38 protein-coding genes and 7 pseudogenes (1 of these 45 running past the window's edge) are annotated in these 57,671 nt (G+C 51.2%); 12 read left to right on the top strand and 33 right to left on the bottom strand.

Features of this window, described 5'->3' with window-relative positions; translation table 11 throughout:
• Positions 1–650, top strand: the 3' portion of a protein-coding gene (locus BMX14_RS13665; RefSeq protein ID WP_092677687.1) for an aspartate/glutamate racemase family protein. The gene continues 103 nt to the left of window position 1, outside the view; only the last 650 of its 753 coding nucleotides appear in the window; the start codon falls outside the window, past its left edge; the stop codon is at positions 648–650.
• On the opposite strand, the gene BMX14_RS13660 is transcribed toward BMX14_RS13665, so the two are convergent.
• Positions 647–1,048, bottom strand: coding sequence for a VOC family protein (locus tag BMX14_RS13660; protein WP_177173164.1), 402 nt, complete (start codon positions 1,046–1,048; stop codon positions 647–649). The two genes, BMX14_RS13665 and BMX14_RS13660, sit on opposite strands and share 4 nt — an antisense overlap.
• Positions 1,049–1,189: 141 nt before the next feature.
• Between BMX14_RS13660 and BMX14_RS13655 the strand changes: the two genes are divergently transcribed.
• The 3 genes from BMX14_RS13655 (at position 1,190) to BMX14_RS13645 (ending at position 5,202) form a co-directional block, all read left to right on the top strand.
• Positions 1,190–1,693 carry a DinB family protein gene (locus BMX14_RS13655; RefSeq protein WP_092677683.1) on the top strand — a complete coding sequence of 168 codons (504 nt, stop codon included), beginning with the start codon at positions 1,190–1,192 and terminating at the stop codon, positions 1,691–1,693.
• Positions 1,694–1,958: 265 nt separating this feature from the next.
• On the top strand, positions 1,959–3,923 hold the full coding sequence (locus BMX14_RS13650) for an FUSC family protein (protein ID WP_092677681.1): 1,965 nt from the start codon (positions 1,959–1,961) through the stop codon (positions 3,921–3,923).
• A 130-nt stretch (positions 3,924–4,053) separates the two neighbouring features.
• On the top strand, positions 4,054–5,202 hold the full coding sequence (locus tag BMX14_RS13645; protein WP_092677679.1) for an iron-containing alcohol dehydrogenase: 1,149 nt from the start codon (positions 4,054–4,056) through the stop codon (positions 5,200–5,202).
• A gap of 4 nt (positions 5,203–5,206) precedes the next feature.
• On the opposite strand, the gene BMX14_RS13640 is transcribed toward BMX14_RS13645, so the two are convergent.
• Genes BMX14_RS13640 through BMX14_RS13630 form a run of 3 tightly spaced genes read right to left on the bottom strand, consistent with a single transcriptional unit; the run spans position 5,207 to position 8,447 of the window.
• The gene (locus tag BMX14_RS13640) at positions 5,207–6,343 is read right to left on the bottom strand and encodes an ABC transporter permease (protein WP_092677677.1); all 1,137 of its coding nucleotides are present in this window, start codon (positions 6,341–6,343) and stop codon (positions 5,207–5,209) included.
• On the bottom strand, positions 6,340–7,494 hold the full coding sequence (locus BMX14_RS13635; protein WP_092677676.1) for an ABC transporter permease: 1,155 nt from the start codon (positions 7,492–7,494) through the stop codon (positions 6,340–6,342). The genes BMX14_RS13640 and BMX14_RS13635 overlap by 4 nt, the downstream gene beginning before the upstream one ends.
• Entirely contained in the window at positions 7,476–8,447 is a 972-nt protein-coding gene (locus tag BMX14_RS13630; RefSeq protein ID WP_092677674.1) for an HlyD family secretion protein, read from the bottom strand. Before BMX14_RS13630 ends, BMX14_RS13635 begins: the two co-directional genes overlap by 19 nt.
• A gap of 294 nt (positions 8,448–8,741) precedes the next feature.
• Here BMX14_RS13630 and BMX14_RS13625 point away from each other — a divergent pair, with 294 nt between their 5' ends.
• Positions 8,742–8,927: a YdiH family protein gene (locus BMX14_RS13625; RefSeq protein ID WP_092677673.1), complete on the top strand. Its 186-nt coding sequence runs from the start codon at positions 8,742–8,744 to the stop codon at positions 8,925–8,927.
• Here the strand turns inward: BMX14_RS13625 and BMX14_RS13620 are convergent.
• Together BMX14_RS13620 and BMX14_RS13615 are read right to left on the bottom strand one after the other, a co-directional pair.
• Positions 8,902–9,624 carry an alpha/beta hydrolase gene (locus BMX14_RS13620; RefSeq protein ID WP_092677671.1) on the bottom strand — a complete coding sequence of 241 codons (723 nt, stop codon included), beginning with the start codon at positions 9,622–9,624 and terminating at the stop codon, positions 8,902–8,904. The two genes, BMX14_RS13625 and BMX14_RS13620, sit on opposite strands and share 26 nt — an antisense overlap.
• Positions 9,618–10,508, bottom strand: a complete 891-nt coding sequence (locus BMX14_RS13615; RefSeq protein WP_092677669.1) for a lysine exporter LysO family protein — start codon at positions 10,506–10,508, stop codon at positions 9,618–9,620. The genes BMX14_RS13620 and BMX14_RS13615 overlap by 7 nt, the downstream gene beginning before the upstream one ends.
• A gap of 167 nt (positions 10,509–10,675) precedes the next feature.
• Between BMX14_RS13615 and BMX14_RS13610 the strand changes: the two genes are divergently transcribed.
• The 6 genes from BMX14_RS13610 (at position 10,676) to BMX14_RS13585 (ending at position 21,226) form a co-directional block, all read left to right on the top strand.
• Complete coding sequence (locus tag BMX14_RS13610) at positions 10,676–11,083, top strand: DUF2946 domain-containing protein (protein WP_092677667.1); 408 nt, start codon at positions 10,676–10,678, stop codon at positions 11,081–11,083.
• A gap of 101 nt (positions 11,084–11,184) precedes the next feature.
• Entirely contained in the window at positions 11,185–13,164 is a 1,980-nt protein-coding gene (locus tag BMX14_RS13605; protein WP_092677665.1) for a TonB-dependent copper receptor, read from the top strand.
• Between the two features lie 224 nt (positions 13,165–13,388).
• A complete protein-coding gene (atzF, locus tag BMX14_RS13600; RefSeq protein WP_092677663.1) occupies positions 13,389–15,185 on the top strand; it encodes an allophanate hydrolase in 1,797 nt (598 codons plus the stop codon).
• A gap of 1 nt (position 15,186) precedes the next feature.
• Positions 15,187–18,822, top strand: coding sequence for an urea carboxylase (gene uca / locus BMX14_RS13595; protein WP_092677661.1), 3,636 nt, complete (start codon positions 15,187–15,189; stop codon positions 18,820–18,822).
• Complete coding sequence (locus tag BMX14_RS13590; RefSeq protein ID WP_092677660.1) at positions 18,815–19,549, top strand: GntR family transcriptional regulator; 735 nt, start codon at positions 18,815–18,817, stop codon at positions 19,547–19,549. The genes uca and BMX14_RS13590 overlap by 8 nt, the downstream gene beginning before the upstream one ends.
• A gap of 69 nt (positions 19,550–19,618) precedes the next feature.
• Positions 19,619–21,226, top strand: a complete 1,608-nt coding sequence (locus tag BMX14_RS13585; RefSeq protein WP_092677658.1) for a purine-cytosine permease family protein — start codon at positions 19,619–19,621, stop codon at positions 21,224–21,226.
• A 144-nt stretch (positions 21,227–21,370) separates the two neighbouring features.
• Here BMX14_RS13585 and BMX14_RS13580 read toward each other — a convergent pair whose 3' ends face one another.
• From BMX14_RS13580 to BMX14_RS17180, 15 genes and pseudogenes are all read right to left on the bottom strand, one after another.
• Positions 21,371–22,345: a glycoside hydrolase family 43 protein gene (locus tag BMX14_RS13580; protein WP_092677656.1), complete on the bottom strand. Its 975-nt coding sequence runs from the start codon at positions 22,343–22,345 to the stop codon at positions 21,371–21,373.
• 3 nt (positions 22,346–22,348) lie between these two features.
• Positions 22,349–23,761, bottom strand: coding sequence for a glycoside-pentoside-hexuronide (GPH):cation symporter (locus BMX14_RS13575; protein WP_092677655.1), 1,413 nt, complete (start codon positions 23,759–23,761; stop codon positions 22,349–22,351).
• Between the two features lie 414 nt (positions 23,762–24,175).
• Positions 24,176–24,490, bottom strand: a complete 315-nt coding sequence (locus BMX14_RS13570; protein WP_329957825.1) for a type II toxin-antitoxin system RelE/ParE family toxin — start codon at positions 24,488–24,490, stop codon at positions 24,176–24,178.
• A complete protein-coding gene (locus BMX14_RS13565) occupies positions 24,445–24,735 on the bottom strand; it encodes a CopG family ribbon-helix-helix protein (protein ID WP_092677651.1) in 291 nt (96 codons plus the stop codon). Before BMX14_RS13565 ends, BMX14_RS13570 begins: the two co-directional genes overlap by 46 nt.
• A gap of 49 nt (positions 24,736–24,784) precedes the next feature.
• Positions 24,785–25,114 (bottom strand): annotated as a pseudogene (locus BMX14_RS13560) (tyrosine-type recombinase/integrase); the annotation flags it as partial.
• A gap of 190 nt (positions 25,115–25,304) precedes the next feature.
• Positions 25,305–25,610 carry a type II toxin-antitoxin system RelE/ParE family toxin gene (locus tag BMX14_RS13555; protein ID WP_092677649.1) on the bottom strand — a complete coding sequence of 102 codons (306 nt, stop codon included), beginning with the start codon at positions 25,608–25,610 and terminating at the stop codon, positions 25,305–25,307.
• The gene (locus BMX14_RS13550) at positions 25,607–25,891 is read right to left on the bottom strand and encodes a damage-inducible protein J (RefSeq protein ID WP_092677647.1); all 285 of its coding nucleotides are present in this window, start codon (positions 25,889–25,891) and stop codon (positions 25,607–25,609) included. The genes BMX14_RS13555 and BMX14_RS13550 overlap by 4 nt, the downstream gene beginning before the upstream one ends.
• Before the next feature lie 53 nt (positions 25,892–25,944).
• A pseudogene (locus BMX14_RS13545) lies at positions 25,945–26,196 on the bottom strand (tyrosine-type recombinase/integrase); the annotation flags it as partial.
• A gap of 8 nt (positions 26,197–26,204) precedes the next feature.
• Positions 26,205–26,628: pseudogene (locus BMX14_RS13540) on the bottom strand (VENN motif pre-toxin domain-containing protein); the annotation flags it as partial.
• A 610-nt stretch (positions 26,629–27,238) separates the two neighbouring features.
• Entirely contained in the window at positions 27,239–27,337 is a 99-nt protein-coding gene (locus tag BMX14_RS17185; RefSeq protein WP_408011879.1) for an HNH/endonuclease VII fold putative polymorphic toxin, read from the bottom strand.
• Positions 27,337–27,843, bottom strand: coding sequence for a hypothetical protein (locus BMX14_RS16450; protein WP_230527503.1), 507 nt, complete (start codon positions 27,841–27,843; stop codon positions 27,337–27,339). Before BMX14_RS16450 ends, BMX14_RS17185 begins: the two co-directional genes overlap by 1 nt.
• A gap of 753 nt (positions 27,844–28,596) precedes the next feature.
• Positions 28,597–28,896 carry a type II toxin-antitoxin system RelE/ParE family toxin gene (locus BMX14_RS13525; RefSeq protein ID WP_092677641.1) on the bottom strand — a complete coding sequence of 100 codons (300 nt, stop codon included), beginning with the start codon at positions 28,894–28,896 and terminating at the stop codon, positions 28,597–28,599.
• The gene (locus BMX14_RS13520) at positions 28,893–29,216 is read right to left on the bottom strand and encodes an antitoxin of toxin-antitoxin stability system (protein WP_230527502.1); all 324 of its coding nucleotides are present in this window, start codon (positions 29,214–29,216) and stop codon (positions 28,893–28,895) included. Before BMX14_RS13520 ends, BMX14_RS13525 begins: the two co-directional genes overlap by 4 nt.
• Before the next feature lie 28 nt (positions 29,217–29,244).
• Positions 29,245–29,590 (bottom strand): annotated as a pseudogene (locus BMX14_RS13515) (tyrosine-type recombinase/integrase); the annotation flags it as partial.
• A pseudogene (locus BMX14_RS17180) lies at positions 29,582–29,854 on the bottom strand (VENN motif pre-toxin domain-containing protein); the annotation flags it as partial. The pseudogenes BMX14_RS13515 and BMX14_RS17180, both read right to left, overlap by 9 nt.
• On the opposite strand from BMX14_RS17180, the gene BMX14_RS13505 reads away from it, so the two are divergent.
• Positions 29,851–30,099: a SymE family type I addiction module toxin gene (locus BMX14_RS13505; protein ID WP_230527501.1), complete on the top strand. Its 249-nt coding sequence runs from the start codon at positions 29,851–29,853 to the stop codon at positions 30,097–30,099. The pseudogene BMX14_RS17180 and the gene BMX14_RS13505 sit on opposite strands and share 4 nt — an antisense overlap.
• Positions 30,100–30,142: 43 nt before the next feature.
• Here BMX14_RS13505 and imm45 read toward each other — a convergent pair whose 3' ends face one another.
• The 12 genes and pseudogenes from imm45 to BMX14_RS13455 all read right to left on the bottom strand — a co-directional run.
• On the bottom strand, positions 30,143–30,454 hold the full coding sequence (imm45, locus tag BMX14_RS13500; protein ID WP_092677637.1) for an Imm45 family immunity protein: 312 nt from the start codon (positions 30,452–30,454) through the stop codon (positions 30,143–30,145).
• Positions 30,454–31,281, bottom strand: a complete 828-nt coding sequence (locus BMX14_RS13495; protein ID WP_230527500.1) for a DUF6862 domain-containing protein — start codon at positions 31,279–31,281, stop codon at positions 30,454–30,456. The genes imm45 and BMX14_RS13495 overlap by 1 nt, the downstream gene beginning before the upstream one ends.
• Positions 31,282–31,297: 16 nt before the next feature.
• The gene (locus BMX14_RS13490; RefSeq protein ID WP_092677635.1) at positions 31,298–31,945 is read right to left on the bottom strand and encodes a hypothetical protein; all 648 of its coding nucleotides are present in this window, start codon (positions 31,943–31,945) and stop codon (positions 31,298–31,300) included.
• Positions 31,935–32,549, bottom strand: a complete 615-nt coding sequence (locus tag BMX14_RS17175) for an HNH/endonuclease VII fold putative polymorphic toxin (RefSeq protein WP_408011878.1) — start codon at positions 32,547–32,549, stop codon at positions 31,935–31,937. Before BMX14_RS17175 ends, BMX14_RS13490 begins: the two co-directional genes overlap by 11 nt.
• Positions 32,550–32,705: 156 nt before the next feature.
• Positions 32,706–34,421: pseudogene (locus tag BMX14_RS13485) on the bottom strand (hemagglutinin repeat-containing protein); the annotation flags it as partial.
• Between the two features lie 170 nt (positions 34,422–34,591).
• Positions 34,592–34,957: a hypothetical protein gene (locus BMX14_RS13480; RefSeq protein ID WP_092677633.1), complete on the bottom strand. Its 366-nt coding sequence runs from the start codon at positions 34,955–34,957 to the stop codon at positions 34,592–34,594.
• Positions 34,954–44,058, bottom strand: coding sequence for a hemagglutinin repeat-containing protein (locus tag BMX14_RS13475; RefSeq protein WP_177173162.1), 9,105 nt, complete (start codon positions 44,056–44,058; stop codon positions 34,954–34,956). The genes BMX14_RS13480 and BMX14_RS13475 overlap by 4 nt, the downstream gene beginning before the upstream one ends.
• A 14-nt stretch (positions 44,059–44,072) precedes the next feature.
• A complete protein-coding gene (locus BMX14_RS13470; protein ID WP_177173161.1) occupies positions 44,073–45,782 on the bottom strand; it encodes a ShlB/FhaC/HecB family hemolysin secretion/activation protein in 1,710 nt (569 codons plus the stop codon).
• A 188-nt stretch (positions 45,783–45,970) separates the two neighbouring features.
• A complete protein-coding gene (locus BMX14_RS13465; RefSeq protein ID WP_092677627.1) occupies positions 45,971–47,146 on the bottom strand; it encodes an HlyD family type I secretion periplasmic adaptor subunit in 1,176 nt (391 codons plus the stop codon).
• Positions 47,143–49,326: a type I secretion system permease/ATPase gene (locus tag BMX14_RS13460; protein WP_092677626.1), complete on the bottom strand. Its 2,184-nt coding sequence runs from the start codon at positions 49,324–49,326 to the stop codon at positions 47,143–47,145. Before BMX14_RS13460 ends, BMX14_RS13465 begins: the two co-directional genes overlap by 4 nt.
• Positions 49,327–49,460: 134 nt before the next feature.
• Positions 49,461–51,185, bottom strand: a complete 1,725-nt coding sequence (locus BMX14_RS17170; protein WP_456238915.1) for an FG-GAP-like repeat-containing protein — start codon at positions 51,183–51,185, stop codon at positions 49,461–49,463.
• A gap of 717 nt (positions 51,186–51,902) precedes the next feature.
• Positions 51,903–57,671 (bottom strand): annotated as a pseudogene (locus BMX14_RS13455) (Ig-like domain-containing protein); the annotation flags it as partial.

Below are 57,671 nucleotides of genomic sequence, written 5' to 3'. Positions count from 1 at the left end.
TTGACGCCGTATGCCCTAAAGAAGGTGTCCCGTCCATCGAGGGGCATTTCGATGAGGCAGTCGCCACGTTGGGGATTTTGCAGCAGATCAGAGAGGGTGAAGATCGGGGGGTAAATGGCCACATTATCGCGTGCTTCGGGGACCCGGGGTTACTGGCGGCGCGTGAACTGGCGAAAGGCCCCGTGCTGGGGATTGCAGAGGCCGCCATGCATGTCGCCAGCATGGTCGCGACCCGTTTTTCGATCGTTACCACCCTGCCGCGTACGGTAATTATTGCCCGCCACTTATTGCATCGTTATGGCTTTTACGAACAGTGTGCGGCCGTGCATGCCATCGATCTGCCGGTATTAAGCCTCGAGGATGGCAGTGGGTTGGCGCAACAGAAAGTGCGGGAATACTGCCTGAATGCCAAGCACAACGATAATGTCGGGGCGATTATTTTAGGTTGCGGGGGGATGGCTGATCTGGCAGCCGAATTAAGCGAAGAATTACAGATGCCAGTGATTGATGGCGTGGGCGCAGCGGTCACCTTATTGGAGTCGCTGCTAAATTTAGGCATCACCACCAGCAAATGGGGCGATCTGGATTTTCCACGTAATAAGGGGATTACCGGCCCCTATGCAGCCTGTTTAAACACCCCATCATCCTAAGACCGTTTTTGCGCGGCCGCGGCCATCATTGGCGTCGCCGCCGCGTAATCATTACAGGTGACTTCCAGCGGATTCGCACAGAGATCATCGAAATAAATCGACCAAGTCAGGTGATGATCGACCACTGTGTAGGCCAGGGTAGACTGCTCTACCCTCGCGAGCAGTGCACGTAATTTTGTCGCCTGAATCGCAAATGCGATAGTGTTACCCGGTTTGGGTGAGGATCGCTGAAAAAGAGACAGCGCCGCCGCGCCACAGCGGATCACATAGGGACCGCCTTGCTCATACCATTCGGTAAAGGCCGCATCATGTTCGAAGCCTAAAAATTTCCGATACCACGCTGCTGCCGCGAGGACATCGTCAACATAAACATGCACGTGGTCTACCGCATCAATCATCGTTTTTCTCCTTAAATCTTTACCCTGCCGCAGGACATCATACATTTCAAGGCAGTGCGCACGGCTGGATAAAATGTTCCTCGCTTTTTACGACCGGGCATTGAATAATCAATGCCTTATCCTTACTGCGTGGAGACCACCATGGCAAGCCTTTGTATTTCGACATTACTCTCCTTCAAGCGCTGGGCCGATCAGCAAACCTTAGCCGCTATCGCTACGATCGACGATTCGCTGTATGCAGAACAGAAAAAAATTATGATTAGATTGATGAATCATATTCATGTTGTCGATGCGATTTTCAAAGGTAATCTTCAAGGCGTCGATCACGGTTATCCAGCATTAAATACCGTCGAAACGCCGGTACTTTCCGACCTTGCCCACGCAATGGAACAGTGCAGTGATTGGTATCTTTCATATGTCGAGCACTGGAGCGCCCCCACTCGACCGATCGAATTCAGCTTCGTTGATGGCGGGCAAGGGTCGATGAGCGCGAGTGAGATGGTCGAGCATGTATTGCACCATAGCAGCTATCATCGCGGTGCCGTGGGATGGCTAATCGCTCAAGCGGCGGGGGTGCCGCCCAAAGATGTCCTCAGTGTTTTCCTACGTGACCATGCCTCAATTCCTGAAAAGTCATCCTTGTAATTTGAGCAGATTATTCTGTCTCGGTAGGCGGCTAGATTCACCGACGTGGGTACCCGTTACGATAAAAAAAACAAATCGCCACAAAAAAAACCTCATTTGTTGATGGCGATCATACTTTCACTTTTTGACGAAAAGCGTAATATAACTTTCACGCCAATTTGTGGAAACGCCACCATGTTTTCAACTGTCTAGTTTCGCTTCTTATCCAGCCTTGTCAGCAGGCATCACCCCTTTTTCTAAATTTTATTTTTAGATTATAAAAACAATGCATAACTCACTTTTTTACCGGCTTCGCTTTGCCTGTAAAACTACCTGTGCGCTGCTCTTTGCACTGGCGTTAAGTTTTATACTGGAACTCGACACCCCCAAATGGTCAATGATGACTGTCGCCATCATCGCCGCCTCGCCGGCCTTTGCCAGCGGTGGCGAACCGATGAGCGGTGTGTTACGTTTTCGCGGTTTCCTCCGCTTAATCGGTACCGCGGTCGGCTGTGTCGGCGGCGTGTTAATCATGACTTTTTTTAGCCGTGTACCGATATTGTTACTCCTCGCCTGTTGTGCATGGGCCGGTTTTTTCTCATGGCTATTTACCGTTGTTAAGCAAGAGATCAGTTATGCTTTTGGCTTAGCCGGATACTCGGTATTTATCATTTTAGTCACGGCCTGGCAGACCCCACACGACGTGCTACAAATTGCCCTCTATCGTTTCTTTGAAATCACCTTGGGGCTGCTCTGCCTGATATTTTCTGACCTGCTATTCTTACCCCGTTCGGTTAAACGTTCGATCGACCAGCGGATTGCGGAGTTACCCCACAACTGCTTTCAACTTTTGTCTCAGTGTTTCACCAGTGACGATACCCAGCACTTCGAGGACGTCTTCCGCGGTCACCTGACCCAAGCCAAAGCACTACAAGCCATGCGCCAAACACTCCGTATGGAGTCCTCACATTACTCGGTAATGATGCATCGTCGTCTTAAGGGCATTAATGGGATCCTCTTTCATCTGCTTACCTTAACCTACGAGACACAACAGTATTTCCAGCAGCGACCCGATAAACGGAATAGCCATTGGTACTTTTTATTTCAAGATGAGTGTCAGACGCCGGAGCAATTAAATCAGAAATTGCATCAGTTCACCTACCTCATCCATCAGCTGCCCGCGACGCAAACCCCCTACTCATTAAGTGCTTGGCTTAAGGCAATGAAAGAGCTACGGATTTTGTTACGCGGGCTTCACGCGCACCAACCGTTACACCAGATTGAAAAAGAGATCATCGCACGCTACACCTTAACCCCCGCACACACCGCGCAACGCAAACATGCCTTTATCAATGGGATGCGAACCTTTATGACTACCGCAGTGGGCTGTGCACTGTGGTTAGTGATGGACCCTACCGCGATAAGTGGCTTTTTAATTATCGCGAGTATCGTCACCACGCTGGCGATGCGCGCGGAAAGCCCGAAAGCGTTAGGACTCGATTTTATTTATGGCATGATCTACATCATTCCGATCAGTATGCTGTTTTATTTACTGATTATACCGACGACTCAACAGAGCTTCGCACTATTGCTGATCGCCCTAGGCGCACTAGTTTTTATTCTCTCCCTCGCGGTGCAGTATAAAATCTTAGGCAGTGGCGCGTCGTTGATGTTTATTTTTAATTTAATCCCGATCACTAATCCAGAGACCTTTGATTTTAGCCATACATTAGACAGTGGCCTGGGGCAGATCCTAGGGGCGATTGTCTCCATGGTGATCATTGCGATTATCCCTGACCTGCATAAGACGCATCTCGCCAATGCCCTGACCCGTAATATTCTAGTAACCGCCTTGCAAACCTTGACCACTAATCCGCAGCGTCGAAAAAAAAATCGCTTAAGCGGACTCTACGATCAACTTCTGTCGTTAATTACGTTAGACAGCCGTTCACTGCATCGCTATCAATTAGCGATTAATTTAATCATCATCTATCGACGAATTAATGCAATTACGATCTACAAATTTCCAGGCTTAGCCGAGTTCCATCAAGAGATCCGTGACTGCGCCACGCTACTCTCTACCAGCAAACTGGCGTTACACCGCGAGCGGGCTTTTGAACAGCTGCAGGCGCTATTACATCGTTATCAAGCGCAGATCCGTCATTTGCCGACACCCGAAAAACTCAGCTTAGTGGTAGAGGATTTACAACAATTGCTCGAGCAACATAGAGCGTCGTTAATTGCTGGGTAAGCGCGCGTCTGGAAACTCCTATTCTGAGAATTGTCCACCTAGCTTGGGGCAGGATAACGGGTGTAGCATCCTTCCCTACACCCTTTACCCGTCTAGACGCTAGAGTGAAGCAGAAATAGGGAGCCTTGCTATGTCAACTATTACAGCACTATGCAGTAACCAACAGACACTCAGTGGCAGCGGATCGCTGCAGGAATTACCCGCGCTTTTAGGTCAAACTCCGGGTGATGCGCTACTGTTCGCATCACCCTCTTTTCTGAACGGGAGTCATTGGCCAGCCCTGTCGGCGAGCCTTACCGCGCAATTGGTGGGGATTGTCGAAGTGACACAGGAGGCCTCGCCACAACAGCTCGATGAGTGGGTATCGGCTTGGCGCGGCCGCTGCCGCACCGTGATCGCTATCGGTGGAGGAAGTACTCTCGATGCGGGCAAAGCCTTCAGCACCCTGGCCTGCCATCCGCTTCCTGCTGTGCGCTACCTCGAAAAAGTCGGCGATACACCGCTTAGTGGTGAACGATTAGCCTTGATAGCCATTCCCACGACCGCCGGGACCGGCAGTGAAGTCACTCAAAACGCGGTGGTAACGGATACCCAGGTATTAAAGACGAAAGCATCGTTACGCCATCCCAACCTAGTGCCCGATTATGCCATCTTGGATGCAAGGTTGATGGAGGGCACCCCAGCAGCCGTCCTCGCCAATTGTGGAATCGATGCTTTTACCCATCTTTTCGAGGCCTACCTTTCTCGCCACGCAACACCATTAATTCACGCACTGAGCACCACTGGGTTAGAGCTGTTTGTCGAAGCCTGGCCAACGATAGCCCTGGATGACGATCTCGGTGAAGCGTCACGCGAAAAAATGTTGATCGCCTCGTGGTTAGGCGGCCTGTGCTTGGCGAGCGCCGGACTGGGGGTGATTCATGGTATTGCGGGAGAAATAGGCGCCTATAAAACCTGGCACCATGGCAAGGTCTGCGGGCAATTGCTTCTGCCCTTTTTCGATCTACTTGCCGACAGCGGCAATGATCGCCAGCAGCAGTTACTGCATAAGCTTAATCATCGCCTTTTCCCTCTCGCGCAGCAGCAGTTTCCCGCTCAGCATCTGAAGTTATGGATAATGGATAATGCCTGTAGCCCGTTTTGGGAGAGCGATTGCACGCTGACCGCTGACGAAGTCACTGAGCTTACTCAACGCTCGACCAATAAAAATTCAGTTGTGGATTATTGTGCTGACCAGCGGGCCACGCTGATCACTCAAGCCTGGCACACCGCTGGGTAGCGTCTTAATGCTGGCTTCCGCGATGGAGCAGTCGACTGATCAGGCGTCTGTCGCGGAGGAAAGTCAGGACAAAGCTGGCGAAACTGTAGACCGCAAACAGTAACAACAACATACAGATATCCGGCAGGGCTTCCCGCAACGATAACCCCATCTGATTCACCCCGGCAATCGCTTTAATGGCCCAGGTTGACGGGAACAAGCTGGAAATAAACCTTACCGGACTCGGCATAGCTTGTAAGGGCCAGAGGGTACCGGAAATATAGAAGACCGGTGTAGTGATAAACGACAGGGTCAGATAGATCATCTCGACGCGACGAATACATTCCGTCAATAAACGGCCAAGTCCCAGTACCGCCAGAAGGAACGGGAAAGTGAGCAGTAAAATCTCTGGAATCGATGCCGCCTGCTTATAGCCCAAGACCCATGGCCATAGGGCGAACAATACTATCGATAGAAATAACCAAATTGGGATCAACGCCGACAGTGCGCCCAAGACAACAGGCAGCTTAGGCCGCCCTTCTGTGCTCATCATTAAGCAGACCCTGACGCTGGCAATCAGCAAGGAGTGCTGCAATAACATCACCAGTAAGCCCGGAAAGATAATCGCGGCAAAGCTGATGCCGGGGTTAAATAACGGCAATGTCAGGCCGGTCATCGGCGTTAAGACAACGTTCGCTTCAGACTGAGTGAATTGGCTTTTCATCATCAACTCAACTTCATACTGGTTAAGCATCTGTTGGTACGCCGCCACCACATTCTGCTGAATTTGACCATTAGGTAAGCGGTTGGTGGCATCGCCAAAGACAGGAATCGAGACACTCTTACCCGATAACATCTTTTTTTCAAAATCGACTGGGATTTCAATCACTGCAAATAACTTACGATAGCCCATATCACGTTCCGCTTGACCCAGCTGGTCGTAGGTCACCACGTTTAGCTTGGGGCTTGCATCAAGGTTACGCGTTAAAAGATGACTGGCCGAGCTGTGATCCAGATCGACCACCGCCACTGGCATCTCCCATACCGTCCCTTTGGCATACACCATACTGATAATGCAGAGTGATAACAGCAGCATCGCCCACATCGGCTTTTCGAGCATCCCTGCCAGAACCTTCTTGAAGGTCGCCCAATAACTGCTCATACCATCGCCTCTTGGTCGCGTAAGCGCTTAGGTAACCGACGAAACACTAATAGCCCCACCACAATCGGGTAGACCGCCAACAGCGCACAGACGCCCATCACCGGTTTAGCGGGCACTTGTCGAATAAACAGATCAAACATCGCATAAAGCGCGTGAGTGAGGGGTTCCATATTGGCAATAAACTGGGCCGGTAAGGGCATCGATAATTCGGGCATCCCGAGTCCAGAAAACGCTAACGCAATGGTCACAAATATCGCCATTAAGGTATAAGCACTGATCGCGGTACGGGTAAAGGTGAAAAGCATCAGCCCTAGGCTCTGTGCCGCCATAATATAGAAAAAAGCAACGAAGAACATATAGTAGGGATCGCCCACAAACCGTGCTGAGAAGACCCACACTAATAGCGCGATTTCCCCCATTAAGATGGTGGTGTAAACCAAGGTATAAGGGGCGAGCTTACCCAACAATGCCCAACCGAAGCGGTCAGCATAGATCAGGGGTTTACTACGCGATAACACATAAATCATGCTGGTCACCACAAACAGCTGGATAAGGTGTATGGTGGCGGCAAATTGCTGGTAGTAGATATAGCTGCCGCTGGCATTAAAGAGGCTGCGGTACACCAAGGAGACGGAAGGCAGCGTGGGTGCAGCTTTCCCTATCTTGGCTTCGACGGCACTGCGATACTCGCTGTTGATCGCCGTTACCAGTCCAGAAAAGTCTTGAGTTGAATATAATCCCGCGCCGTAATAGAGCGCATTGTAATAAAAGGCAACCTTGGGCTGTTTCGCGGAAAGCAGATGTTTTTCAAAGTCCGGCGGAATATAGACCAGTCCGTAATCTTGCGCCGTGCGCATCTTGTGCAGGGCTTCGTTTAGCCCCCCTTCCCACTCGGTCAGCTTCGCATGAGGACTGGCGTCCAGCTTACGGATTAATTCGCGAGATAATTGGCTATGGTCATTATCGACTACCGCCACCGGTAAATTCATCAGCGTCCCTTCAGAGAAGTTACTGCTCAATAGCCAGAAGAGCAGCAGCGGAAAGCACCAGGTTAACCAGTGAATCGCGGGTTTCCGAGAACTGATCCGAATCTCTTTATTGAAGGCTCGGCGAAAGGCCCGAAAGCCTTTGCTTAACGTTTCCACTGCCATAGCGCGCTCATTCCCTGACGTAAACCATTAACGGGTTGGGTGGGCCATAGGCGCACTTCGAAGGTTTTAAGATCGAAATCACCGGTTGCCCGTGTCGCGCTCTTCGTCGAAAAATCGCCCAGCGGGGCAATGTAATGGACACGCGCCTCAATCACTTGATTATTTAGCGCGGGGACTCGCAGGTGAATCACATCTCCCTTGCGCACGTGGGCAAGAATATCTTCACGTAAATTGAACACGAAATAGGCTTGGGGTAAGCGAACTAATGTCACGAGGGGACTTGATGCGCTTAATAAATCCCCCACTTCAGCGGGAATAGGGCCAACCTCGCCATCGACAGGCGCTTTAACGTTAAGGTCATCGGTTTGCACCTTAATTTCCGCTAATTGCTGTTCGGCTTGTTGTAACTGCGCACTATAAACATCGCGTTGCTCCCAACGATCGCCATGTTTCGCTTCATCCAAATTCGCTTGCGCACTCTGCATACTGTGTAACGCGGTATCGCGGGAATTGCGGGCATTATCTAAGTCTAAAGCTGAAATATAGCCTTTCGCTGCCACACTTTGATTTCGGCGATAGGTCGCTTCGGCAGTTTGATAATCCGCCTTAGCACCCGCCAGAGTCGCGGTCAATTGACGGATACTCTCTTCTCGTGTGCCGTTCTGCGACATCTCTAAGGTAAACTTAGCTTGATCGCGCGCTGCTTCCGCCGCTTTTAGCTGGGCGATCAGCTCAGGGGCATCGAGACGGATGATAACCTGCCCCGCTTTAACATCGTCACCGCGCTCAATCAGCCGTTCGACGACGCGTCCTTTCGCTTTGGATGCGACAATGACTTCTGGTGCATCAACTTCGCCTTGTAACAATAAATCTTGGTTCTGTACTCTAAAAAAAATTGCCAGTGAGACAATAGCTATCATCACTAAAACAGTAAAAATTATTCTTTTACTCATCAACCTACTCCAGAACTAATCAGCCGGGCACTGATTTCCCTCTTATGTTGTTATAAGCGTAATGTACTCATTAAGAAAATGCACTGCGCGCACAATTAAATCTTACCAAACGGCACACTATAGTCGATTTGTTAACACAAAATTTTGATTAAGAATGGGTTTCATTCACCGAAACCTCAGTTTAAAACTGTGAGATTGCGCAAAGTTTTACCCATCACAGTAATCATTCAAACCAATTTTATTTTGTACGGTGACGCGCCTAAACTTTGTCCTATCAACTAGAGGAGCTGACTTATGTTTTCCACACAACGTTTTACGGCGAAAGAACTGGCCATTGCCTATGCGTCACAACAGCAAAAAAACTATACCCCTGCACAGTTTCTTGTCGCGGTAGAAAAGCTCGAAATTGAGTTCGCGCGGCTTCTCAAGGCCCCACGCAGCAGTGAACAGGCCTCTACGACGATGGTGTTTGAAGGCTAAGACGGGCAGCCCACTGCTTGAAGTCTTTCAGCTCTGGTTCGTTAATGCCGTGGCCGAGATCCGCGTAACGATGGAAGCTCAACGAATAACCCCGATGTTGAGCTAGTGCTACGGCTTGCTCATCTAAGGCCAGCGCGATACGTTGATCGCGCTGGCCGTGCCCCACGAAGAGTTTCGGTAAATTGGGCCGGTTTTGCTGTATCGGCGATGTACCGACAGACTCTGGCAAACGTCCACTGAAGATGGCCGCCGCACCAATCGACTCGGGGGCGTTTAAGGCAATACTCCAGCTTATTACTGCCCCTTGGCTAAAACCGGCGAGCAGCGTTTTATTCGCTGGGATCTTCAACTGCTGCTGTATCTGAGCGATACGAGACAAGATTTGTTGGCGTGCTGCGTAAATATCTGCCTGCGCGCTGGAACCGTTTCGATACCACGCAAAACGGTGGGGACCCACGGTAATCGGGGCTTGTAAACTGACAACGGCATAGTCTTGCGCGACATAATCGGCCAGCGGCAGCAAGTCCTGCTCGTTGCTGCCATATCCGTGTAACAACACTAATAGTCGCTGAGGCGGTTGCCCCGATGGAGGGGCAAGTAATATCCCTTCCAAAGCAGCCTCTGGCGAGAGGGTTACCAGACACAGCAAACAGGCCAAGACGCCTTGTGTTGCCCTGGCTATAAGGGGCGTCAACATAGGGCCACCGTCAGGGAGATAAGAAAGGGTGCGGCCAGCGTCAAGAGCAACCCACTGAAGATGGCATAGGGAATATAGTAGGCATCACAATTTTGCTTAATAAATGGCAGTGCTGAATCCATCGCGGCGGCGCCGCTTAGCCCCACAGCCGCGAGGGGCTGACGACGGCCCAGAAAGTAGAGGAAGACGATGCTTAGAAGTTCGCGTAAGAAGTCGGTCATAAAGGCGAGGGCGCCCATCTGCGCTCCCGCGAGTTGATGGATCATCGGACCTGATAGCGAGAACCAGCCTAAGCCACTGCCCAACATCAGTGACTGCTGCCAGCTAAAGGGCGTCAGTAGGCTGAATAGCCCAGCGGCTAGAATATAGCCAAGGATCGCCGTCACCGGTACGCTGGCACATTGGCGGGTCACACGACCAAAACGAAATCCAACCAGATCCACCCCCACACAAAATAGCATCACATAAAGTACGCTATTGCTGGAAAGACCTACAGTACTAAGGCTGAAATGTGTGAAATAGCCCAAGGTTACCCCAGCGATAAATGCAGCGATCGCCTTAAGACAGCTACCAAAAGCCGATAATAGCGAGGGTAATGGATGGTCATTATCGATTGCAGCCGGTTTACGCAATAATAATGCGCCGGTAAATAGCGTGATCAAACCAGAAAGCAGCAGCGCGTGAAGCATAATAGCGCCACCCAACCCACCTTGCGTGAGCACTTCCGCAAAATCCATTCCCATACTCAATAACAAGAGTAGAACAATGGTGCTAAGGGATTTCACCACCGATTGTCGAACGTTCAAGGAACACTGTGACCCCACTAGCCAGCCCAAGGCCAAGGTCGCGAATAAGGTGATGATCGCTATTATCGCATGTTGCATAGTCAGCTATTTCTTCATAGTAGGCAGGTGATTGGAGGCCAATACCCTACCATTAATCGACACTATTTGGGCATAAATAATGCCTTATAAAAACTGAGGTTTTTTATAGGCCCTTAACCACTTTTGGGATAATATAGCGCTGCACAAAAGACTGGGGGTTTATCGGTTTGCACCACTTAGCAAAAGTTTACTGCTTCGCTGCAAAGTTAGCGATTTTTTCAATCGCCATGCTGTTTATTGCCCCGATAATCTCGAAGAGCCTACACACTCCAATCCATTCAGCCTCTGCCATGACCTCAATGCAGGGGGTGTCACCACTACCCAGCGATGAATGTGCGATGATGTCACCCTCGCCATCTTCTAAAGCCCCGTCTTTCGACCGAAAAATGCTCGACGATATGGCCTGTGGTTACTGCCAATTGTTAGCGCATTTCCCGTTTTTGCAGTGGGTTATTCTGCTCGCTCTGGTCATTGTTTATTCCCCGCTACGGTCCCGTAGTCACATTCCGCTAATTACCCGGCCCTTAACAGGCTATTGGTCATCAAGCCAAGCTCGCGCTCCTCCTTCCTTTTAAAACGCCCACTCTGTTCCATTCTTGCCTGATGAGAACTCATCTTGGCCGTTTTAGCATTGAAGCGCTAGGCATTGTCACGCCTACGCATTAAGGAAGTTATTATGTCTTATCATTCCACGTTATCGCCCATCACACTTGCTGTACTGGTGGCTTATAGCCAGCAAGTCGCCGCCGCTTCATCGCCTGAGCAGGCTGAAAATCTCTCCACCATTATCGTCAGCGCACCGATCAACTCGCCGTTAGAGGTGATTAGCTCACCGAAAACGCCGCGCCAACCCCTACCCGCCAGCGATGGCTCCGATTATCTCAAAACCATCCCCGGCTTCGCTCAGATCCGTAATGGCGGGACCAATGGTGATCCCGTATTTCGTGGCATGTTTGGCTCGCGCTTACGCATGCTGATGAATGATAGTGAGATGTTAGGGGCATGTGGTAGTCGGATGGACTCCCCCTCCTCCTATCTTTCTCCTGAGAATTTCGATGTGATGACCTTAACCAAAGGCCCTCAGACCGTGTTATGGGGGCCGGGCAACTCGGCAGGTACACTGCGCTTTGAACGACTGCCTCCCTCTTTCACTGCGCCCGGTGTACAAGGGGATGCCAGCCTCGTCACCGGCTCTAACCAGCGTAATGACCAAAATGCTGATATCAGTTTAGGCAATCAGCAAGGCTATCTTCGATTAACGGGTAATCATGCACAGTCTAACGATTACCAAGACGGAGACGGGCGCAACGTGCCATCGAAATGGAAAAAATGGAATAGCGATATTGCCCTTGGCTGGACTCCGGATGCCGACACCTTACTCGAGCTCACTGCAGGGCAAGGTAACGGCAACGCGCGTTATGCCGGTCGAGGCATGGACGGCTCGCAATTCAAACGCCAAAGCCTAGGACTAACCTTTAATAAACAGAATATAAGCGAGACCTTCACCGAACTGACCAGCCATCTGTATTACAATAATGCCGACCATGTCATGGATAATTTCTCGCTGCGCCACGCCACTGCGGGGATGTCGATGCCAATGCGCTCGCAAGTTGGCCGTAAAACCCTTGGCGGTCGTGTAATGGGCACTTGGGAATGGACGTCAACGGAATTACGCAGTGGCGTCGATATGCAGCACAACAGTCATCGTCGTAAAATTTCAGGTACCTGGCGAGATGATGCTAGCTTCAGTGATTATGGAATGTTCAGCGAATTGCGTTATGCCCTTAATCAGGGCGCTCACCTGATCGGGGGGGCCAGAGCCGACCTGAGCCAGGCCGAGGATAAACGCACTCCTTCCTCAGGACATCGTAATAGGGTGATGCCCGCGGGATTCCTACGATTTGAGCATCAGCCAGAACACTCCCCAACGCTGCTCTATGCAGGCTTAGGCTATACCGAACGGTTCCCGGATTATTGGGAGCTTTTCTCCCCCACCTATGGTCCAGACGCGGTACACTCCGCGTTTAAACAACTTAAACCAGAAAAGACCACGCAACTGGATATTGGCGCAAAATACCAAGATAAACAATTGGATGCTTGGGTGTCGGCTTATGTCGGATGGGTAGAGGATTTTATCCTGTTCCGCTATCAGCCCACGCAAAAACGAATAAGCCAAGCCGATAATGTTGATGCGCTGATTTTTGGTGGAGAAATGGGGGCCAGCTATCAACTGTCGGATCATTGGAAATTGGAGAGCAGTGTCAGCTATGCCCAAGCCAACAATCGCCAGGAACATCGACCTCTCCCCCAAATTCCACCGCTGGAGACCCGTTTAGGGGCGACCTGGCATACTGGTAATTGGCGTACCACCGGATTAGTCCGCTGGGTCGCGGCCCAACATCGTATCGCCAAAAATGAAGGCAACGTGGTGGGCAAAGATTTCGGACCGAGTGCCAGCTTCGTCGTCCTCTCTGCGAACAGCCGTTATCAATTTACCGATAAACTAGCCTTAACGGTGGGTATCGATAACCTACTTAACAAAACCTACAGCGAGCATCTTAACTTGGCCGGGAATGGCAGCTTTGGCTATTCATCCAATACGCGGATCAACGAGCCGGGACGCAGCTATTGGGCGAAAGTTAGCCTAAAATTCTAAGCAGATAACTAACTAAGAGGCTTAACTCCAGTTGAGCCTCTTAATCGCCTACTATGCTGCCTCACAGTGCGTCAAACCGGTGCGTGGCTGCACTACCCACCTATTTTATTCCCGAAGCGTTAGCGAACAACCGAGGTAAATTATCAAATAAAACAGATAGTTAAGCCCTTGGCATAGTTATTGCTCCAGTCACTCCCATCTTGTATACCACATGGGATTCAACTATGTCAGCGACTTTTGGCTACACGCTTCAAGATTGGCAACAGCACGCCAAGCAAGACCCGCTCCACTTAAAATCGTTATTGATCGCCCACTTTCACGCACTCAATCCACAGGATAATGCGTGGATACATCTATGTACTGCCGAACAACTCCACGCCCAATTGGATGCCCTATTTTCACAAGATCTCACTTCGCTCGACGCGCTGCCGTTATTCGGTGTGCCGTTTGCAGTGAAAGATAATATCGATGTAGCCGGTTGGCCGACCACCGCGGCCTGCCCTGCTGCCCGCTATATTGCAGAGCAGGACGCACACGTTGTTGCGCAACTTAAAGCGGCGGGGGCCATCGTGATGGGCAAAACGAATCTAGACCAGTTCGCAACAGGCTTGGTCGGGTGCCGTTCTCCTTTTGGCGCAGTCAGCAATACCTTTAATCCTGACTATAGTAGTGGCGGATCGAGTTCTGGCTCGGCCTCCGTCTTGGCGCGTGGATATGTTGCCTTCAGTTTAGGCACCGACACCGCTGGGTCGGGACGCGTGCCTGCAGGCTTTAATAACATTGTCGGTCTGAAACCGACAAAAGGCTGGATCTCGGCACGCGGTATCGTTCCTGCCTGTCGCTTGAATGATACCCCCTCAGTTTTCGCTTTGACCGTAGCGGATGCTTATCTGGTTGCATCATTAGCGGCAGGCTATGATGAAAAAGAGCCTTATTCACGCCAGCATCCCGCGACCGCCCCGGCACAGTTTCCAACTCGCCCGCACTTTGCCGTCCCCGAAACCCTTACCTTCTGTGGTGACAAGCAGGCGGAAGCCGCCTGGCAGCAAGCACTTACTGCATTAGAAAACAGTGGGGTAACCCTCACACCGATCGATTTCGCCCCTTTCCAGCAATTAGCCGAGCAACTTTACGCCGGCCCTTGGGTCGCCGAACGAACCGCTGCGGTGGGTGCGATGCTTGACCGTCCCGAACAGATGGACCCCACTGTTTATCAAGTGATCCGCCAAGGGGTAAATTTTAGCGCGGTACAGGCCTATCAAGCGGAGTATCTGCGGGCCGACTTAACTCGCCAGATCCAACGAACCTTAGCAGACGTCGACGCCCTGCTGGTCCCGACAACCCCAACCATTCATACTTTGGCGGCCTTAGAACACGCCCCAATTGCGTTAAATTCTCAACTAGGCCTTTATACCAACTTTACCAACCTCGCTGATTTAAGTGCCTTAGCCCTCCCCGCGCCGTTTCGCGCAGATGGCTTACCTGCAGGCATAACGCTATTAGCCCCCGCTTGGCACGATCGCGCCCTCGCCGAATTTGGTTGCCGTTGGCAGTCTTTGCTCCACCTTCCCTTGGGGACTAGTGGTCGTGACCTTCCCAGCACGCCGCTGAGCTTGCCTGCCTCACCCGCCCATGTTCGAGTGGCAGTCGTCGGTGCGCACCTAACCGGTATGCCACTCAATTTTCAGCTGACCTCGCGAAACGCGGTATTTATCGAAGAGACACAAACCGCTGCCCATTATCGTCTTTTCGCCTTACTCGATGGCCCGATCAAGAAACCCGGTTTATTGAAGGCTGAACAAGGGCAAGCGATCACCGTTGAACTGTGGGATATCCCACTCGCGCGATTTGGGGAATTTGTCGCTGAAATCCCCGCCCCCCTTGGTATCGGTAGCCTGACCTTACTCGACGGTCGGACCGTAAAAGGATTTATCTGCGAACCTGCCGTGCTCAACACCGCCTTGGAAATCACTGCATTCGGTGGCTGGCGTAATTGGCTCACTGCTCAAGAGGAACGTTAATATGTTTACCACTGTACTGATCGCTAACCGTGGTGAGATTGCTTGCCGCGCAATCAATACCTTAAAACGCTTAGGGATCACCAGCGTTGCCGTCTTTTCTGAGGCCGATCGCAATGCGCGACATGTGAAAAAAGCCGATATGGCTATCGCATTGGGGGGTGATAAAGCCAGCGATAGCTATCTACGTAGCGATAAGATACTGGCCGCCGCCCAACAGAGCGGTGCGCAAGCGATCTGGCCTGGCTACGGCTTTCTCTCTGAGAGCGTCGCTTTTTCCACTGCCTGTGAACAACAGGGAATGGTATTTATCGGCCCCACTGCCCAGCAAATCGCGGAGTTTGGCTTAAAGCATCGCGCCCGAGAATTAGCGGCAGAAGCCGGGGTCCCCATGACACCGGGCACAGCGCTCCTCACCTCGTTAGAAGAGGCCCTTAGGGCCGCCGAAGCGATCGGCTATCCCATCATGCTAAAAAGTACCGCAGGGGGCGGTGGCATTGGACTGACTCGTTGCGTGGATGCCGAGGCACTGCGCGAGGCATGGGAAAGTGTCCGCCGCCTCGGCGAGCAATTTTTTAGCGATGCGGGCGTTTTTCTTGAGCGCTATATCGATCATGCTCGTCATATTGAAGTGCAAATTTTTGGCGATGGAAAAGGAAAGGTCATCGCTTTAGGCGAAAGAGACTGTTCGTTACAGCGCCGCAACCAGAAGGTTGTCGAGGAGACGCCAGCGCCGCATCTTCCCCCTGCCCTCCGCGACGCCTTACTGGCCTCGGCTATCCGTCTCGGCGAGCGGGTTAACTACCGCAGTGCAGGCACGGTGGAATATATCTACGATCCGCTGAAGCAGGCCTTCTACTTCTTGGAAGTGAACACCCGACTCCAAGTCGAGCACCCTGTCACCGAGGCGGTCACTGGCGTCGATTTAGTCGAATGCATGCTGTGTGTCGCAGCAGGCGATCCACTGGACTGGCAACGTCTTCAGCAGCCGCCACAGGGAGCCGCAATCGAGGTTCGTCTCTATGCTGAAGATCCGTTAAAAAATTTCCAACCTAGCCCGGGAACCTTGACCGCCGTTCACTTTCCCGGAGGCGTAAGGGTAGACAGTGGTATTGAGCAAGGCAGTGAGGTGTCTGCTTTCTATGACCCAATGATCGCTAAATTAATCGTCAAGGCCGATAATCGTGAGGCCGCCCTTAAGGCATTACAGCAAGCCTTAGCGGCTACCCAGTTACACGGCATCACCACCAATCTGGATTACTTACGCCAAGTGATTGCCACTCAAGTCTTCCGCGAAGGGAAGGTATCGACTCGCTTCCTCGATAGTTTTATCCCTGACGCCCATGTCGTTGAGGTGATACAACCGGGTACGTTCAGTAGCGTACAAGACTATCCAGGGCGTTTGGGCTATTGGCATATCGGCGTACCGCCCTCTGGGCCGATGGACGATTACGCTTTTCGCTTAGCTAACCGAATTGTCGGCAATCACCCTGATGCGGCGGGATTGGAATTTACGTTACAAGGGCCGACTTTACGCTTTCATTGCGACACGGTGATCAGTCTAACCGGTGCCGACTGCCCTGCACGGCTTGATGACCAACCGATCCCATATTGGCAGCCTATACAGGTAAAAGCAGGTCAAACGCTCACCTTGGGCCGCGCGCAACAGGGATGTCGAACTTACTTAGCTCTACGCAATGGTTTCGATGTACCAAGGTATTTGGGTAGTCGGTCAACCTTCGTTCTGGGCCAATTTGGTGGCCATGCTGGACGCACCTTACGCGTGGCCGATATGTTGGCCATCTCTCAACCTGCGCTTGCCGCCTGCACTACCCCCGCCCCACTCAGCGAGCCTATCGGGCTGGGATCGGCCATGATCCCTCAGTACGGTTCGACTTGGGAGATTGGGGTGTTATACGGTCCACACGGCGCCCCCGACTTTTTTACCGAGGAGAGTATTGAGCGCTTTTTTGCCAGCGAATGGCAAGTTCATTATAACTCTAACCGTCTTGGCGTGCGGCTAACTGGGCCAGCCCCGAACTGGAGTCGCCCCGACGGCGGCGAAGCAGGTTTGCACCCCTCGAATGTCCATGATTGTGAATATGCCGTTGGCGCGATCAACTTTACCGGTGATTTTCCGGTGATTCTGACCCATGACGGCCCGAGCCTCGGGGGATTCGTCTGTCCAGTCACCATTGCCCGGGCTGAATTATGGAAAGTCGGTCAGCTAAAGCCGGGGGACAGTATCCGCTTTTACCCGATGAGTCATCAGGAAGCGGTGGCCCGAGAACAGGCACAACAGCAGGCTATTACGCAACTCGCGCCGCCTTCGCTGCCAACCCTCCCAGCCCCAACGCTCACCGAAACGGCACTCGGCTCAGCAACATTACTCGCCGTACGCCCAGCGACCTCACTGACGCCCGATGCCTATTACCGACAGGCGGGGGATCACTACATCTTAATCGAGTATGGCGATAATATTCTCGACCTCGCTTTACGTTTACGTGTGCATTTACTGATGGAAGCGCTGCATGCTGCCGAGCTCGAGGGGATCGAAGAGCTTTCACCCGGTGTCCGTTCATTACAAATTCGTTACGACAGCTTACGCCTGACTCAACAAGCATTAATGGCCCGGCTCCTCGAGATTGAAGATCAACTTGGCGATGTGACGCAGTTACAGGTTCCCTCACGGATCATTTGGTTACCGATGGCCTTCGAGGATAGCGCAACCCTTGCGGCAGTCGAACGATACCAAGAAACGGTCTGCGCTCAAGCGCCATGGCTCCCCAATAACGTCGATTTTATCCAACGCATTAATGGCCTGGCTGATCGCGATGCGGTGCGCGATACGCTGTTTTCTGCCAGCTATCTCGTCCTAGGCTTAGGTGATGTCTATCTCGGTGCCCCCTGTGCGGTCCCCCTCGATCCCCGTCACCGTCTGCTTAGCTCCAAGTATAACCCTGCTCGAACCTTTACCGCCGAAGGTACGGTGGGGATTGGCGGGATGTACATGTGTATCTACGGGATGGACTCGCCGGGCGGATACCAATTGGTCGGGAGAACGTTACCCATCTGGAATAAATTTTTAAAAAATAGTCAATTTAGTGATAACCAACCTTGGTTACTGCATTTCTTCGATCAAGTTCGCTTTTATCCGGTGACGGAAGCGGAATTGACCGTTGAACGTGATGCATTTCGCGAAGGCCGTAGTACCATTCGTATCGAAGACAGCGTATTTGATTTCGCAGAGTACCAACAATTTCTCAATGAGAATGCTCAATCGATCGATGATTTTCGAGCCCGTCAACAGCAGGCTTTTTCCGAAGAAGTGAGTCTGTGGGCGGCACAAGAACAACCGGCTCCACTGACTCAAGCGGTTGCCGTTGAGGCGACGACGACTTCTACCGATACGCCTATTTGCGCTGAATTGAGCGGTAATGTTTGGAAAGTGCTGGTCAATGCCGGTGATAAAGTCGAGGTAGGTCAGCCGTTGATCATCGTTGAAGCCATGAAAATGGAGCTATCGATCACGGCGACGCTCGCGGGGACCATTACCCACATCAGTGCACAACCGGGCCAACAAGTCATCCCTGGGCAGGTGTTATTGCGGCTCGCTGAAGGGGGCATTGCGCATGCATAATCCTCCTCCCGCTGCCGGGCGTGAAGCACTTGCGGCAAAGGTCTATCAAGCCGTCAAACAATCTATTTTTGATTTTCAGCTTTTACCTGGCGAACGCTTTAGCGAGAACGAACTTGCACAACAATTACAGGTTAGCCGTACCCCGGTACGCCAGGCCCTTTTCAATCTAGAGCGCGAAGGCTACGTAGAAGTCTTGTTCCGCAGTGGTTGGCAGGTGAAAGCCTTCGATTTTGATTATTTTGAAGAGCTCTATGACTTACGGATCGTGTTGGAATGCGAAGCGGTACGCCGATTATGCGCCATGTCTGCCGCAGATTGCCACACGGCCTTAGCCGCAGAGCAACGGTTTTGGGCTGAAAGCGAGCCCCTCACCCAAGGAAAACCCGTCGCCTTAGCGGATGAAGCCTTTCATCGCGCTTTAGTCGCCGCGACGGCCAATCGCCAGTTTCTACTGTTGCATACCGAGTTAACTGAAAAGTTGAGCATTATTCGTCGTCTCGATTTCACTCGTGATGACCGCATTCTGGCCACCTACCAGCAACATCAGGCCATCCTTCAGGCGATCCTCGCCCAGCGCTGCGAACCGGCATTACGCCTGCTTACATTGCATATCTCGGAGAGCAAAGCTGCTGTTAGAGCAATCACGTTACATCGTTTGCATCAAGCCCGCATTACGTTACAGGCCTCGGAAAGTAATGAGGAGGTACTGCGGACAAGCCTTCGCTGAAAAGCGAGGCATATTTACTGACATTCCTCCACGGCGCCAAGCGCCCTATGCAAACCAAAGAGGTCAATCATGAGTGAATACAGTGTGGTTGAGGGACAAAAATCTGTGAAAAAATCTCCCTCCGTTAATGAAACATTAGAGGATTACACCTTACGCTATGCGCCCTATAGCTTCCGACGCTGGGGGGCCGCAACGGTCGCGATCACTGCCCTAGGGGGTATCGCCTACCTAGCCGATTTCTCGATTGGCGCGAGTATTGGAATGACCTATGGCACGACCAATGCCTTACTGGCGATTCTGTTCGCAGCCATTATTATTTTCTTAACCGGCATCCCTCTCGCCTATTACGCGGCACGTTATAATATTGACCTAGACTTAATCACTCGTGGGGCCGGTTTTGGCTATTATGGCTCGGTGATCACCAGCCTCATCTTCGCGAGTTTTACCTTTATCTTTTTTGCACTTGAAGGCTCGATCATGGCGCAGGGCCTACAGCTGGGCCTACATATTCCCTTGTGGCTAGGCTATCTGGTCTCTACCCTAATGGTAATCCCCTTGGTTATTTACGGAATGAAAGCCTTAAGCCATCTGCAAATTTGGACCACTCCCCTCTGGTTGGTGTTAATGATCGGGCCAGTGCTCTATTTAGTCTGGCAACAACCGACCTTAACGGATCAATTTTTCAGCTTTCAGGGCAAAAACGGGACAACGGGTGCGGATCTTGCTTCAGTGATGTTAGGTGCCGGAATTTGTTTATCATTGATTATGCAGATTGGCGAACAGATCGATTACCTGCGCTTTATGCCGGCGAAAACGCCTGAAAATAGCCGTTCATGGTGGCTTGCCGTGATTTCCGCGGGACCGGGTTGGGTGATTTTAGGCGCATTAAAACAGGCTATCGGCGCTTTCCTAGGATTTTATTTGCTGACACTCACCCCAGGCATTAATAGCACCGAACCGGTCCAACAATTTAACGCAGCGTTCCATCAAATGTTACCCGGTGGGTTCGCCTTAACGCTCGCCGTCATCTTAGTGGTGATTTCTCAAATTAAGATTAACGTGACCAATGCCTATTCCGGTTCACTCTCTTGGACCAGTGCCTATACCCGAGTACGCCGTCACTATCCGGGAAGAATTGTCTTTGTACTGATTAATCTCGCCATCGCCTTAGCCCTGATGGAAGGCGATATGTTTTCAGTACTCGGTAATATTTTAGGGTTTTACGCTAATTTCGCCATTGCTTGGGTTACGGTTGTCGCCATTGATATCGCGGTAAACAAGTATCTGTTAAAGCTATCCCCTAAGCTGCCAGAGTACCGCAAAGGGATGCTTTATAATGTGAATCCCGTAGGGATGATAGCCTTTTTAGCCGCCGCGGGGCTATCGATTGCGGCATTCTTTGGTTTACTTGGTCCTTTCCTCATGCCCTATTCACCCTTAATCGCCTTGGTGGTTGCGGCAGTGCTCACACCTATCATGGGGCTGCTCACGGGTGGGAAGTATTACCTTAAACACACAGACGATGGAATTGCTGAGACGCGTTACGATGTTTCGGGCTCGCCCGTCAGTACCCTGTACCATTGCGTGGCATGCCAGCAAGCTTACGAGCGTCCCGATGTGTTGTACTCGACTCACCATCAAGGGGTTATTTGCTCGCTATGTAAAACACTACACTAATTAGTAATGAAGAAGCTCAAGGAAGAGCTTGGCTCAGAAACGTTAACTATCCTATTTCTATGGTTTATTACGGAGCACTGTGTGAAAAGCCCCCTAAAAAGAAACGTTGAGTTGTGCCGACAGCGACCAGCTTGAACGTTTAACTCACTCTGCCGAATGTGAGATTAACGGTTGATTATCTGCCGCAGGCTCGCCAAAGACGGGCATATTTTCGGCATTCCACGAGAATTTTTTTATACGAGTATGCCGATTCGGATCATAAAGCGGATCCCCTTCAATAGTTGAGTCACTGCGGGCATGGTAGACCAATACGTCTTCACCTTGCTCATTACGCGTAAAACTATTATGGCCAGGCCCAAATTGCTGATTAAGCCGATGGGTGGTAAAGAGTGGCTGCGTGAATTTTTGCCAACTTGCTGGATCTAAAAGGTTGCTCGCCTTATCAGCATAAAGTAGTCCAATGCAGTAATTTTCATCTGTCGCGCTGGCTGAATAGGTGATAAACACGCGATCGCCATGGTCAATAAAGGCAGGCCCTTCATTGACCGAAAACCCTTTAGTTTCCCAAAAGAATTCAGGTTTACTCAACATGACGGGTCGCGTTTTTAATGTCCAGGGATTGGTTAGCTCTGACAAGTATAAATTTGAATTCCCTTCAATTGCGGGATCTTTCTGCGCCCAAAGATAATAGTGCTTTCCTTGATGTTGAAAATAGGTCGCATCCAAGGAAAAACTATCGATCGGCGTCAGGATCCTACCCTTTTCTTGCCAAACGTCGCTGAGGGGATCCTGCCCATCACATACCAGCGCATACATCCGATGTTGAAACAGGCCCTCTACTATCTGCTGTGATGGGGCTGCGGCATAGTAAATCACCCATTGGCCATCGATACTATGCAGTTCAGGTGCCCAGATAAGCGCGCTCATCGGCCCACTGTCCGGCTTGCGCCAGATTACCGTTGCGGGTGCATCAACAAGGCCTATCAAGGTTTGTGAATGGCGTATCTCTAAACGGTCATACTCTGGTACTGAAGCAATGAAATAATAGGTCCCATCTGAATGGAGATAAATATGGGGATCTGCACGCTGTTCAATCAGGGGATTGGGGTAATCGCTCATGGTTTAACTCCTGTTAACATTAGGTTGTTCACACCGACTTCCCTCGCTCGGCCTTCTTAATTCCTGATACTGACGACGACGAATCGCTAAATCAGCTTGGATCCTTCGCATCGTTTCACGGTCCACTTTTAATAGCCGCACAATACCTGCCGTGATCAGATAGCCGATCGCGGGGATGAGCGTGAATAACATCACAATGCCATTAATTGCCTGGGGACTTTGATGGGTAGCCCCAGCCTGATAACCATAAGTCGATAGCAAGAAACCCACCATCGCTCCCGCCACCGCCAAGCCGACTTTTATGAAAAAGATATTCCCAGAAAAACTGATCCCCGTTACGCGTTTGCCCGTCTTCCATTCACCATAATCGTCCACGTCAGCCATCAATGACCAATGAAGAGGTGAAGGTAATTGATGTAAAACGTTAAGGATGAAATACGCGAATAAAATGAGTGATGTTGCATGAGGGTCTAAGTAATAAAAACCTAAGGAGAAGCCACTCAGAATAATATTCGTCCAGAAGAAGACTTTTAATTTACAGAATTTATCAGTAAGTGGCTTCGCCAAGGCACTTCCAAGCATCATACCGATAACACCTAGGCTGATAAATAGACTGGCGAAAGACGTCGACTTCTCCATAACCCAAGTCACGTAGTACATCGTCGCCGCCATTCGAATAAAACCTGGGCAGACGTTAAAAAAAGTCAGCAGTAAAATGCGGACCCATTGATCGTTTTTCCAAATATCTTTTAAATCGGATTTTAACGCATGCTTCGAGGGGATCGCCGGTTCAATGCGCTCTTTAACAAAGGTGAAGCAGAACAGGAACATAAATAGGGCAATAATCGCCATGACACCCATCGACATTTGATAGCCGCGAGCCTTATCACCCCCACCAAAAAAGTCCGCCATCGGTAATAGTGTGGAGGATAAAATAAGCGTTGCAATACCCACCATAAAAAAGCGATAAGACTGACACGCCACCCGCTCATAAGGATCTGCTGTAATTACGCCACCCAGCGAGCAGTAAGGAATATTGATTGCCGTATAGGTCACTGACATCAGGAAATAGGTGACAAACGCGTAGATAATTTTACTCTCTTTACTCCAATCTGGCGTCGTGAACATCACGACACTAAATAGCGCATAGGGCAGCGCCACCCATAATAAATAAGGTCGAAACCGTCCCCAGCGACTGGTCGTCCGATCAGCAATCGCTCCCATCATCGGATCAATAATCGCATCAATCACCCGTACCGATAGCAGTAATATGCCCACCATTGCCGGCGTTAGCCCGAAGATATCGGTATAGAAGTAGTTGAGGAAAAGCATGATTGCACCGCCAATCATATTGCAACCTGCATCCCCCATGCCATACGCAACCTTCTCTCTGAACGACAATTGACCTTCCTTCATGGGAATTATCTCCATATTGATGGGCATAAAAGGTGTTTAAAGGTTTGCTATAGCGCTGAGTATCGTCCTAGATTAGAGAGGTTGTCAGGATAATCGTGACGTTAATATGGATAATCGGGTTATTAACCGAAAAGCGTGATGGGTAAGACAAATTGATAAAAGTATCCTTCACGAAGATTAACTTTATATATTAGTACTCTATCGAGCTCATCCGAGCGTTTCTGCGTTGGTGGGACGGCTGGGTAGTAGCCACGCCGTAACACTCTATAGCGGGGTATCCTTGCCGTTAGGCGGCCATTTATCTTCGTGCTTATAGGGGGATGGCGTCAAGGACGGCGCGCTCTGCCGGGCATAGGGCAACTCAACTCACAGAGAGCTACGGACTGTCCGGCGGCTCTGGTTCGACATCAGGTACTATGGCCAGCGTCTGGATGGGTGTAACACCCGAAGTATATACACTGCCGCTGCAACGATTTCATACACGATAACATAATGCCGATGTATAACCAGTTCCCGCGTACCGGCAACTCGACCCGGTCGTCCACTCTCCGGCTGTTCTGTTAGCTGATCAGCCCTGATTGATAGCTGTTTATCCAGCTCAACAGCGGCAACTGGATTATCCAGCGCGATATATTCCCGGATGGCCCTGCGGTCATCCCTGGACATCTCTGTCCAGATTAACTTCATGCTCCGCTGTTGCTTACTCTGCTCAGAACGCTTTTTCTCCATTCTACTGCTTCAGCTTCAACGTCTTCTGCTGGTATCGTCCGCCCCTCCGCCACTGCGGTCCGACCTGCTTCGATTTTCTGACGATACCAGGCATCATATTCCATTGCTTCCTGCTCTTTTCTTATGAACTCTCTCATAAAGTCCCGCAACAGCTGGGCTCCGGTACGGTCACTGGCCTTTGCCGCTGTGGTGAACTCAGATTTAAGCGCTTCATCAACGCGGAAGGTGAATGTGGCTTCGCGCATGGGATCCTCCTTATGTGTTACATAGTACATACAGTGTAACACTCCGTGTTTAGATATCAACACTGTCACTGTATCCTTCTTCCCGCTGCTTCGCCGGATGCGTACTCCCATGCACCGCCAGAAGCGATTTTATGCTCACCTGCGTAGAGATCTGCGTACTCTCCACGCTTAGATGCCCCAGCATCACCTGGATCCATCTCAGATCTGCGCCGTTCTCCAGCATCTGCGTCGCCATCGCGTGGCGGAACAGGTGACAGCTCCCCTTCTCTATTCCCGCCGCTCTGAGGTAAGGCACGACCGCTAAGGTGATACCGTTCGCCGTAAACCCAGCCAAGCCATCCATCGCTAGGAACAGTGCCCGACAGTCTGGTACAGCTAGAGTGCGCATAATACCCGCACATTATGTTGAATGGCCGAACAGCGACCATTCCGTACCACTATATGGCAGGTTACCCGTGCCGCCGGGCAGCCATTTACCCCCGCGCACTCGGTAGGTGATGGCGGCAGGAAGCGGCGAGGACGCCGCGCTCTGCCGGGCACGAGACAGACCCAGCTTACAGAAGGTTCCGCTAACTTCTGTTGTAACGGCCTGCTATTTTGCGGGATGTATGCAGCACACGTAGGATACGAACCACGGTTTCTTCTGCAACATAGATGATGATGAACGGGAAGCGGGGAACAACCAGCTTACGCTGTTTCGCAGTTTTCCCGGCCTTAACGCCTGCCTGCGGGTTTTCCTTGAGGATATGAACCATGCTGACAAGCCTGTCATCTGCCGAGCTGGCTACCGACAGCCCGGCTTCCTGATACAGATAGCGGAAGATCGCTTCTCTGTCTGCCTTTGCCTGGATCTCCCACTGAACGTCTGATGTCACAGCTTACCTCGCGCTGCCTGCGCTTTCAGTTCATCCATGTGGCTGGTCATCTCATCATCGCTGATGAACTGGCTTTCACTTGCATCATAGCGACTGAACGCCTGCGTTATCTGCTGTTCCAGCCAGACATCGTGCTCACTATCCTGATACTGCCGTTCTTCTGCTGCAAGTTCTTCGGCTCGCTGGCGCATGAGTTCAGTCAGGCTGCTCTTCTGACGTTCTGCTGCCTGCATCGCTAGGCGCTTCGTTTCATCGTCTATTCTGAAGTGGATTGTGCTCATCCTACACTCCTTTCTGTGGTGTCGTTCGTGGTGTCATTATGACCTTTATTTTTTTACCTGTCAGGCTTTTCTTCTTCCCGCTGCTCCGCCGGGTGCGTACTCCCATGCACCGCCTGAAGCGCTTTTATGCTCACCTGCGTAGAGATCTGCGTACTCTCCACGCTTCGATGCCCCAGCATCACCTGGATCCATCTCAGATCTGCACCGTTCTCCAGCATCTGCGTCGCCATCGCGGGGCGGAACAGGTGACAGCTTCCCTTCTCTATTCCCGCCGCTCTCAGGTAAGGCACGACCGCCAGAGTGATTCACCTTCACCGGATTTCCAAGCTGATGGCGGCATGTCAGGTATAGCCGTCCCGGTTTTCGAGACAACCTTGGCAACAACCTTCTCCGTCAGGATCGCACCACCTTTCACCATTCCGGCACCGCCATCCGCAGACTGGCTATATCGGTGACCAGCTTACCGCCTTCAAACCCGCATTAAACGAGCCGCTGGCCCCGGCTTTCTGGTACTCCGCCTCCATCTGGTCAATGCGGTCGATATAAGACTGCTTCACCGCGTCATACAGCCCTGCCGGAACCCCCGCCGCCATTCCCGCCGCGAAGCTGCTGTCCTGTCCCAAATCTATAGCCGTCCTTTTCGCCTGTGTCTGGGCTTTACAGGCCACGCTCTGATATTCTGCCAGCTCTTCCTGCGTCTGTGCCTGCTGTTTCTGGCTTAGATAATTATTCTCAACAACAATAAGCACTATACAATTTTATCTATAACAGACTTCCTGCCTACAGCGACAACCTCAGCATCGTTTTCATCAAACCTACCTAAGAGAAAAAGAACAATTCCATCATTGTTAAAAATACTATGGAGCCATTTTATTAGTCTTTTTACTTGAGGAACAACATTAGCGTCGAATTCTGGCGGAATAGTCGAAAAAATATGTTCTCTTCTAAATTTATTAATTTCTGAACCTCGCCTTCCAAAGCGGTAGGAATATAACCATAACCAGTTAATACCAACCCTGAAATACCACTATCGGTAAAAGATTCCTTTTTTTGAACAGATCTATTTGCACTCCTGAATTTTTAATTAAGCCCCAAGTTTTTTTATAATTAACTATTTTAGTATCAGGTTGTTCTGGAACCAACTGCACCATTGAATGATTGCCATCACTAATGTTGTTATTAATAGTAATATACATTTCTTTCAATAACTGCTCGCCATATTTTCTTCTAGATTAACCGGGCCACTCCCAACTTATAGCCGATAGACCAACTACATTAGGCAATAGTTCATTGAAATTATAAATGTCATTTTTAACACTTATATCTTCAGCATAACGTTTGACATGGCTAATAGTCATAATGGTTACCTTTTTCGTCGTTAAAGTGTGGGCCTCGATTCTGGCTAGGGTCGTCAGCAAAGAAATGCCCACCGGCATCGTCCCGTATTATACTTTCTGTTTTCCACCGCCTGGTTTAGGCACATCAAATTCATAAATATAACCAGGCTGGGGGTTTAGCCGCTTATCAACATTTGGATATACATTGCTCGGACTTTGGCTAACAGGAATACCCGATTGCCTTTTAGCCTCATTGAATGCTCCTGCTCTTGCTGAACCTTGAGGTGATAAGTTTGCAGGTCTATCTAGATAAGCTAAATCATCCTTACTTGGCCCATCCGGAAGCGGCGTTACTGTACTCGTTCCAACCGTATTGACTAAACCATCACTATTACCTGTATGTGTCGGACCTGACGCTAAGGGCTGATTATTACCCGTATTGACTATCCCTTGCTGGTCGCTATGACCCGGATTAATGAACTTAGTGTCTGTCAGTTCTCTATCCGGTTTAGTGAAGACCGTGATTAAGCCTTTTTGATCCTGCCCTATCATATAATTATAGGCAGCCCGTTGTTCCGGGGTTAATTGTTCTATCAGTTCAGCCTTGCCGGACATTGCTACGCTATGTAGTTGCTACGCCAACTATTTTTGCCCCGACGCGCTTTTTCAGCCTCGGAGACGCTACCGCCCTGCCCTGGCATCACGCCTGTACTCGGCCATTTTAACAACGTTGCTGTCCCTGTCATTATTCGTTTTTAGCCGCAACTCGTGAGCACGGCTCAGCTTGCTTGAGCGGGGAACGTGGGTTTAGCACGTGCGGGGGGCATAGAGCCCGCTAGCACCCTTTTCGCTCTGTGGCACGACTTCATAACCGGACGTTGAGTAGGCATGACCCCGCCACACTGGGGCAGGGGCGGCCTGACCGCAGGTCAGAACAGCGCTTGCGCTGGCCCGAAGGGCGAGCCTCGGGATGAGTCAAGTAACCTGACAAGTCGGGAACGAGCAAGCAGGAACGACTGCGAGCCACCGTAGACATATGCAGCGGGCGGGCATAACGTCCTTAAGCGGAGGCTGAAGGCCGATCTGCCTTATGGATGTTGGCTGAACACGAGGAAGGGACAGCAAGCCGCCAAGGACGGCGACCGCACCCAGTGCCGCACGCTGGGGCGCAAGACATAATGTGTATTATGCACATACGAGCGCATAACGCGACTGAGGTGTGCAGAGAGCACAACGGCGAGCTTCGCATAATACCCGCACATTATATTGAATGGCCGAACAGCGGCCATTTACCCCCACGCACACGGAACAGGATTGCGTCAAGGACGGCCCGCTCTGCCGGGCGCGCGACAGACCCAAACAGAGGGCTTACAGATCGTCCGGCGATACCGGTGGCCAACATCGGGCTGTGTTGATCAACGTCACTATCCAGACAGTATCCGTTTTTTCATCTAACTGGTACACAAGCCTATAATGATCATGTGGTATTAGCTCCCGTGTGCCGGCTATTTTCCCCGCTGCACCCATCAGTGGCTGTTCTGTCAGCAGATTCGCTGACTCACTGAACCGCTGATCCATCTCTGCTGCCGCCAGTGGGTTTCTTTCTGCTAGGTAATCCCATATCGCTATACGATCGTCCAGTGCCTCCGGCACCCAACGTACCTTCATGTTTTACCTGATGCTCTGGCTCGCCTTTCTACGAACAGCCTTTCAACCTCTTCGTTATCCATTCCTTTATCCAACATGATGGACTGACGCCCTCTCTCTACTTTCTGTTCCAAGAATGCATCATACGCCTTACTCTCGCTCTGTCGTCGGATGTATTCCCGCATCAGTTCACGTATTACCTGAGAGGCCGGTCTATCACTTGCTTTCGCTGCGGCGATAAAGTCTTCCCGAAGAGAACTTTCAAGCTTCATTGTGAACACCGCTTCTTTAGGCATCGTTCTTTCTCCTGTCCCGGTTAAGTACTGACTAAGTATATACATTATCATTATCTTTTATCTATTTCGTGTGTTATTTGTCGGTCTGCTCCGCCGGATGCATACTTCCATGCACCATCTGCAACGCACGGATGCTCACCTGCGTATAGATCGCTTCTATGTCCCAGTATCGCCTGGATCCATCTCAGGTCTGCTCCGTTCTCCAGCCTCTGCGTTGCCGTCGCATGACGGAACAGCTGACAACTCCCTTTCTCTATTCCCGCCGCGCTCAGGCAAGGCACGACCGCCAGGGTAATCCCATTCGCCGTTAACCCTGCCAGTCCATCCATTGCCAGGAACATCGCCCGACAGTCTGGTAGTGCTAGGTTGTCTGGGCGAACCTGCTGTAAATAACGGTTCAGCCATCCTAACGCACGTGCGGCATGTAAGGCCGCCGGATCTGACTGTGCCTTGAGTCCTGCTATCTCCCCTTGCGTACGCGCAATATCGGCGGCTTGATTACCGACCTCACCGATTAACTGCAGAGTCTGCATCCGTTGCTGCTCTTTTTCCTTATCGAATATCGGGCTGAGCGTCTGGTTGGCATGTTCAACATCACGGCTAAGGTCATCGACATTCTGCTGCTGCTTGGCGGTGTGGTTGATCACTATCGTGCCCTCGCTCACCGCAGCATGGGTGGTTGAGCTGTCGCTTTTTCTTTGTTGCCGGTAGTCGCCAATGCATAGCAAAGAAGCCAGACACAGGCATACCCACAACTCAATCAAAGCGTTATACCGTAGGATATGTTCGGGATCACATTAAACATCGGCCTTCACCATCGATTATCCTTAAGGGCTACTGGATGTGGGAGCTGGGATTTGAGACGGGCAAGAAGATTGAAGTGAGTTGTCAGCAGGGAGAGCTGATTATACGGCTAGTTGGGGAGTGATTAGTCAGTAAAAAGATCCCGGCTCGGTGGCCGGGATTTTTAGTTACGTAATGGGAGTTGCTACATATTCATCAAGGATATTAACATTTTCAACATTACATTCTGGATAAATCCACTTGGCCCAATTGGTAATAACCCATTCTGTACTCAATGCTCTACCTTCAGTTGACATACTTTCGATTGGTAAAGATATTAAAATTAGGCCAGCTTTGTGACCAGAAGATACAACTAATCCATGGGTTTCGAATAAATCTATAACCATAAAATCAACCCATTCTTCATATGGCCAGACAGCTGGTAGCCTAAAGACAATTCCTCGTTTGATAGATTTATTCTTATAATCAATAAGTTTCATTATTTTACCTTTAAATCATGACCGCCTGACTTATCTATGCTGTTAGGTATTTTTTGCATAGAAAAATCAACTTCGCCTAAATGCTTACCTTTTGGGCTGACCACTTCGAACCGTCCGTGCTGCGTATCAAGGGCATAGAGATTTCCATCCTGACCGCGGTACACATCACGCCCACCGTTCTTTTTAGTCAGTAGATTATCTTTCACCATACCGTGCTCAGCTGCTGCCTTCGGAGCAGCCTGTTTTACAATTGCGACACGCTCTCTAGGAGGGAGACTAGCAAGGCTTTTTTCAAAGGCTCCGACCGTTTGGCCCGTTGCAATTTTAGTGTCTGGATTAACATGAGGAACTTTCCCGGCTATTTCCAATTTGTCGGGCGCTTTACCTTTTCCCCCTACCAGGGCTCGGACGATTTCCACTGATATCGTCATGGCATCATAGCGGGTTTCAACATCCGACCAGCTCAGCTTACCTCCGTTAGCGTCAACGATACCTTTGATCACCACATCGCAAGTAATGCTGTCAGGATCTAACCCTTTCAGTATGCTTTCAAGATTCGCAGCATCCTGTGGGTACAGACCTCTGTAAATCAGCGAGTAACTGACCATATCGCCATATTTTGCTAACGCAGACTGCGCTTCATTAACCAGTCCACTACAGGCAGAACTGCCTTTGTTGCCTTGTGTACATATGTCTTTAATGGCCTGGCCACGGTCTTTATCCGTCTGTTTTATTCCGGCCAGCTCTTTATCTTCTGCAGATGTCAACGGTTGTTTAAGAATATCGCGTTTCTGCTCCAGTGCTTTCTTACGCTCGGCTTCATCCACACTCAGCCAGTTATTCTCAACAACATAGAATTTTAGCTTTTTGGCGAATCTCTTTCAAACTAGAGTTATTACTAATAACGACCACTTCAGAGCTTTTATAGTCTTCATCACCAAGAAGAAAAAAAACTAGTCCCTCACACTTTAGGAAGTACATAATCACGTCTTTGTAATCACCTAAACTAATAATATTTGATAGAATTTTTTCATCAAAATTTTTTTTATTCAAATAAGTATAAAAACTCATTTTCTTGTAAGAGAAGCATGATATTATTTTTTTAAGATCGTAATCACTTGCTAAAGCATAACCGCTTAATTTTATTTTACCGTCTATCTCCGAAAGAAAATCATGCTTATTTTTAAGCCAATCAAACCCATTTTCATTTGATGATTGTAATTTCCAAAATCCTTTATAACGATTCAACTTCGTATTTGGAATTAAGGTATCAAGTTCGCTATAGCAAATCATAATGTACTGAGATTGTTCCGTATCAGATAAACTGATAATGTTTTGTATTAGTTCGTAAAATCCTTCTTCACGATTAAGAAATAATGCCTCAAAACTGACAGAGGGATAATGTACATCACGAAGGAATTTAAAGTTACACACGTCATTTTCAATGCCAATATCGTCAGTACTACGCATTCTAACGTTTCTAGTAATCATAGTGATTTCCTTCTGCATCATTGAAGTGTGGGCCTCTATTTTGTGAATCGTTGTCACCAAAGAAATGCCCTTTAGCATCATATCTGATTTTTATAGTTTCAGGCTTTCCTTGCAGATTAATCACATCAAATTCATACACTTTTCCTGGTTGCTTATTTCCTCGACGATCATAATTTTCAGTTACCCTATCTGGCTGGCGAGACGTGGGTATTCCTGATTTTCTTTTCGCCTCATTGAATGCACCTGATCTTCCTGACCCACTAGGCGACATGTTTTCGGGTCGAGAATCTATAGATTGATAAGCCAAATCATCCTTACTTGGCCCATCCGGAAGCGGCGTTACTGTACTCGTGCCACCCGTATTTGCTAAACCATCACTATTACCTGTATGTGTCGGGCCTGATTCTAAGGGCTGATTGTTACCCGTATTGACTATCCCTTGCTGGTCGCTATGACCCGGATTAATCAACTTACCGTCTGTCAATTCTCTATCCGGTATCGGGAAGACAGTGATTAAGCCTTTTTGATCCTGCCCTATCATATAATTATAGGCAGCCCGTTGTTCCGGGGTCAGTTGTTCTATCAGATCAGCCTTACCAGACATTGCTACGCTAAAGACATAATCCCGTTCAGATGACGAAAGGTTGTCTAGCGCGGTTTTTGCTGCTCCGATACCCAGTAATGCACCGAGCCCTTTCTCCACGACCATATTTCGACATGCGGCGACTTCAGCACATGCTGTAACGCCGAGTCGTGCTACGGCTGATAAATTATTATTCTCAACCGTCACCTTCCCGGTCTGCATCCCTGATACTGCACTCGCCGTATCGCCGCCCACCAGTCCGCCCGCTAACCCTGCGGCTAAACTGGCTAAGGCACTGACTTTTTGCTTTTCATCTTCACTAAGCTCAGAAGCTTTTTTACCATAATAGGCTTGCGAAATCATCCCCACCGCCTCTGCGGTCACCGCACTACTGGCTCCGGCTAAGGCATTTTCACCCTTAGCCAGGGATAATGCCGCATTCACCACCGCATGCGCCATAAGATTGGCCGTTTTATTTACCTCACCGTCGGCAGAGGTCGTTTGGCGATGAATAACCTCGGCTATGTAGGGTGCGGCACCGCCCGCTAAGGCCTTAGCAAGATCGCCCCCCGCTAACCCCTGTATTGCAGCAGTTGAGGCGGTGATGGCTTGCTGAAGGCTGCTGCCTGTCCCAAAAGCGCCTTGCGCGGTTTGATAAGCTTGTTTGGCTACTTGTTCAGCGGTCGGATGGCTATTGCCATTAACCATCAACTCTGCACGTGCCGCCTCTAAGGCTGCCGGATCTGACTGTGCCTTAACCCCTGCTATATCCCCTTGCTTACGCGCAATATCGGCGGCTTGGTTGCCGACCTCGCCGATTAGCTGCAGCGTCTGCATTCGTTGCTGCTCTTTTTCCTTATCAAATATCGGGCTAAGCGTCTGGTTCGCATGGGCCACATCTCGACTAAGGACATCGACATTCTGCTGCTGCTTAGCGGTGTCGTTGATAATTATCGTGCCATCGCTGACCGCAGCATGGGTGGTGGAGCTGTCGTTTTTATCTTTGTTACCGGCGATGGCCAGGGCATTGCCAAGATTACCGATAAAGTTACCGGCGCTCCCGGCGCCCGTGCTTGCCCCCACGCTTTGGTGTTCAACCTTATAGGCCGCTTGGTTTTCGATATCGCTAAAACCGAGGGTGCCGGTCTCTAAGCGGTTATGCTCGGCACTGGCAGTCGAGCCAATCACCGCACCATTAAGCTGGGTATGCTCACCGACCTTCACATCAAAGCCCCCTTTGCCCGCAAACAGGCCAGTCTGTTCTTGCACACTGTCATAGGTACTGTGCATCTTATCTTTACTAAGATTTAGGCTGCCTGAAGGGGTCATGGTGCCAAAGGTAAAGCTGCCGCCTGCGCTAGCGCTTTGTTGCTTGGAGTCGTAGCGGTTGCTGTCTTGCTCAGAGGTCAGCGTTAAGTTGCGACCAACCTCCGCCACAATCCGCTCACCGTTAACTTGCCCGCCGGTTAAGGTGGTATCGCGACCGCTGTGTAAGGTGACTTGGCCGCCGCTGTCCAGCGTTGTCTCTTGATGGGTCAGAGAACTGCCGTTCTCCTTACCTTTGCTGGCATTGACGCTGGCAGAAATGCTAATCCCGGCGCTATTGCCGCTGGCACCTATGCCGACACCTAGCGACCCGCCATGGCTGCTATTGTTACCGCTCAGGGTTTCACTGTCTTGGCTGGAGTGCAGCAGAATATCCTGTGCGGCGCTCAGCGTTGTATCACGTCCGGCTTTCAGCTGGCTGCCCGCAATATCGATATCCCCTTGGGTGGCCTGCAACCTTAGGTCGCGCCCAGCGGTGAGCTGGCTACCCGAGTGCGTCTGCTGCGCGACTTTCTGCTCGGAGTGGGCGCGTTGATTACCATAGGAGAGGTTAACCCCCATGGAGGATTAAGTCCTGCTATCTTCCCTTGCGTTCGCTCGATATCAGCTGCTTGGTTACCGATAAATCGGCAGCAGTATCGAAGCCAAAGCCCAGTGAGGTGATATGACGCTATCTAAAGCATCTCTATGCTGAGACTTAAAATGAAAGTCCCACCCCCAAGGGTTGAGATTAATTTTCATTTACAGGGATAATTATAATATTTTGGTATTTTATAGTTCTCAGGAAAATCATCCAGACTAGGAATTTTGGCGTAACGATCAATGTCGTCTTTTGTTTGTTCAAAAACGCCAGACATTCCCGATAAAAATGTTGATATACGTAACAATGCTGCTTGCATAGCTAGCTCATCTTTATTTTCATTTGCCTTAAAAAATAACTCTATTGTTGAGTTAATGTTTCTCATATTCCTCTCTAGACTTTCTACAATCGAATAATCCTCAGCTAAATATAGTTCATCCTCATCAAGACCTTTCCCTAACTTATGTTTTAATAAATTTAAATAAATATCCTTAAATTTATCCAACTTATTAATATCAATCATTTTGGCAACCTTCTACCTTCAGCTTTAGCTGCTTTAGTTTTTGCATCATTAAAAGAACCATCAAGATTAAGAACGGCTTTAACTTTTGTTCCTGTACTATCAAAAACTTCAATGTGGTTTTTATGCATCCCATCAAGATAGTACTTATCACCTTTTGCAATATAATCTCCGACAGGTTTTTTCGCTTTGAAAACATTTTGCCCTTGAAAGACCTGACTTGTTTTCTGAGCAGTCTCTTTCATTTGGCTACCAAAACCTGGCTGCCGAAAGAATTCTCCCATATTCCCCACAGCCCCTTGGTTGGGCTGATAAGACTGTTTCGAGCCCTTCCCAATAACACCCAGCGCCGATAAGCCTTTCCCACCGACTGCAGCACCAAACCCTATCGTTTCACCCGCTTCCTTGGTATAGAGCGCAACCTTTACGTATTCCGGCAGTGATTGATAAATCGCTCTCGCGCTTTCTTCATTTTCTGCCAGTACAAATCTATCCAACTGCGATAAATCGTCACTACTCAAACTTGAGAAGATCGGCAATCGCCTTAAACTGGTCGCAACATCTGTTCCTGCTTCAGCCTCAGCTAATACACCACTTGCACAGAATGGATCACCTGAGCAGCTTTTAGCAACTGCCTCTTCGCGATTCTTTTGACTAATCTCAGCAAATTTTTCATAAACTTCGAGCTTATCGGTGCCATTTTTAGCAGCACTCTCAAGCTCTTTATTGAGCTGAATCACCTCGTTTGAATTCAGATAATTATTCTCAACCGTCACCTTCCCGGTCTGCATCCCTGATACTGCACTCGCCGTATCGCCACCCACCAATCCACCCGCTAATCCTGCGGCTAAACTGGCTAATGCACTGACTTTTTGTTTCTCATCTTCACTAAGCTCAGAAGCTTTTTTACCATAATAGGCTTGCGAAATCATCCCCACCGCCTCGGCGGTCACCGCACTACTGGCTCCCGCTAACGCATTTTCACCTTTCGCCAAGGATAACGCTGCATTCACTACCGCATGCGCCATCAGGTTGGCGGTTTTATTTACCTCTCCGTTGGCAGAGGTCGTTTGGCGATGGATAACCTCGGCTAAATAAGGGGCACTCGCCCCTGCTAACGCCTTAGCAATATCGCCACCCGCCAACCCCTGTATCGCGGCGGTTGAGGCGGTGATGGCTTGCTGTATGGCGCTGCCTGTACCAAATGGCTGGCTGGCTTGTTTGAACTCTACTGTCTCACGCAGCTGTTTATCGGTATAGGTGGGATACTTGGCTTTGGCGGCGGTAAACCCTGCGATATCCCCTTGCGTACGCGCAATATCGGCGGCTTGGTTACCGACCTCACCGATTAGCTGCAGCGTCTGCATCCGTTGCTGCTCTTTCTCCTTATCGAATATCGGGCTAAGCGTCTGGTTGGCATGTTCAACATCACGGCTAAGGTCATCGACATTCTGCTGCTGCTCGGCGGTGTCGTTGATCACTATCGTGCCCTCGCTCACCGCAGCATGGGTGGTTGAGCTGTCGCTTTTTTCCTTATTGCCCGCAACGGCCAATCCATTAGCAAGATTACCGATAAAGTTCGCCATGCCGCCGCCAGTGCTTGCGCCTACGCTCTGGTGTTCGACCTTATAGCCCGCTTGGTTATCGATATCACTAAACCCTAGGGTGCCGGTCTCTAAGCGGTTATGCTCGGCACTGGCAGTCGAGCCAATCACCGCACCATTAAGCTGGGTATGCTCACCGACCTTCACATCAAAGCCACCTTTGCCCGCAAACAGGCCAGTCTGTTCTTGCACACTGTCATAGGCACTGTGCATCTTATCTTGGCTAAGATTTAGGCTGCCTGAAGGGGTCATGGTGCCAAAGGTAAAGCTGCCGCCTGCGCTAGCGCTTTGTTGCTTGGAGTCGTAGCGGTTGCTGTCTTGCTCAGAGGTCAGCGTTAAGTTGCGACCAACCTCCGCCACAATCCGCTCACCGTTAACTTGCGCGCCGGTTAAGGTGGTATCGCGACCGCTGTGTAAGGTGACTTGGCCGCCGCTGTCCAGCGTTGTCTCTTGATGGGTCAGAGAACTGCCGTTCTCCTTACCTTTGCTGGCATTGACGCTGGCAGAAATGCTAATCCCGGCGCTATTGCCGCTGGCACCTATGCCGACACCTAGCGACCCGCCATGGCTGCTATTGTTACCGCTCAGGGTTTCACTGTCTTGGCTGGAGTGCAGCAGAATATCCTGTGCGGCGCTCAGCGTTGTATCACGTCCGGCTTTCAGCTGGCTGCCCGCAATATCGATGTCACCTTGGGTGGCCTGCAACCTTAGGTCGCGCCCAGCGGTGAGCTGGCTACCGGCGTGCGTCTGTTGCACGACTTTCTGCTCGGAGTGGGCGCGTTGATTACCATAGGAGAGGTTAACCCCCATGGCGTCCTTCGGTGTTTGCTGTAGATCATTAAGTTCACTGGCTTGTTTAGCGCTGTAACCCGTTAATACTGATTGGGTCGCTTTTAACGCCGCCAGCCGTCCATTATCTTCCTTAGTCGCCGAATGGGCCTGCTGTGTTGCCGTGTTTAAGGCGCTTCCCACCACGCCACTCAACGCTAGGGTTAATCCACTCGACTTCTGCTCGGTTTTGGTGAGGGCGGTATGGCTATTTTCTGCCGCGCTGATATCGATACGCTTGCCGCTTATCGACATATCTTGGCCCGCCAGCAGATCACTGCCATGCAGGGTCACCTGATTACCGGCCGTCACCGTAACGTTACCTTGACTGCTACCGACCACACTGCCTTTTTGTACATTACTGCGGTCGTCTTGGTCCGTTTTTTGGGATGAGGTGCCGACAGTGAAGCCGATACCACCGGTGCCACTTAGCCCCGATTTCTTCTTCTTGGTCATACTGGTCGAGTGATCGGACTCTTCGGCCGTCGTGATCACCACATCATTGCCCGCCAGTAGCTTAACGGCGTTGTCGCCCACAATATTACTGGCTTCTGAGCGCAGATCATGACCCGCGAGGAGCGTCACCTGATCACCGGACACCGAACTGCTTACCGCGCTGATCTGATGGGTACTGGTAGCCACCTCCGTCGTGGTTTTGGATAAACCATGACGTTTTTTGGTTTTCATATAGGTCGACTGATCCCAGCTATCCTGACCACTGAGTAGCGCCAAATCGTGACCCGCCGTCAGTGTCGCGTCACCCCCTGCAGTCACTTCTGCGGCGCGCAAGGTCATATCGTTCCCGGCTTGCATCGTTAAACTGCCCCCGGCATTGATGACGGAGCCTTGTTCATGGGTCTCTAGGCTGCGGTCATAATCTTTTTTACCGCGGGTGTAATCCGTCGCGTGGCTCTGTTTTACCGTATCAAGGTTCAGGTCATGACCGGCGATCACGCGCGTCGTGCTGTCGCTCCCCTGATTACTGAGGGCGCTAGCGGTCAGCTGAATATCATGTCCGGCTTGCAACGTTAATTGTCCCTGTTGGCCCGTGACCGCTATCCCGGCTTGGCGTCCGGTCCATGCCTCACTCCCCCGTTGGAAGCTCTCGGTTTGGCTCAGGATGTCATGACCCGCCTGTAAGGTAAGTTGATCGCCGCCTAACAACTGGCCGCCACGATTGATAATATCGTTACTCGCCAGCAACTGGGTGGTGTTGCCGCTAATATCACCTAGGTTGAGTAGATTGCTGGCCGAAATCGCGGTCAGCCCGCGCCCAGCGATGGTACCGCTATTGAGCAGATCCTGTGCCGTGGTGATCTGAACGGCATTGCCCGACAGCAAGGCACCTTTGCCACTTAACTGATCCTTGTCGACTCGGGCATAGAGTTTAGGGACGGCCACCAGTTGGGTCGTGCCATCGGATAAGGTGACACGCTCATTGACCATCAACACCATGTCGCTGGTCATCTGTGCCATCTGTTCCGCACTCAATGCCGTCCCCGGGGCGATACCAAAGCGCTCGGTAAAGGCTTTACCACTCGTGAGCAGCGCACGATATTGCGCTTCATCATTGCTATAACCCGTTAAAAACCGTTGTCCAGTCGCTTTCACAATCTGCTCACGCACCAAGGATTGTTCGTAATAGCCATCGCCTAATCGCTTGATAAGCTGGTCTTGATAGATATCACTGCTACTCACCGTGGTTTTCCCCCGCGTAAATTGCGGGTCGGTTTCAACCAGATACTGACTGTCGGTGCCAGGATGAAGCTGGTAGAGGCTCGTAGTGGGTAAGCTCACCGGTACACTGGTGGTGCGGATGACCCAATTCCCCGAAGAAGGGGTCTCTGCCAGTTGTGTCGAGGCATCGACCGGTGCCGGTAGGGTCACGTCGGTCACTAAGTCTTGATGGTCTTGTTGTGCCAAGGCGACATTGGCCAGCAAATTCGACGCCCCCGTGACCTGGGTGGTCGCGTCTTGTGCGGCGATGGTTTGCCCGGCCCCCGCGCCTTGACCTTGTAGCTGTGCGGTGAGATGCAGCGGCACCGTTAACTCACTGATCGGCGGTTGATAGACTTCAGGGCCTTCATAGCGCGTCTGCTTATGCTGTTTACGTCGGCCGCCCGCCAGTCGTTCACCTTGCTGCTCGAGGGTCTGCTTAACCTCGGTTTCCTCGTTATTCACCGCGCCATTGATGACTAACGCCTGCCCCGCCACCACTTGGCTATCTTTGTTATGTAAGTCACTGTTTAAGACTAAGTCGCCACCGCTACGCAGTATCGCGCTCTGTTGATCGCTGACCGTTTGGGCTTTGGTGACCTGATCGAAATTGAAGACGTTAAATCGCCGTCCCGCATCCGTCACGCCAGGTTGGTGGAAATAAATAATGCCATTCCTGGCATCCTGATAGACATAGAGATAGTCCTCTTTGCCATCAATGGTAAATTTGACGCGGTTGCCTTGCGCATCCAGCGCATAACTGCGCCCTTGCGCATCGAAGTTAAACACCACTTTATAGTCGCGAGATTTGGATTTATCGATGGTGGCATCAAACCGATAATGCACGCCATCGGTGCGACCGCAGGCATCTGTCCATTTACGTCCGGTACAAAACTCAATCTCGACCAGATCATTAAGGCTCGACACCGTTTGCAGATCATCGCTGACCGTTAAATGGGTATCACGGTTCTCGATCTGCTTAGCAGAGATCCCTAAGCTTCCCATCGCCTCAATGGTCGCACTGAGGTTATCAACCTGTGTTGCCTGACCCATCAGGCTGCCGTCGGCAGCCAAGGCACCGCCTATCTGAAGATCGCCGTTACTGTAGATCAGGCTATTATCTTGGTTAGTGAGGTGATCGGTGGCGATCAGCAGACTTTCCCGTCCGGCGATGGTTGCCGCTTTATTCTCGAGACTCTCATTCGTCAATAGCGGGGCATCGATGACCAATCGATCACCGTAAATTCTTCCCGTGCCACGATTGTGAAGCTCATCGGCGTGCAGGAACACTTGCCCACCGTCGATTAAGCCTTGATTCTCTAGGTAATGGCTAGTGATTGTGGTGATGCCTGAGTTGATCTCGCCCGTCTGCTGGTTAGTGAGCCGATCACTGGTCAACGTCAGATGCTGGCCAGCCGTCAAGCTACCGCTATTGTTCAGTTGGTGGCCCGCGGTATTGAGCTGCAGGTCGTTTCCAGCCGCCAGTTGGCCATCTTGTTGAAAATCGCTGCCGACCTCTACACTCAGGTTATTGCCACTAGTCACGCGGCCAACCTGTGTGAAATGGCCAAGTGTGAGCACGGCATCACCATTGGCGACAATATCGCCTTGGTCATTATTCAAACTCAAGCCACTGCCCGGCTGTCCTAGCGTTAACTGCCCCTGCGAAGAAATCAGCCCCTGTTGGTTAGCCAAGGTCTCGCTTACCTGTGCGTGCAGTGACTCGCCTGCTCGTAAGCTGCCTTGACGATTATCCAGATTCGCCGCGGTGACGTTGAGGTCCTGGGCTTCGATACCCTGCCCTGCATCGCGTGTGTGCTGATTATTCAGTTGCTGAGTGGACAGCGTGAGCTGTTCTCCCGCCTTAATCAGCCCCTGCTGATTACTGACCGACTCGCTGGCGGTCACCTGCGCAGTGCCCGCGGCATACAGCGTACCCTGATCGTTAATCGCTTGGGCGACCAAGGTAGAGAGATCGGCACCCGACAGCACTTTACCGCCCTGGTTGTCGAGTTGTGTGCCGGTCAGTGACAGGCCTTGAGCGCCTTGCAGTTGCCCTTGTTGATTATTCAGCACTCCCGTTTGCAGAGTAAGACTGCCCCCGGCAAGCAGTTGACCATGCTGATTCGCGAATTCACCTTGCCCCAGATTCACCGAGGTATCACCCCCCGACTGTATTGACCCTTGCTGGTTCTCTAAGCCTTGTAGGGTTAACTGGCTGGTGTCGCTGGCAAGTAGAGACCCTTGTTGATTATCAAGGTGTTGTGCGCTGATGGAGAGGTCGCGGCCCGCGACCACCCCTTGATGATTGTCTAGCTCGCCACTGTTAAGGATAAGCTGACCTGCAGAGCGTAGGCCGAGACTCGAGCCATCCGTGTCGCGATTGGTGAGCGTTTGCCCCTGCGTATTAATGGCGAGTCGATCACTCCCTTGGATCAGCCCTGCCTGGTTCGTTAAGGCTAATGTCTGCAAATCAAGGGTCTTGGCGATCAGCACACCCTGTTGGTTGCTAAGCTGACCACTCTCAATCTGTAAATCGGTGGCGGCACTGATAAGACCTTGCTGGTTATCCAAGCTCTCGTTGAGATGTAAAGCCCCTTGGCCTTGCGTCGACTGTAGCGTACCCCCTTGATTAGTGAGTTGCCCTGCTGTGACGGCGAACCCGCCGCCCGTTTGTAGCACCCCCTGACGGTTATCGACTACGCCGGTCGTGCTTAGGGTTAACGGCCCCTGAACGGCGGTAATACGCCCCTGCTGGTTACTCAGACTCGCACTGTTTAGGCTAACCTGATCACGTGCCGATATTTGTCCGGCGTGGTTGGCGAGGTGACCGTTAGCGTGAAGGGTAACGCCAGACTGCGCGGCCAGAATCTTTCCTTGATCGTTATTCAGTGCATCCGCCGTCAGCGTCAGCGCACCTTGGCTTTGCAATGTTCCGTTCTGATTGTGCAGATCCTCTGTCGTCTTCACAGTGAGCGACCCGGTTTGAGCACTGAGCAAGCCTTGCTGATTAGCGAGTTGTTTCGCGTTAATCGCCAAATCCTGATCGCTAATGACCTCCCCGAAACGGTTATCCCACTGTTCTCCTGTCGCGGTAATCGCTTTGGCAGCCATCAATCCGTTGCGGTTATCGATGGTGTGAGCCTGTAGGTCAAGCGACCCACCCGCTCTAAGGCCCAAGCTATCCGCTTGGGTGTCGGCGTTAGTAAGGGTTCCGCCCTGAGTCGTAACCGACAACCGGTTTGCGGCTTGTACCAAGCCCCCTCGGTTATCGAGATCTTGACTGGTTAGCCTAAGGTCGCTCGCGCTGGCGAGGGTGCCTTGCGTGTTATCGATATGCTGGCTATGCAGCGTCAGCGCCTGAGGGCCTTGTGAAATAATGGCGCCCCCTTGGTTATCCAGTCGTTTCGTCGCGGTGAGATCCAGGGCCTGTGCGACCACTTTTCCCTGCCGATTCGTCAGTTGACCTGGCGTGGTCAGCGTCGCCTGCTGGGCAGCAAGCTGCGCGCGGTCAAGGTGTAAATCGCCTTCCCTAGCCTTTACCATCACCTGATTCGCTTGGGTTTGGCTATCGCTTAGGTCAACCTCTTTACCCTTGAGGATAATCTGATCACGGCTGAGGTGGGTGCCGTGGCTCTGTAACTGTTTTGCGGCGTTAAGGGTAAGCTGGCCTGCGGCCGTCGCCTGACCTTGTGCATCAATACCTGCCCCTAAGGCGCTGCCCTGCTGGTTAGTGAGGATATTCGCTTGCAGTGTCGCATTATGCCCGGCCACTGAGGTCGAACTGGACTGACTGACTAATTTCCCGCTTGCTGAGAGTTGCAGATCACCTTGCGCACGAATTTGCCCGGCATTAGTGATATCACCTTGGCTGGCAACGGTAATATTGCCCGCTGCAGCGATTTGCCCTGAGTTATCCATTCCTGCCGTGTGTAGGGCGACGTTTTGCTTAGCTTGGACAACACCTGTATTGGTCAATTTACCACTGGCATCCAAGGTGAAATGACCTTGTGCCGCGCCGATCTCGCCACGGTTACGCACCCCTACCCCTTGCTCAGTTCCCACGAGCGTAATACGGTTGGCATACATTCCCGCCAAAGCAGCAGTATCGAGTGCAAAGGTGGGGCGTCCCGCAGGATCATCATTTTTTACCTTAACGACGTTGCCGTCCGCATCGGTTTGGTTATGCCCGGTAGTGACTTTGAGATCCCCCGCTTGCACTCGACCATTGACCTCGACCGCACGAGCGATAAGCCGAGTATAGTCTTGTCCCGTGCCGTTCATCCCTGCTCCACTGAGGGTAATTCGTCCACGGTCGACGTCATATCCGGCGATCTGACCATTCTCCAACCGAACTCGCCCGGCGGCTAAGGTGTTGCGCCCTGCGTTGATCACACCACAGCCGCTGCAACTTATTCCCGCCGGGTTAGCAATAATCACATCGGCTTTGTGTCCCGCCACCTCGATAAATCCCCGCAGCTGGCTCGGGTTGGCACTGTTAACCTCATTAAGGATTACTTTGGCCGAGCCCTTCGCCAGCCACGGGTTGCCGGCAACTTGTCCCGCTAACTGCGTTGATGTCGCATGTTGGCTATTGTTTAAAATCGCACCACGTTCGTCTACGTCAAATTGACGATACGTATTGTGAGACAGCCCTTGGCTGTTCGGGGTTCGGATATCCACTTGAGGCAATCCATTACCGGTTCGTTGGACCGTCGGTTGCTGACCCTGCGGGGCATTCGGATCGGCGACGATTCCTGCGGCCTGAGTGGAGGCGCTGATCGCGCCCCCTGCCATGATCAGCGCAAAGGTGAGCGGGCGAAGTGTCGCAATTATCGAGCGTTGCGCAGGTTGACAGTCCGTCGACGGGCCACCCGCACGTCGTGCCAACTCTGACACCACCACTAATCTCTGCAAACAACGGTTAAAAATGATCCGATAACAGTGCTTATTCATCATTCATCCCTGTATTAATACTGCCAATTAAGGCTAAACCCAAAGGTCACCCTGTCAGTCTTGAACCCCTTCGGCTTAGCCAATGGCGTTCCGGCAAAGAGATCATACCCCACCCCCATGCTCGACAAGGCGCCACGCACCCCAATAACACTTCCCGCTAAATGTCGACCAATCAGCGTCGAACCATCACTGCGTCCACCCACTTCACCGTAGTCCGCGCCGAGATAGAGTTCTTGATTTGGGAGCGGCGTCTGCCAGGCAAGTGTGTTTTGCACATACCAGCCATGGCTGGCGCTTAGCGTTCGTTCGCCGTTAAATCCGCGAACTGTCCAACGGTTACCAATCGCTAATTGATCGGGAGAGGTTAACGGCGTAGAACTCTGTTGGCGAAGATAGGTAAATTGGTAGCGGAAGTTCTGGTCGGCCACCTGAAACGGCCAATCCATCCCAAGATTCCAGGTGAAAATTTTACTTTTCGCGGTTGCGCGATAACCCGCTTCATAGTGCTCTTCGTAGGCCGGTAATGCGCCGAACCAACGCGTTCCATGTTGATAATTAACACTGCCATTAAGGGTGATTGGGCCGAAATAATGCCGATGGTCAAGGCCTAATTGCCAAGCACTGGTCCGCCGGTGTTGTACCTCGATTTCGCTACGATCGATATAGTTTTGTAATTCACGGATCAGCAAATTACTGCGTAATGTGGTTTTACCGCTGGCGTTACGCTGGATAACGCGACTCACGCCAACATTAAGATTCTTACTTTTACCGGAGTAGCGAATATCACCGTTATACCCGGCTACATTTTGGACATAGTCATATTCACCGCCCGTGACCTCAAGCAACCAGTAACCCAGCGGGACCGAGTAGTGACCATTGATATTTTTACTCTGCTTATGCCCTTTAAACCCAATATCATGGCTGGCAGAGAGGTAGAGTAAATCGCTCAGTGCAAAAGGATTATCTAGGGCGAGCATCCCACCGACTTGCGTGCGGCCGGTACTTTTGGTTCCAGAGTCGTCGGCCCAAAGGTTGACACGCCATATTTTCGACTGTCTACGGGTAATGACCACATCACTCTCACCTTCTTTCTCACCCGGGACAATTTCCATCGAGTCCTCAACAGTGGGCAGTCGCTGTTGGTTTTCCAGCCCTTGCTCGATATCGCGCAGGTCCAATAATTTTTCAGAGGAGGCGGGCACTGAACTCCCCAGTACTGCACGCGAGTCAGACCCTGACGTGTAACGAACTTGGCCCAACGTCCCCGCGACGATCGACAGGGTTAATTCACCCTGACTGAGATCTTGGGCGGGGACCAACACCCGCGACGTCACCCATCCATGGGTAATTAACCGGTTTTGTAAGCGCCCCATCAATTGATTGATCCCTTGCACCCCAAGACAGTGCCCCACCCCCTGATTCACTATCGACTTGGCCCTGAACCACCAAGGCAAGGAATCGGTTCCAGTCAGGTTCACTTTTTTTATAACAAAGCAGGGACTTTCCTGAACAAAGGGGCCTTCGACATTTTTGGGTAGCGACTTATCGAGAGAGATATCGGGTGCTGCCGGGGTTAACTGTGCTTCTTTTGCCGATTGCTGCGTCTGGATATGTTGCTGTTGCTGGTCGATAAAGGGAGCGGCGTGAACTAATGAGGTGAAACCTGTCAAACCGGCGGTGATCATTTTTGCAGTATAAAAAGAGGTCTTCGTCCTTGATGGCATACTCGACTCTGTATAATAACAATTCGTAAAGAAAGGTGAAATTTTGCGTAAAAATATAACAAAAAATTAAAGTCGGCAACATAACACTGGCCAAAATGGATATTTTTTGACCTAAATCAAGACTACCGTGATAAGAAGAAAATCTTCAACGGCGGTCAGGTAAATCCTTTTACCTGACCTGGGAGGTTTTAGCGTTCGCGCAACGCTTCTCTCGCCTTGTTGAGAGGCTTAATTAAGTATTGCAGCACGGTTTTATGACCCGTTTTGATATCGACCGTCGCAATCATCCCTGGAAAAATGGGGAACTGCTTATGGTCTCGATTTTCAAGATGATTGCTAGACGTACGGATATAGACGCGATAGTAGAAAATATCGCGTTTCACCTCATCTTGAATCGTATCGGGCGATATCATGGTGACCTCTCCCGGTAATCCGCCAAAAATCGAGTAATCATAAGCGGTAATTTTTACCATCGCTTTCTGGCCTGGATGAATAAAGGCCACATCACGGGGAGAGATTTTTGCTTCGATAACCATTTGATCATCAAGCGGCACCAAGGTCATCAACTTACCATTGGGTGGAATAACGCCGCCTACGGTGGTCACATCAATATCTTTAACAATGCCACGTAAGGGGGCATTAAAGGTTAAGCGAGTGAGTGAGTCTTCCCGCCCACGCGTGACCGATCGTTGCGCTTCAATTTCTTCATTGGCTTTCGCTAACTCTTCACGGGCTTTCACGTAATACTGGTTTTGCATCTCGGTAATCTTACTTTCGAGATCGTTTTTCTGCCGCTGCAAGCGTAGGACTTCCACGTTGCTGGCCGCACCCAGTTTCACCAAAGGCTGCGTCATGGTCAGTTCCCGTTGCACTAACACCACCCCTTCGCGTAATCCCGCTAACCCCTTCGTTAAACTGGCGCGTCGTGATTCATACAGCGCGGTTTCTTGTTTAATCAAGCCACTGTCATTCATGATCTCTGGAGGAAAGGTCAAAGGTGTGCCATTGACTTCAGCATTCAACCGCGCCGCCGTCGCCAGCGCGGCATTCAGCCTAGATTCACTCTCCATCACACTATATTGCGTTTTAGTTCGATCTAATTGGGCAAGCGGTTGACCTTGCTCAACAATATCCCCTTCCTTCACAAATAATTTATGCACAATCCCGCCTTCTAGTGATTGAATGACTTGTTCGTGCGAGGAGGGAACCACTTTACCGTTGCCGGTCGTCACTTCATCTAAGTGAAAGAAGCTTGCCCAGGTGATAAATACACAGAGCAAGGCAAAAAGGCTCCAGGCCACTAAAGTCGAACGCGGCAGTTTCGGTTCACGTAATCGGCTGTTAAATTTGCCTAACTCACTCATGAGTTCGCCTCCTGCTCTGAAGGGGGGGTATTGCGCAAGGTCACACGACGCGTCGGGGAAGCCGGACGGGCTAACCCGCTCTGTTGGAGAATGGCATCGCGCGGGCCATCTTTGATAATCTTACCGTTTTCGAGCACGATAATCCGGTCCACCAGTTCCAATGCGGCCAATCGATGGGTCGCTATCACTAAGGTCTTAGTCGGGTTAAGCCATTGGCGTAACGCGTGGATAAAATGCTGTTCACTCATCTCATCCAAGGAAGCCGTCGGTTCGTCCAATAACAGAATCGAGGGAGAGGTCAATATAGCGCGCGACAATAACAATGCCTGACGTTGCCCTCCTGACATGCCAAAGCCCCCTTCATTGACCATCGCATTCAGGCCCAATTTTTGGTTGCGCACAAAGTCTATCGCGCCACTGAGGGTCAGCGCATGATGGATCTCTTCGTCACTGGCCAACGGGTTACCTAGCGTAATATTGTCGCGAATCGAACCGAAAAATAGCCGTGCGTGCTGCGTCAATAATTGCATATCACGCCGTACATCGGCGGGATCAAGATGTGCCAGCGCGATATCGTCTAACAAGATACTGCCCGCCTGCGGTTCCTGCATGGCGGCAAGCAATTGCAGTAAGGTACTTTTACCCGACCCGTTACGTCCCAGTAGCGCAATTTTCTCGCCCGGTTTAATGGTGAGTTGCGCAAGGCTGATCACTTCTGTTTTCTCTTCTTCGTCATAGTAAAAACTGACGTTTTTCAACTGGTAGTGGCCTTGTAGATGAGATTTATGGACACGTTTACTGGCCAGAGGATCGTCGATCGGGCGCTGCATTAAATCATCGAGTCCTTTACGGGCGACTTTGGCGGATTGCCAACGCGATAATACGCCAGAAATTTGTGAGAGCGGCGCGATGGTCCGTGACGCGAGAATAGACGTCCCCACGAGTGCCCCGGTGGTCATATCGCCACTCATCACTAAATAGCAGCCGACCAGCAGTACCACGGCATAAACAATCGATTGGACCTCTTGTGTCCAGGTCATCAGTAAGCCTGTTAACCAACGTTGTTTCATGCCGACCGTCGCCGCCACGTCATTGGTGTTGTTCCACTGGTTTTGAAAGCGCTGCTCCGCACGCATGAGTTTTATATCTTCAATGCCTTGTACCGCTTCAACCAAGGTGGCATTACGGATCGCCGACTCACGCATGCCCTCTGCCGATAATTTGGCTAAGGGGATTTGAATCAATAACCCCGGTATCACTAACAGTGGCACGGCTAATAACACCACAAATGCCAATGGTCCACCGATCATCCACAAGATCGCCACAAAGAATAAGAAGAACGGTAAATCGGAAAAGGCCGAGATGGTGGTCGAGGTGATCAGTTCACGCACCGACTCCAGCTCCCTTATTTGTGAGATAAATGACCCGGTCGAGCGAGAACGCATACCGTTTTTAATGCGCAACGCATGGGCGAACACTCGTTCAGAAATGCGTAAATCGGCGCGCTTACCGATCACATCCGAGATATGCACACGCAGCATACGCATTGTAAATTCGAATAATATGGCAATCATTACCCCACTAAACAGCACCCACAGCGTGGGCACAGACTGTGCGGGAACCACACGATCATAGATTTGCATTGAAAAAATCATGCCTGAGAGCGCCAATACGTTCGCAACCAGTGCAACGATCATGATATCGCTGTAGCGACGCCAGTCTTTTAGAGCCAGCTGCCAGAACCAATTTTTTTCATAAGGTTTAATATAGTCATCGACTCGCGCATCACGTACCGATTCTGTCGGGCGTAACACGATAACGCGTTGTAGCCGTGTCGCGAGTTCCTCGCGCGTCAGCGTGGTCTCTAAGCCTTGTTCGCCGCTAAATTGTAAGGTAAGCGAGCCGCTATCATCCATTTTGGTGATAACGGCAATTTGTTGTTCGCTCAATTCTACGACCAAGGGCAATCGCCAGGGGTCGAGAAGACGAGGGTCCGCCGCCACGGTTCGCAGATTAAGACCCAGTTGTTTTGCCATATCTTCCAATACCCACTGTTCGGGGGACTGGCTTTCATGATTGATGGTCATCCGGACATGTTCTTGAGAGAAATCCAGACGATAAAATTTTGCAACACTCAACATCGCCTGCAACCAAGGCTCATAGTGCGGATGCGTTTTCATAACTAAACCCTACTCTAACAACTCAATAATTGTCCCCGCCGAGGGGGGACTTCTAGGTTAACGAAGCACCCCCTCGGCGAGGACGGTAAGAAAGGAAAAAGAGTCCCCATGGGTTGCCCCATGGGGAGAGGCGACTACACCACTAACAGCTGGTGATTGGCCAGTAAGGTTGCCAAGTCAGTCTGCACCCCATTAAGAGTGACTACCGTGGTGGCATCAAACTGACTACCCGTTCCATCTCTGTCGATCTGGATCTCGGTGTTGCTCCCAGTGTGAACAACATGCAAGTAATCGGTGATATTACCGGCACTCGCCCCAAGGGTTGCCACGCCGTCAACGTAACTGGCTGAACCGTCCCCTGTATAGCCCGAGCCACTTAATAGCTCCCTTAGGTCGATACGATCAGTGTCTGCGGTCGACTCCCAGGCACCGACTGTAAAGCCATTCACCACATCGCTACCGTTACCGCCTGTCGCATCAGCGCTGTTGATCAACTTATACAGCATCGTATCGTGACCCCCATTGCCGATATTAAAGGTGTCATTCCCGCCGCGACCTTCGAATTGGTTATCTCCTTTACTTCCGGTAATAACATCATTGAAGTCCGAGCCGTTGATCCCTTCGATATTGACTAAACGCGATGTGTTGAAGCCGGTGTCTTGTGCCGACGAGATACTAAGATCGACATTGACTCCCGCGGTGGCATTACGATAGTCCACCACGTCGACCCCACCGGTGGTGCTCCAGCTATCGTGATCAGAACGGGTCGTCCAGCCACCGCCGCCGTTATAGGTATAACTTCCCTCTTCTGCGACGAAGGTGTCGTTATAGCCTGTTCCGGTCAGGGTACCGCTATGACCGCCCGTTGCCGCATCCGCCGTTAAGGCATAGCTCTCTTTTCCATTACCCGCTTCGAGGTTATTCCAGGTGACATTGTCCGACTTCCCATTAGTAATTTTTACTAATTGAGCCGAATAAGTATCATTAGGATTTAAGCCATAGAAACTTACTAAAGCTGAAGTGTCGTTCACACCAACGCCTGACTGGGCATTGATAATTTGTGAGGCCACTAACTTACCAGCGGAGTTGTATAGATTAACAGTATTTCCATAAAAAACATTGATCCCTTCACTGTCTACGATGCGTAAATGCATGGCCGTGCCATCAGCAATCTTATTATTGTTCTGGATCAATACCACTTTGCCGTTCTGCTGAGAAACCAGCAGGTCTTGGGTACCGTTCCAGTCATAATCCATTGCTGCAATACCCGTCACGTTGACAAGCTTACTGGCCAAGTTGCTGGCCGTGAAACTCGCCCCATGATTATTATTGATAAACAGCGTGGCAGTTTGCGCGCCACCATAGGTGCTGAACTTCACCACATCCATTTGCCCATCACCATTCCAATCGACAGCGGTAGAGAGATACCCCTGCGTTGCACCGGTTGATTCAACCGCCGTACCGGTGGTGGCCAGTTTTCCTTTACCGTCATTGTAATAAATGAGTCCCGCGTTGCCTTTGTAACCGCTGGCGATATACAGGTCCATGTAACCATCGCCATTAAAATCCGCCCAGGTCATGGACGCAGCATTATTACTGTTCGCACCATTTCCAACAAATACACCGGTAACATCTTGTCCCACCGCTAAGGTGCCATCGCCTTTGTTAGTGATAACCGTCATGGTGTAATTTCCACTGCGGTTAGTGTGTTGCACAATATCCACCGTACCGTCATTGTTCAGATCGACCCCGGAAATTTCACGGCCGGAATCAAACTGCCCGTAGAAGCTACTCTCACCACCGGTCCCATCTGGCGTCAACACACCTTTGTTGTTGTTCAGATAGGTTAAGGAGTCCATCCCCGCATCACCGTAGGCGAGATCAAGATAACCATCCCCTGTCCGGTCATAGGCCATAACTCCACCATAATAAATGGTGGTGCCCATCGCTAATTGTGAACCGTTATAATTACTGCCGTCGAAGGTCCAGGTAATCTGGGTACTGTTACCATAGTCTGTTTCAGTCCCATAGAGGGTCTGTACACCACTACGGTTAACATCGGCACCCGTCATATTTACCAGCGCGGCCCCCCGGGTGTTAGTCAATTTGTTGTCGTCATAGCTAGAAAGGTCAGTGCCATTATAAATCTGGCCATTTGCGCCGATCGTCCATAACCCTTGACTATTCGTCCCAATAAGCATGCTCGAGTTATTACCTGCACCGGCAGCCGTTGCCCAGTCGGTATTAACGCTTTCGGTATTCACCACCAAGGTCCCATGTGCCAACCCTGTGGTATTACCATTCCCCGCACTACTCTTAATTTCCGCAGTAACATCGTAGCTGTTAACCGCCAATGCACTACTGTCAGGCACCTGCAAATACCAAGTGTTATGGGCATAATCGACAACAACCGCTCCCCCCTCTTCGGAGGTATAAGTTTTTCCGCCCACCGTGACTTGGATATATTCACCGTGCTCTAGGGTGGCCGAAACCGTCCCGTTGATAATAGGCGTCGTATCGGAAGTCGTTACCGCATTGATGGTCGCGACTGTGGTAGGGACAGACGTGTCCACTTTCAGGCCAAAACTTGTAGAGTCGGTATAGTTACCGGCGAGATCCATCACACGAACAAAATAGCTGTGTTTACCATCAGATAAACCGTTATCTTGATATGTCCAGTGTGTCGAATCAGTCATTGTCACTAAGCCGATTAACACACCATCACGGAATAGCTGAACGATGTCTCCTTTTCCAACTGCTTGGCTTAGCGTGCCATTAATCACAGGTGCGGTATCGTCGGTCGCAACCTTAGAACCAAAGTTTCCTTGACGCTCACCTTGATCATCGGTGTAACTCACTATACTGCCTTGGCTTGCCGGTGCGGTGGTATCGACGGTGACCGTTTGATCCGCGACCGATCCAACGTTGCCTGCTTGGTCAATAATGCGGACTTGATATTGATAATCGCCATCCGCGAGGGTACGACTATCACTGTAGGTCCACTGTTTATTGGTGACCGTGGTATCAACCCAGGTTTGCCCGCCATCAAGACTAATCTGCACTCGCTCATCACTGGCCAATGCACTGCCAAGGGTGCCTCTCAGGGTCAGGGTTTGATCCATAGTGATGAAATCACTGGCAGACTGCCCGGTATCATCGCTAATGCCATCAATAGTAATGCCATAGTCAGGGGCTGTGGTGTCGACCGTGACTTTCTGCGACGTGGTCGACCCGATATTACCCGCTTCGTCAATCACCCGAACTTGGTAGTTATAAACACCATCGGTTAAGGTGCGACTCTCTTGATAGCGCCATGATGTGCCGTCAACGCTCGCATTGGTCCAGGTTTTACCCCCATCTATACTGACTTGAACGTATTCTTTAGCTTGTAAAGCTTTCCCTAACGAACCTTCCAAGGTGTACGAGGTTTGATTCGTTACATAATCATGCGCATCAAAACCACTGTCGACAGTAATATCGTCAACCGTGACTTTCTCCGCCACGTCTGGCGCAACGGTATCGATAGTCACCTGTTGATGGGTAAAGGCCCCTACGTTACCGGCAGCATCAACGACACGTACCCAATAGGTATAGTTGCCATCAGTCAACGTACGGCTATCGGTATAGTTCCATTGCGTACCGACCACATTGACGTTCTGCCACGTTTTTCCGTTATCGAGGCTGATCTGCGCGTACTCATTTGCCGACAGCGAAGCCCCTAACGATCCTTTCACCGTGAGTGAGGTATCGCTGGTGATAAAGTCATTACTGTGCAGCCCGGTATCCTGATCGATACTATCGATGGAGATCGTTTTCGAGCTATCAGGGACTTGGGTATCGACGGTAACCACTTGGCTTGCCGTTGCACTGATATTGCCTGCATCATCGATCACCCTAACTTGATAGTTATATTTCCCATCGGTTAACGTGCGACTATCGACATAAGTCCAGGTTTTGCCACTGACGCTGACGTCCACCCAGGTTTTCCCCCCATCGATGCTGACTTGTGCATGGTCATATTTGCCCAGCTCTGCGCCCAAGGTTCCGGTCACGGAAAGCTGCGTATCACTGGTAATGAAATCATGATCCGACAGACCTGTATCCTGAACGATCGCATCAATCGTGATCGTGGCCGCATCCGGCGCCGTAGTATCGATAACCACTTTTTGCTCTGCGGTCGCACCGACATTGCCTGCATCATCGATAACGCGAACTTGATAGTCCCAAGATCCGTCCGCTAAGGTGCGCCCATCACTAAACGTCCAGGTATTACCCGTGACGGTAAGGTTCTGCCAGGTTTTTCCACCGTCCAGACTGATCTGAGCATGTTCATCATCCGCCAAGGCTGCCGATAATTTACCGTTCAGAACCACTTTGGCATCGTTAGTGATGAAATCTGTGGCACTCAGCCCAGTATCATCTTGCAGTGCATCGATGGTAATGCCCATACTCGGCGCAGTAATGTCAACGTTAATGCTATGGGAGACCGACCCACTGTTGCCGATGCTGTTAGCCACCTGTGCTTGGATGGCATAAGTTTCACCATCCGCGAGAGCAGTAATATCCTTACTACTGATCGTGGCTTGCCAATTTCCTTTATCATCAACGACTGCAGTATAAGTCTTACCATTTAACGTAATGGAGACGTGTTGGCCTGCCGGTGCCGTGGTGGTACCACTGACGATCAACGGTTGGCTATGTTCCGCCGCATTAACCACGTCATCTGCCGCAAAGGTATCGATGGTTATCGTCGGCACGTCACCATTAAGCGTTACCGTATGGCTTGCTTGGCCTGGGTTACCCGCTTTATCACTGACTGTAGCAGTAACGGTGTAATCACCATCACGTAACCCCACGAGGTCTTGAGCCGAAACTTTAACCGACCAATTACCCTCTTTATCCACTGTGGTGGTGTAACTGTGACCATTAAAGGTCACGGTTACTGACTGCCCCGCTTCCGCCGTCGAGGTTCCGCTGAGTGTTTGCCCCGCTTTCTGCTCATCGCTATTGATGATGTCATCGCCTGCAACGGTATCGATAGTGATGGTCGGTGCTTGCGTATCGACGGTTAAATCATGAGAGGTATGACCTTCATTCCCGGCGACATCCGAGACGGACACGCTGACGGGGTTTACGCCTTGAGCAAGTCCTTGTAAATCATCACTCGCTACCGATAACTGCCAAGATCCATCAGCCTTCACTGTAGTGGTGTAGCTATGGCTGCCTAAGGTCACCGTAACCGTCTGGCCCGCCTGCGCCGTAGTACTGCCACTTAACACCAGCGGCTGTTGTTGCTCGGCAGCATTAAGCACATCATCCCCCGCAACAGTATTAATACTGATTACCGGTGCCGTGGTATCGACCGTAATTGAATGCGAGGCCTGCGCGCTATTTCCTGCACTGTCAGCTGCCGCTACGCTGACTAGATAGTTACTGGCATCTTTCAGCGCCGCAACATCTGCCGCCGGAACCTCTAGCTGCCAATGCCCTTTAGCATCGATCGTCGCGGTGTACTGTTTCTGGTTAAGGGTAACCGTTACCGTTGTGCCCGTGGCAAACTGCGTACTGCCCCCTTGCACCGTCAGAGCTTGTCCCGCCTCTGTAGCATTAATCACATCATCCTGTGCGACGGTATCAAGGGTTAAGCCCACTTCGGCTGAATTAACCACGACTTCATGACTTTGCTGACCAACGTTCCCCGCACTATCCGTGACCGTGGCCGTGATGCTTACCGTGCCATCTTGTAAACCGGCGATCACCGAGGCAGGTACCCCAACACTCCAGTTGCCTGCGGCATCCAGTACCGTGGTATAGGTTTTACCCGCGAGGGTCACCACCACGTTATTACCCGCTTCGCCACCGGTCGCACTGCCACTGATAATCTGTGCTTGGGAATGTTCTGCAAAACTAATAATGTCGTCACCGGCGACCTTATCGAAGGTGATCACTGGCGCGTGCAGATCCACTTGGACAGTATGGCTGGCGTCAATACCGTTACCCGCCTTATCCGCAACGCTTGCACTGATGGTAGTTTGTCCATCGCTGAGCGCTTGCAGATCCGCTGCCGGCACGCTGACCTGCCAATGACCTTGCGCATCGACGGTGGTCTTATAGTCCTTACCGTTCAGGCTAACCGTCACTTCTTGGCCCGCTTGCGCCGTGCTGCTGCCGCTGATCAGCTGGTCGCTGCCCGCTTCTTTGGCATTCAGCACATTGTCTTGCGTTAGGTTATCGATGGTCAGGCTCGGTGCCACGGTATCGACCAGGATCTCGCGGCCCGCTTGCGCGCTGTTACCGGTTGGCGTGGTGACGCTCACCTCGACATTGCGTATGCCATCGTAAAGCCCAGACATATCCGCCGCCGGAACGGTTACCGCCCAGTTGCCCTTACTATCCACTGTAGTGCTGTATTGATGACCTGCAAATGTCACGGTCACCGTGCTGCCTGCTGCCACCTCGTGGGTGCTACCGCTTAATGCCAGATCCTGCCCTTTTTCGGCCGCATTCAGCATATCGTCACCGCTGACGGTATTGATGCTGATCGCCACTTCGGCTAGATCGACGGTGACGGGGTGCAGGATAGCCACCGGGTTACCGGCACTGCTTTCGCCACTGACCGCGATTTGTAGAGGGCCTGCCGCCCAAGCGCCAACATCGCTGCTCGGCACTGCCGCGCTCCACGACCCATCCGCCAGCACGGTCGCGCTGTAGGTCTTACCGTTAATGGTGACGGTTAAGGCACTGTTGGCAGCGATCCCTTGGCTCGAGCCGCTGATGATCAGGTTTTGGTTATGCTCAAGGGTGTTGACGATGTCATCACCCGCCACGGTATCGACCCGTAAGCCCGGCAAGTTCGCATCGATGCTGATCGCATGCTCGCTATGACCGGTATTACCGGTTTTATTGGTGACCGACGCATCAACCGTCAAGGCACCGTTGCCCATCGCGGTCAGATCGTCACTCGGTACCTTAACGCTCCAGGTTAGATCCTTCGCCACGGTCGCGGTGTAAGTCTTACCGCCCAGTTGAACGGTCACGGTATCGCCCGCCGCCGCACCACTGACTTTACCGCTCAGGGTTTGCCCTGCGGCCAGCTCGCTAGCGTTGATCACATCATTGCCAGCAACGGTATTGATGGTAATGGTCGGTGCTTCCCCACCAACAGTGATGGTGTGGGTTGTGCTAGCACTGTTCCCTACATCATTGGTCGCTGACGCGCTGACGGAGTAGATCGCTTCACCCAGATTCGCCACATCGGCGGCAGGTACCACGGTGCTCCACTGTCCTTTATCATCAACGGTGGCGGTATAGTGCTGACCGTTAAGGTTAATGGTGACTGTCGCGCCCGAGGTTAATCCGGTCGCTTGGCCACTAATAGTGATATCTTGGCCTTTCTCCGTGCTGTTGATGATGTCATCGCCAGCAATGGTATTGATGGATAAGGTTGGCAGTCCTGTGTCCACCTTAATATCGTGGGTGGTGCTTCCGACATTGCCCGCACTGTCCGTCACGGTGACCGCAATACTGACGCTACCGTCTTGCAGACCCGCAATAACTGAGGCCGGGACACCGACACTCCAGTTGCCTGCGGCATCCAGTACCGTGCTGTAGGTTTTGCCCGCGAGGGTCACCACCACGTTATTACCGGCTTCGCCTCCGGTCGCACTGCCACTGATAATCTGTGCCTGTGCATGCTCGGTGACGTTGATGACATCGTCACCCGCCACCTTATCGACGGTGATCACCGGTGCTTGCAGATCCACTTGGACATTATGGCTGGCGTCAATACCGTTACCCGCCTTATCCGTAACGCTTGCACTGATGGTGGTTTGTCCATCGCTGAGCGCTTGCAGATCCGCTGCCGGCACGGTGACCTGCCAATGACCTTGCGCATTGACGGTGGTCTTATAGTCCTTACCGTTCAGGCTAACCGTCACTTCTTGGCCCGCTTGCGCCGTGCTGCTGCCGCTGATCAGCTGGTCACTGCCCGCTTCTTTGGCATTCAGCACGTTGTCTTGCGTTAGGTTATCGATGGTCAGGCTCGGTGCCACGGTATCGACCAGGATCTCGCGGCCCGCTTGCGCGCTGTTACCGGTTTGCGTGGTTACGCTCACCTCGACGTTACGCTGTCCGTCGTAAAGCCCAGACATATCCGCCGCCGGAACCGTCACCGCCCACTTGCCGTCGCCGTCGACCGTAGTCGTATATTGATGACCTGCAAATTTCACGGTCACCGTACTGCCTGCTGCCACCTCGTGGGTGCTACCACTCAACGCCAGATCCTGCCCCTTTTCGGCGGCATTCAGTACATCGTCACCGCTTACGGTATTGATGCTGATCGCCAC

This window comes from Rosenbergiella nectarea (genome assembly GCF_900111105.1).
GTDB lineage: Bacteria > Pseudomonadota > Gammaproteobacteria > Enterobacterales > Enterobacteriaceae > Rosenbergiella > Rosenbergiella nectarea.
This window is presented reverse-complemented; position numbering and strand designations above follow the sequence as displayed.

Coding starts and splice junctions, on each gene's coding strand:
- BMX14_RS13465 (WP_092677627.1), bottom strand. CDS start 47,146: ATGAGTGAGTTAGGCAAATTTAACAGCCGATTACGTGAACCGAAACTG.
- BMX14_RS13550 (WP_092677647.1), bottom strand. CDS start 25,891: ATGAGCACAATCCACTTCAGAATAGACGATGAAACGAAGCGCCTAGCG.
- BMX14_RS13640 (WP_092677677.1), bottom strand. CDS start 6,343: ATGAGCAGTTATTGGGCGACCTTCAAGAAGGTTCTGGCAGGGATGCTC.
- BMX14_RS17175 (WP_408011878.1), bottom strand. CDS start 32,549: ATGTCTGGTAAGGCTGATCTGATAGAACAACTGACCCCGGAACAACGG.
- BMX14_RS13570 (WP_329957825.1), bottom strand. CDS start 24,490: ATGGAGAAAAAGCGTTCTGAGCAGAGTAAGCAACAGCGGAGCATGAAG.
- BMX14_RS13470 (WP_177173161.1), bottom strand. CDS start 45,782: ATGCCATCAAGGACGAAGACCTCTTTTTATACTGCAAAAATGATCACC.
- BMX14_RS13660 (WP_177173164.1), bottom strand. CDS start 1,048: ATGATTGATGCGGTAGACCACGTGCATGTTTATGTTGACGATGTCCTC.
- uca (WP_092677661.1), top strand. CDS start 15,187: ATGTTTACCACTGTACTGATCGCTAACCGTGGTGAGATTGCTTGCCGC.
- BMX14_RS13490 (WP_092677635.1), bottom strand. CDS start 31,945: ATGATTACTAGAAACGTTAGAATGCGTAGTACTGACGATATTGGCATT.
- BMX14_RS13630 (WP_092677674.1), bottom strand. CDS start 8,447: ATGAGTAAAAGAATAATTTTTACTGTTTTAGTGATGATAGCTATTGTC.
- BMX14_RS13625 (WP_092677673.1), top strand. CDS start 8,742: ATGTTTTCCACACAACGTTTTACGGCGAAAGAACTGGCCATTGCCTAT.
- BMX14_RS13650 (WP_092677681.1), top strand. CDS start 1,959: ATGCATAACTCACTTTTTTACCGGCTTCGCTTTGCCTGTAAAACTACC.
- BMX14_RS13615 (WP_092677669.1), bottom strand. CDS start 10,508: ATGCAACATGCGATAATAGCGATCATCACCTTATTCGCGACCTTGGCC.
- BMX14_RS13575 (WP_092677655.1), bottom strand. CDS start 23,761: ATGAAGGAAGGTCAATTGTCGTTCAGAGAGAAGGTTGCGTATGGCATG.
- BMX14_RS17170 (WP_456238915.1), bottom strand. CDS start 51,185: ATGGACTCCTTAACCTATCTGAACAACAACAAAGGTGTGTTGACGCCA.
- BMX14_RS13655 (WP_092677683.1), top strand. CDS start 1,190: ATGGCAAGCCTTTGTATTTCGACATTACTCTCCTTCAAGCGCTGGGCC.
- atzF (WP_092677663.1), top strand. CDS start 13,389: ATGTCAGCGACTTTTGGCTACACGCTTCAAGATTGGCAACAGCACGCC.
- BMX14_RS13520 (WP_230527502.1), bottom strand. CDS start 29,216: ATGTATATACTTAGTCAGTACTTAACCGGGACAGGAGAAAGAACGATG.
- BMX14_RS13605 (WP_092677665.1), top strand. CDS start 11,185: ATGTCTTATCATTCCACGTTATCGCCCATCACACTTGCTGTACTGGTG.
- BMX14_RS13645 (WP_092677679.1), top strand. CDS start 4,054: ATGTCAACTATTACAGCACTATGCAGTAACCAACAGACACTCAGTGGC.
- BMX14_RS13480 (WP_092677633.1), bottom strand. CDS start 34,957: ATGATTGATATTAATAAGTTGGATAAATTTAAGGATATTTATTTAAAT.
- BMX14_RS13565 (WP_092677651.1), bottom strand. CDS start 24,735: ATGCGCGAAGCCACATTCACCTTCCGCGTTGATGAAGCGCTTAAATCT.
- BMX14_RS16450 (WP_230527503.1), bottom strand. CDS start 27,843: ATGTCCGGCAAGGCTGAACTGATAGAACAATTAACCCCGGAACAACGG.
- BMX14_RS13590 (WP_092677660.1), top strand. CDS start 18,815: ATGCATAATCCTCCTCCCGCTGCCGGGCGTGAAGCACTTGCGGCAAAG.
- BMX14_RS13525 (WP_092677641.1), bottom strand. CDS start 28,896: ATGAAGGTACGTTGGGTGCCGGAGGCACTGGACGATCGTATAGCGATA.
- BMX14_RS13460 (WP_092677626.1), bottom strand. CDS start 49,326: ATGAAAACGCATCCGCACTATGAGCCTTGGTTGCAGGCGATGTTGAGT.
- BMX14_RS13635 (WP_092677676.1), bottom strand. CDS start 7,494: ATGGCAGTGGAAACGTTAAGCAAAGGCTTTCGGGCCTTTCGCCGAGCC.
- imm45 (WP_092677637.1), bottom strand. CDS start 30,454: ATGAAACTTATTGATTATAAGAATAAATCTATCAAACGAGGAATTGTC.
- BMX14_RS13585 (WP_092677658.1), top strand. CDS start 19,619: ATGAGTGAATACAGTGTGGTTGAGGGACAAAAATCTGTGAAAAAATCT.
- BMX14_RS13475 (WP_177173162.1), bottom strand. CDS start 44,058: ATGAATAAGCACTGTTATCGGATCATTTTTAACCGTTGTTTGCAGAGA.
- BMX14_RS13580 (WP_092677656.1), bottom strand. CDS start 22,345: ATGAGCGATTACCCCAATCCCCTGATTGAACAGCGTGCAGATCCCCAT.
- BMX14_RS13620 (WP_092677671.1), bottom strand. CDS start 9,624: ATGTTGACGCCCCTTATAGCCAGGGCAACACAAGGCGTCTTGGCCTGT.